Here is a 57,671-nt window from a genome sequence, read left to right on the forward strand (position 1 = left end):
TGTCCGCGGAGAAATCGTCCTTGTTCTGGGCGTCCGGACGGGCAAAGCCGAGCTGGCTCAAAATAATTCCGGCGAAATTGTTCTTGTAATAGACGCGAACCTTGCCGGGCTGGAAGCGGGCAAGCGACACGCGCATTTTCGTTTTGTCGCCCAAGTGTGCTTTGGTCTGCTCGATCGCTTTGTTGTAATCGTCCAGCACGGACTTGCCTTCGGCTTCTTTGTTCAGCGCCTCAGCATACAACTTGAAGTTGTCGATCATGCTGTCACCCAGATTTTCCGTAAAGACCGTAGGCGCGATGGCCGACAGCTGCTGGTAAATTTTCTCCTGTCGCACCTTCGTGCCGAGAATCAGATCCGGCTTCAGCGTCGCGATGACCTCGACATTCGGCTGCGTTTCGTCCCCGATCATCTTCACGTCGGCCATCTGCTCCTTAATATGCTCAAACCATGGGTCGCCGATCCAAGATTTCACAGCGGCTACCGGCTTGATGCCAAGCGCCAGCAGCGATTCGGTGCCCTGATTCGTCAGAACGACGACCCGCTGCGGGGTGCCTGTGATTTTCGTCTCCCCCATGGCATGCTTAATCGTCCGGGATGCCGGTTCCTGCGAAGGCTGCTGCCCCGCCTCCGGCTTCCCGCTTCCTCCGCCTCCGCAAGCCGCAGTAACCAAAGCGAGAACCAACACAACGGCCAGTACGGAAATCTTTTTCGACCCGAATCCCCCAAATAATCCCTTGAACAACAACGATAACTTCCCCTTTCAGCGATCAACATGCTGTTTTTTAATAATGATTATCATTATCAATAAAAGATTCAAAAAAAAGCTCCCGGTTCTCCGGGATCAAGCCTAGAAACCAACCAAGCGTTACAATTGTCACTTGTGTTACACTTGTAACATTAAACGATATCGTCCGGTTATGCAACAACCTCGGCACTCTCCAGAGGCGAAAATGGACAGATGAAAGGAAGTGTCACACTTGAGCGAGGCTACGAGCAAGCTTTCCCTGCGGTCGCAGGAATGGATTCAAACCGCACTGTTTCAATTAATGGAAAAAAAGCCCTACTCTCTCATCTCCATTACGGAGATTGCAGATAAAGCAGGACTTGCACGCCAGACGGTTTACCGTAACTTTCAGGACAAGGACGAAATTTTGTTGAATTACTTGACCCAGCTAATGAGCGGCGTGTGGAAACATATCGACGGCGGGCAGCCGTATACGGAAGCGATGTTCGTGCTGCTGTTCCGCACTTGGAAGGACAACATTCCCCCGTCGCTGATCCTGAACATCAAGGGCCAGGACCGCAAAATCCGGCAGCTTATTTTCCGCAGCATCTGCGACTGCCACGACGAACTGTTTATCGGCGGAAGCCGCGGCGAGGGCGGCACGAAGTTCGACATTTACCGCCTGTACGGGCAAAAATCGTTTTCGGCCCTCCTTCACATGATGCTGATCGAGTGGACGCTGCAGGAATTTCATTTGTCTCCCGAGGAGATCGGCAAGGTCGTCAGCGAGCTGTCGGCTTCGATGCGGAAGTTTCTATAAGCTGCCGCTTATTTGAGCCCGGTGAGCGCGATGCCGCGGACGATCTGCTTCTGGAAGATCACAAACAGCAGGATCAACGGCAGCACGGAGACGGTCGCTCCCGTCATGATCAGCACCCAGCCGCTCGTGTCCTTCAGCTCGCTGGAGAAGAATGCCACACCGACCGGAATCGTGAAATGCGTCTCCGTCTGCGTCACGATCAACGGCCAGATAAACGCGTTCCAGCTGCCGAGAAACGACAGGATCGCCAGCGTCGCAAGCGCGGGGCTCACCAGCGGCACGGCGATCCGCAGCATGATGCCCCATTCGTTCATGCCGTCGATCCGCGCCGCGTCCAGCAGGTCCGAAGGTACCGATTCCATGAACTGCTTCATCAGGAAGATACCGAAGGCGCTGACAAGCCCCGGAAACAGGACGCCGACGTACGTATCGACCCAGCCGAGCTTGGCGGATAGCAGATACCACGGAATGATCAGCATCTCGGTAGGCACCATCAGCGTGCTGAGAATAGCGATAAAAATGAGCCGTTTCCCGGCAAACGTAAATTTCGCCAGCACGTACCCCGTGACCGTATCGAACAAGCATACGCTCGCCGTCATGATGACCGCAATCATGAAGCTGTTATACACCCAGTGCGTAAACGGCGTCGTGGTGAACAGTTCCGCGTAATTGTCCAGCGTCGCGCGATCCGGCACGAGGCTGAGCGAGAAGACGTCCTGCGGCGTCTTGAGCGAGGTCGCAACCATCCATAAAAAAGGAAATACCATCGCGAGTGTGCCCGCGGTAAGCAGCGCATAGCTTCCAAGCTTCGGAAGCCGGGAGGGCAGCGGCCTGTTTTGGTTGGCTTGGCTCATCGGTCGTTCCCTCCTTAGTATTCAATCTTCTTGCTTAGCACCTTAAGCTGCAGCAGCGATAGGATCAAGATTAACGCGAAAAGCACGACGGTGGCGGCGGCCGCCTGGCCCATGTTGAAGTGCTTGAACGCGAGATTGTAAATGTACAGCACGAGCGAGACCGTCGAGTTGAGCGGACCGCCGGACGTCATGTTGAGCACCTGCGTGAACGACTGCAAATAATCGATGCTGCCGATGACGACGGAGAATACGATCACCGGGTTGAGCAGCGGCAGCGTGATGTGCACGAACCGCTTCCAAGCCCCCGCTCCGTCGATGGCGGCCGCATCGTAGTACAGCCGCGGGATGCCTTCCAGCCCCGTCAGGAAGATCAGCATCTGAAACCCGACGCCCTGCCAGATCATGGCGGCGATAACCAGATAGATCGCCTGGGACGGCGAGCCGAGGAACAGCTGCGGGCCGAGCCCGAGCGAGAGCAGAATGCCGTTGACGACGCCGTTCTTCATCAGCATCCAGCGGAATACCCAGCTGACCGCCACCACGCTGGTGACGTACGGGATAAAATAGATCGTGCGGAACAAGCCGCGCAGCCGGCCGATGCGCTGCAGCAGCAGCGCTACAGCCAATCCGGCGGCGACCTGCCCCGGTACGCCGGCCAGCACGTAGACGAGCGTATTTTTCAGCGCTTGCAGGAACACTTCGTCCTGAAACAAGGCGGCGTAATTGTCGAGTCCGACAAACGGCTTTTCTTCGGACAGCATATCCCATTCCCGGAAGCCGACGTTAAACGAATACAGGATCGGTAAAATCCGGATCGAGACGAAAAAAAGCAGCGGCAGCAGCAGGCAGGTGTATACGAACACGTACCGCTGCTTTTTCACGCCGAGCCCCCGCTTCTGAGGAACCCGGCTTCTGACGGCAGGCAGCGCTTCGGCACGTTCCATCGTTTTTCGTCCTCCTTTCTCTCGCAGCGCGCGCGCCGCCTTATTTTTTATCCTGCTTCGCCCAGTAATCGTCGAACAGCTTCTGCGTCTTCTTCACCAGCTCGTCGTACGCCTTCTCGACCGGCACCTGCTTCAGCGTCACTTGATCGACCGCCTCGACGAAGTAATCGCGCTCCAGCTTCTCGTCCACGAAGAAGTGCGCATGCGCGTAAGGCAGCTGCTGGATGAACGGACCGAGCTTCTCGTCCTTCGCGTATTTGTCCTGCAGTGCAACCTCTCGCTTCGCCGGAAGCTCCCCGACCTTCTCCACCCACTGCTCCTGCACTTCCTTGCTGGTCAGAAACTTCAGGAATTCGGTCGCCGCCTCCAGCTTTTTGCCCTTCACGCCTTTCGTAATCGAGTTGGCCCAGAAAGACACCTGCGTCGCTTTGTCCTTGTACGAAGGAAGCGGCGCAATCGCATACTTGAGGTCGGGCGCGTCCTTCTTGATCCCGCCGAGCTGGAACGATCCGTCGATATTCATCGCAGCTACGCCCTTCTTGAAGGCGGTAATGTCATCGTTATAGAAGTCCTTGGTACCAACCTTATGTACCAGCGACAGGTCGATTAAATACTTGAACGCCTCCAGCCCCGCAGGGGAATCCGCCCACAAAATTTTGCGCCGGTCGTCGCTGATATCTTTGCCGCCCGCCTGGTACACAAGCGCGTCGCGGTACCAATGGTGAAGCTGCGCGTTCGGCTGCCAAGCCAGCCCTTCGACGACGTATTGCCCGTTCTTGTCCTGCTGCGTCAGCTTCTTCGCGGTGTCGACCAGCTCGGTCCAAGTGGCCGGCGGCTTGCCCGGATCGAGCCCCGCTTTGGTGAACAAGTCCTTATTGTAAAACAAGGCAAGCGTGCGCACGGCGGTCGGAATCGCGTAATATTTGCCGTTCAGCTTGGCCGTGTCGACGAACGGAAAATACTCCTTCTTGATCTGCTCCTCGGAGAAGGCGCTCTCCGGCAGCGGCTGCAAATAGCCCGACGAGACGTATTTCGGCAGCCACCCGTAGTACAGGTTAATAATATCCGGCCCCTTCCCGGCGGGCACGAGCGTCGCCACCTTCTCGTTGTACTGGTCGTACGGGAAGTTCGTCTGCTTGACGGTAATGTTCGGATGCTTTTTCTGGAACTCGTCAATCAGCGCGGCGATCAGCTCAACTTTCGCCGGGTACTGGTATTGCCAGTACTCGATGGTCACCTTCTCCTCTTGGCCGGCCTCCGCCGTCTTCTGAGCGGCCTGCCCCGATTGGCCGTCGCCTGCGGGTGCCTTGGAGCCGCCGCAGGCGGACAGCCCCACGACTAAGCCAAGCGCAAGCGCCGCGGCGCTCCAGGGCGTATAACGATAACGCTGACGATAAGTGCTCTTCATGGTTTTCCAATCCCCTTTTTTCTATATTAAGTTCAACAATCTTCTCGCGTTGTTGCCGAAAATGTTCTCGATCTCCGTCTCGTTCATCCGCAGCTCGCGGCAGGAGCGCACCTGATCTTGCAAGTAGCGGTAGACGAACCCCCGCGGGAAGCTGCTAGAATCTGTGCCGAAAATAATCCGCTCGGGACCGATCAGCTCGTAGCATTTGCGGAACAGGATATCCAGGTTCAGCTCGTACGGCGTCCAGCGCATCCACTGGTTCGACCCGGACGTATCGATGAAGATGTTCGGGCAGCTCCAGCATAAGTGCAGCAGCTCTTGAAAATAGCCCGCGCCGAAATGCGGGATGATGAACGGAATGTCCGGGTATTCCCGGGCCACGTTAAAGATCGCCAGCGGATTGATATTGAGGTGCGAGGCGATCCCGCCGGTATGTCCGAGCAGCCCGAAATGAATGAGCACCGGCAGCTTCCGCTCGGCGAGAAACCGCCACACCGGCGTCAGCTTCGGATCGTGGAACGGGATTTCCACGAGCGGTCCGAACAGCTTGTAGCCTTTCAAGCCGAGCGTGTCCACGGCTCTTCGCAGCTCTTCCGCCGCATCCGGCTCCTCGATGGAATGGTGGGCGAAGCCGGTAAACCGGCCGGGGTATTTGCTGATCTGCTCGGCCAGATCATCATTGCTCCAGGCGGTGAGGAAATTAATGCCGCCGAGGCCGTAGCGGTCCAATTCGTCCGCCCAGCGGTCGATAAGCGGCCGGGCCGCATCCTGATCCTCTTGCGCCGGGGGCTCCGGGAAATCCCATGTCAGCCGCATCCGTTCGGAACGCAGCGCGTTCTGGCTTCGGATCACCGGATTAGCCGACATAAACGGCAGCGGGTAAGGCAAATGGGCATGAATGTCGAATACTCGAAAGCCTTCCTTGAACAGCATCGCGGTTCCACCTTCCGTCTTTAGGTTAGCAAGCTATACAAAAAAAAGGAGATGAACGCCTGCTTCTGAAAAGCAAAAAAGCTTCATCTCCGGAGGTCCGGTCAATGGATAGGCAGGTCCTGGTGAGAGGAGCACCGCTCCGCCCACTCGGCAACCGTATGATTTACCTGACGCCGGGCGCGTTCGATCGTGTCCCGCTTCTCCTGCAGCCACACTTCGTCCCGCTCCTGACGCTGCCTTTGCCCCGCGAGTGCTCGCAACACTTCGTCCGGGCTCGGTCCCCCGGGCAGCTTGCGGACGCTCACGAAGTGCTGCGGGCTCAGGGAGCGGCGCAGCGCTTCCTCCGTGAGCGCAAGCGGGCGTCCGATCGTCTCGCGGGCCGCATCGTTCAGCAGCTCCAGCGAGAGCTGGCCGGCGGACCGGCCGAGACGGACCGCCTCTTTCACCACGCGGCTGACGATGTCGTGCGCCGTGCGGAACGAAAGCCGCTCCGTCCGCACGAGCGTATCGGCCAGCTCGGTCACGGTCGCGAAGCTGCCTTCGGCCCGGGCGCGCAGCCCTTCCTTGTTGATCCGAAGCGTCCCGATCACGCAGCCGAGCAGCCGATACACCGATTCCAGCGTATGCAAGCTTTTCCAGGCGTACGGCTGCATATCATCCTCCGTATCGACGATATCGCCGAACGGCGTATTGTGCATCATCGTCAGCACGGTCTGCGCGCTGCCCGCGCAGCTGGACAATAGCGAGCGCATGTGCTCGATTGAGACGGGATTGCGCTTCTGCGGCATGATCGAGCTGATCTGCACGTAAGGCGCAGCCACATGGAGCACCGCGAATTCCTGCGTACTCCAGAGCAGCAGCTCCTGCACGAAGCGCCCCAGATTGAGCGCGGCGAGCTGCACGGCGGTCGCGATCTCGCCGATATAATCGGCACCGCTGACCGCATCGTAAGCATTCTCGATCAGCCCGTCGAACGCAAGCAGCCTGGCCATCCGTTCCCGGCTGATCGGAAAGCCAGACGTCGTGAGCGCCGCGGCTCCCATGCTGCTGCGGTTGCAGTTGGCGTAAGCCGCTTGCAGGCGGCGGATATCCCGGCCGAGCGAATCCGAGACGGCGGCCGCGTAGTGGGCCATGGTCGTCGGCTGTGCCTGCTGCGTATGGGTGTAGCCGATCATCACCGTGTCCGTATGCTCACCTGCGAAGCGCAGCAGCCGGTCATGGAGCCGCAGCGCCGACGCGATCGCTTCGAGCAGCTTCTCCCGCAGCGTCAGCCGGTAAATCGCGATGCCCATATCGTTGCGGCTGCGGGCCAAATGCAGATTGCCCGCCGCCTCGCCGGCGTGCTGCAGCAGCTCATGCTCCACCTGAAAAAACAAATCCTCGAACTGCCCCGAATACGCGCTGCCCTGAAGCTTCGGCAGGTCGACGGCTTCCAGCGCGGCGGCAATGCGCTCCGCTTCCTCCTGGCCGATCAGCCGCTGCTCTCGAAGCATCAGCAGATGCGCCTTATTGACCTCGAGCATCGGCTCCAGCAGCTCCGCCTTGGCTTGCTCGTAGGCGGGCTCCAGCACGACCTCCGCGTACGTTTTGCCCGGAAAGCGGTCTCCTTCCGCCAGCAGCCATTCGTCCTTCTGAACCAAACGGTGCGCCCCCTTCGTCGGACATCGGTAAAAATAAAAAAGACACATTCCGCCCAGCAGGCGGTACGTGTCTCCGGTAGTCCGGTAGATTTTTAACTATTCCCATAAAATTACTATGCTTTAATCGAAATCATACCCCCCGAACCCCGGGAATGTCAATAGAAAAATCGGGATTCGCGTATGATTCGCCTAGCGTGCGCTCTTTTCCAGAAGCCGGTCCAACAATTCGTCCAGCGGCAGCGGCTGCTCCTTCGTGACTTGGATTCCGTTCTCGGACAGGAAAGCCAAAGTTGTCGTACGGTCGCAGGTCACCAGTTGAGGAAACGGCACCTCACTCCAATCGACCGCGCCCGGGATATCCGCCAGACTGGGCAGCGGTTCTCTGGATAACCAAAGCCGAGACCACGATGCGACCAAGGCATCTTTTTCGTAAGGGCCTTCCAAAGCGCCGTTTCTCAGCAAAAGAATACAATCCGCAAACTGCCGGATATCTTCGACCGAATGGGTGGACAGCACGACGGTCCGTTCCATGATCTCCGCATCCTCGACGAGCATCTGCTTCAGACGATTGCGGCTGGCGATATCCAGGCCGTTCGTCGGCTCATCAAGCAGCAGCAGGGGAGCATGCGTGCTCAGCGCGAGCGTTAGCGCCGCCTTCTTCCGTTCCCCCTGCGACATCTTGCCGTACCTTTTGTCCAGCGGAATACGAAAAGACGCCGCACGCCGGGCGAAATCGTCGTCGTCCCACGATGCGTACCAGCTGCCGATAAAATCCCTCATCTGCCACAGCGTAAAGGGCTCGCAGCCGTCCAGCGGATCAGGGACGAAAGCGACCTGCGTCATAATGGCCTGCTCCTCCCGCTCATACGTATGCCCGAAAATTTCCAGCTTGCCTGAGGTTGGCTTCATCAGATTCATAAGGCACTTGAGCAGCGTCGTTTTGCCCGAGCCGTTCGGCCCTACTAACGCATAGGTTAGTCCTGGTTCCAGAACGACATCGATCGGTCCTAGCCGGAAGTCGTCTCGCTGTTTCACGAAGCGCTCCAGCCGAAGTGGACTTGGGGAAGTCATCCGTCTCGCCTCCTTTCTTGCAGCATTTCCGCCAAGATCTGCTCGAACGTCTTCCGCGTCTGCTCCGGATCGTTCTGCAGCCGGAAACTCATTTCAATCGCCGCGCGGAACGCTTGATGCAGACTGGCATCCGCGACCTGCTTCTTTTCGCCCTCCTGCACATCCGCTACGAACGTTCCTTTTCCTTGCACGGTCTGAATGAATCTGCGCTGCTCCAGATTTTGATAAGCCCGGTTCACCGTAATGACGCTGCAGGCCAGATCGCTGGCGAGCGACCGGATGGAAGGAAGCGGCGTGCCCGGTTTAAGCTGTCCGCTCACGATGAACGATATCAGCTGTTGTTCAATTTGATGATAGATCGGCTCCCGGCTGTGTTCCGAGATGTGTATCGGTAGCTGTATCGCAGCCGCCTCCTTTCTGAAAAGTCCGGTCAACACCCGGCCGCTGTGCGAGCGGAACCACCCTAGGGAAGATCCTTGCGCGCAAGCCGGTACATCAAGGCCCGGTAGAACGCGGCCACCCCAAGCACGGCCATAAATACGGACAAGATCATGGCTGCCGGCGGATTTCTCCGCGCCAATTCAAACACCCATAAATAAACCGGTTGTCCAAAATGCGAGTAGAACGTTAAGATTGCCACAACGATCAGCAGCAGCCCCGTAAAAGAGCCGATAAGTATCGCTTTGCCGTTCGTTCCGAATTCCAGATACGGATTGATGCCGCTGACCGCAAAGGCATAGCCGACCCAGACAAACACAAAGGCGGCGTACTCCGCCACAGACAGCACGCCAAGTAAAGCGGACCAACTGGACGCGACAAAGACGCCGACAAAGACGAGTAAGGACGTTCCAAGGCACATCATCATATACAGTATCCGGCTCCAAGCTACGACCTTCAACGGAATAGCCCACATCCGGAAAAAACGCAGCCGCTTCAAAAACGGCTCCTCCGACACCAAGTAACCGAAAGAGATATATTCTCTGGAAAAGGCAAGCGCGCCGAGCGCAGGAACAACGGCAATCAGCCATAAATCCACGGGAAAAGAAACGCCCGGCTGCATACTGCCGCGCTCGTCTCCCGCCAGCACGCGTACCATATCGTGCGCCAGAAAGAACCCGATCAAGGCCGAGAACAGAACGTTGGCCAGCAGCGCAATATATTTATGTTTTAACTCATTCCATGCAATCCGGCAAGCATCACGCATGTCCACTCACGCTCCAGATTATTGATTCATACGGGTCAGCCCGAAAAGATCGACGCCGTAAGCGGCGGCAGCGGCGAACAGGATCGTCCAGAACGCCAGCGAGCACGTCATCCAGAACAGGACGGGGCCGCGGGGCGCTTTGAACAGCATGGCGAATCCCGCCGCAATCTCCGTCCCGATCAGGATGGGACCGAGAAAGGCAAGTCCCGGCAGCCCGTATCGGACAAATAAGCGGTAGGCTCGCTGGCTTCGTTTGCTTTCGCTTGCTCCGCTGCGTTTGCTGCGCCATGCGTTCCAGCGGTCGAACAAGAAAACGACGAGCAGCACGGTAATCCAATTCCCCAGAAAAGCCAAAATCGTTGTGGCAACCGGGTTTAAGTCAAGCATGGCGATACCTAGCACTACGACAAAAGCCGATTCCACCCAAGGCAGTGCCGCAATAACGAAGACGGCAAGATAAGACCATTCTTTCAGAAATTCAGCAATCATGCAATACTCACTCCTCTGAAGGTGTATAAGTGTATATATTAATATATACAGTATATCACCCCTTGAAGCTTGTCAATGATCTGCCGCCCGGAAAACAAAAATAGACACGTCCCGCGCTCAAACGGTACGTGTCTTTTATCCGGTAAATTTTAATATATCGCGCCAATGTTGCTGTTATACGTTTTCCAGTCGCTGCGATTGATGACCGACAGTCAAGCCCGAAGCTTGAGCTTCAGGTGTCCGGGAAACCGGCGGACGGTTCTCCCAGCATTCGACGCCTTCTAACCCCTCAATGCTGTCCTTGTAAAACACCGGATCAAGTCCGGCCTTCTTCTGTTTCATGTAGTCCTGCAACGCTGCAAAAGCAATTTTGGACAGCCAAAGGATCGCAATCAAGTTAACGATAACCATCAGGCCCATAAATAGATCGGCCAAGTCCCACACCAATTGCACCTTCGCGACCGAACCGAAGACGACCATGGCGATCGCGCCGAGCCGGTAGATCAGCAGCCATTTTTTGCTGGTGCTTAAAAATTGAATATTCGTTTCCCCATAATAATAGTTGCCAATGAGCGCACCAAAGGCAAACAGGAACACAAATATCGCAAGACAGCCGGATGCCCAAGAGCCGATGTGCTCGCTTAATGCCGCTTGGGTCAGCGCAATGCCGCTAAGCTCCGGTTGTTTGTAGGCATCGGAGAGCAAAATAATAAACGCCGTGCTTGTACAGACGATCAGAGTATCCGTTAATACGCCAAAGGCTTGAATCAGTCCTTGCTTCACCGGGTGACTTGTGGTTGCCGTTGCGGCGACATTCGGAGCGCTACCCATACCGGCTTCGTTCGAGAATAAGCCCCGCTTCGTTCCGTTCATAAGCGCAGCGCCGATGGAGCCGCCTGCAATTTGCTGAAATCCGAACGCGTTTTTAACAATAAGCGAAAGCACTTCCGGCATTTTGGTGATGTTGATCAGCACGACAAACAATGCAACGCCAATGTACAGTACGGCCAAAATCATAACCTTATATTCAGCCATTTTGGCAATGCGCTTTACACCGCCGAAAATAATGACGGCAAACGCAATGGTCATAATAATTCCCATCGTCAACCGGTTCGTGCCGAAGGAGTTCTCAAAGGCAATGGTAACCGTATTGGATTGCACGGAATTGAAAATAAAACCGAACGTAATGGTAATCAAAATGGCGAAGAAAACGCCCATCCAACGCTGTTTCAAGCCTTTCTCCATATAATAGGACGGGCCGCCGCGGAAGCCAAGCTTATCTTTCGTTTTATAGACCTGCGCCAACGTGCTTTCAACAAAGCTGGATGCCGAACTGATGATGGCAATAATCCACATCCAGAAGACCGCCCCCGGACCGCCTAACGCTATGGCAATGGCAATCCCCGTAATGTTGCCCGTTCCCACGCGGGCGGCCATCCCAATGGCGAACGCCTGAAAGGGGGAAATATCGTCTTTGGAGGAGCCGGACTTCCCTTCCTTTAAAACGCGAACCATCTCTTTCAGCATGCGGACCTGCAGGAATTTCAATTTGAACGTGAAATAAAGTCCCGCGGCAACAAGCAGCACAATCAATAATTTACCCCAGAAAAATTCGTTGATTTCGCCAACAATACTCTGCAGCAATTCTTGCATACCTTCACCCCATAGTTAATAATATGTTTAAAAAATGCTCAGATCCCAATTTTGCGCAATGTGCTGCAAAAGCTTCACGCCGGCCACGCTATTGCCATGGCCGTCAATCGCCGGCCCGTAAATACCGATGCCGCAGCCGGCCCGAAACAACGCTTCCGGCCGGCTTCGTGGGGGCACCAGCGCCATAATTCCGCCGGACACTCCGCTCTTTGCCGGCAATCCGACGAACGCGGCGAATTTCCCCGAGGCATTGTACATGCCGCAAGTGAGCATCAAGCTTTTGGTTAATCTGGCGATGTCCTTGGGAATCAGTTGTTTTTTGGAGACCGGATGGCAGCCGTCCAAGGCCAGAATCAATCCGATCATGGCAATGTCTTGAATATCCGTTTCGATCGAGCATTGCTTAAAATACACTTCCAAAGCATGCTCAACCTCCACCTCCAAATAGCCTGTCTCGCTCAAATAGTAGGCCAAAGCCCGATTGCGGTGACCCGTTTTGCACTCGGATTGAAATACTTCTTCATTCACCGTCGGACGTTTGCCCAGCATGTTTTCCAGCAGGCTGCAAAAAGAATCCATCTTCCGCTGCGGCGATTCGCCGGGAAGCAGAGAAGCTATGGTAATGGCGCCGGCGTTTATCATCGGATTAAACGGCTTCCCCGGCTTATGCAGCTCCAACCGAAGCATCGAGTTGAAAGGATTCCAGTCGGCTCTAGATCAACCCTCTCCAAGACGTAGGGAATGCCCCGATGCAGACAGGCCGCGATAAAGCTGATCACTTTGGAGATGCTTTGCATCGTGAAAGAAACGCTGGAATCGCCCGAAGTGGCGGCGATCCCTTCCGGCCCTGCGATACAGATGCCCAAATGGGACGGATTGGCTCTTGCCAATGCGGGAATATATGCCGCACATTGCCCTTCCGCAGCAAAAGAGCGGTAATGGTTCACCCATTCATCCAGGCGATCCAAGTGTTGGCGCTCCGTTTGAGCTTCATACGATCTTGCGATATCTCCAATCATATGCATTTCCCCGTTCCAACTGTGGCTTATATGCGAAAACGCTTTCAACGTTTTTTCAAAACTGTGATTTATTTTACTTTTCGCACTACAAAATAAAACGGGAAACTACAGCGCACGATAAATTATCTTTTGGGAGGGGAGGAAAAGTTTTCAATGCCGGAATGTATCGAAGGCGTTCATCCGCACTAAACAGGGGACATTGTGACAGAGGAATGGGAAGAGAAGCAGACAATCCAGGTACGACAAATAGACGCAGTCCGCTCCTCGCGAATGCGCCTATCTTTTAAATTGAAAACCTATACATTTACATTTTTGAGCTTTTTCGGGGTATAATAGATTTCAATAAGTACACAAGCCATGCAAGAAGGATATTTGACACCGTGTAGCGCCAAGGAATAATCGCAAGCTGATTCTCTCATTCCAAGGAGGAGCCGTCCCATGTCAGACTATCAAATCCGCTTATTGAAAGCGTTCTCCCTGCTGCTGTTTCTTCTATTAGTAATGGGGATCGAATATTACACCCAGCTTCACGGTTGAACAGGCTCCTTCTGCTCGTCTGTCCCGCTTCGCTTACGGTCGCGGAGCTGCTCCGTCAGCTTCCGTCCCGTCGGCGTCTGCGCCAGTCCGCCAAGCGCCGTCTCCCGATGCTCGCGCGGCATCGCCCGGCCGACCGACAGCATGACGCCGATCACTTCGTCCGACGGAATGACGCTGCGCACGCCGGCCAGCGCCATGTCGGCAGCGGCGAGCGCATTAACGGCGCCGAGCCCGTTGCGCACGATGCATGGAATTTCCACGAGTCCAGCAACCGGATCGCAGATGAGGCCGAGCGTATTTTTCAGCGCCAAGCCGACCGCATGCATCGCCTGTTCCGGGCTGCCGCCGCGCATTTCGACCAGCGCGCCCGCCGCCATCCCGATGGCGGAGCCGACCTCGGCCTGGCAGCCGCCCTCCGCGCCGGAAATGGACGAGTTGTTGGCGATGACATATCCAATCGCTCCCGCGCAAAACAGTCCTTCAACCAGCTTCTCGTCCGGCCAGCCGAACCGCTCCTGCGAGCTGACGAATACGCCGGGGATAATGCCGCAGGAGCCCGCCGTCGGCGTCGCCACCACGCGGCCCATCGAAGCGTTCACTTCCGATACGGCAAGCGCATAAGCCATTGCCGTGCACGCTTCCCCGCCGGAGGAAGGATCGCCGCTCGCCGCGAAGGAAGCGACCCGACTGGCGTCGCCGCCCGTCAGTCCGCTCCGCGAAGCCGTTGGCTGTTCGATACCTCGCCGCACCGCTTCTTTCATCGTTTGGTAATACTCTGCCATCTGGCGGATGACCTTCTCCCTCGTCTCGCCGGTTTCTTTCACCTGCTCCTCAATCATGAGGCGTGCGACCGTCGTCGATTCCGAGCGGCATAGTTCGGCCAGCTGCCGCAGCGTTTGAAATCTCATGCTCTTCCGCTCCTTTGTGCCAAATCGATGATCGTCGCGTCCGTCACGTCCGGCAGCAGGCGAATGGACTCCAGCATGCCCTCCGGCGGAGCCGAATCCATCTCGATAACCGTCATCGCTTCGCCTTGACGACCCTTGCGGTCGACATCCATAAACCCGATATTGACTCCCGCCTCGCTGACGACCTTCGTAATCGAGGCGAGAATTCCCGTACGGTCCGAATGCTTAATCACCAGCATCGGGTATTGCCCTGTGCAGCTGACATCAAAGCCGTTCAGCGAATGAATCTCAATATTGCCCCCGCCGATGGAAGCGCCCAATACCTCCGCATAGCGATCGCCCGCCCATAGCTCGATTTTGGCCGAGTTCGGATGAGGCGCGGCTCCGGTACTCGGCTCGAACGTAATCTCCATGCCGAGCGCCCGGGCTTCCTCCAGCACATGCGGAATGCGGGGATCGTCCGTATCGTAGTCGAGCAGCCCTCCGGCGATTGCCAGATCCGTGCCGTGGCCCCAGTACGTCTCCGCGAACGATTCGTACAGGAGCACGCGGGCCTTTTCCGGCATGCAGCCGAGCAGCTGCCGCGCCACACGGCCGATGCGAACCGCACCGGCCGTGTGGGAGCTGGACGGACCGACCATCGCCGGTCCGATAATCGTAAATACATGCTTAAAGCGCATTGGACATACCTTCTTTCAACGGTTCGTCCGCTTTGACCGCCGGTTTTTGTTCAAACGATTCTGCCCGCTTTGCCGGTTGGTTAGTCCTGGCTTGCGACGAATTCGCCGTAGGCTTCGGCGGTAAGCAAGCTCTCCAGCGCTTGGCCGATCTCCCCGTCGATTTCCACTTCCACGATCCAACCGGCTCCGTACGGCTCGCCGTTGACCAGCTCCGGCGAATCGAGCAGCGCTTCGTTCACCTTCGTCACCGTCCCCGCGACCGGGCTGAACAGATCGGATACCGTCTTGACGGATTCGATGGTCCCCATCGGCGCATGCGCCTCCAGCTTGGCCCCGAGCTTCGGCAGCTCAACGAACACAATGTCCCCAAGCTGATGCTGGGCAAAATCCGTAATGCCGATCCGCACGGACGTCGCCCCGATCTTTTCAGCCCATTCATGCTCTTCCGTATAACGCAATCCCGCTTTCACTTCACTCATCGTCAGCACCCTTTTCTCCTGGAATAAATAGATCCCTATCGCTTGAAAACGCGGGCAGCAGCATGACGGCAGCTCTGCCCTATCGTGTTTCCGCTCCGCCTTGCTTGCCGTCCGGCAAAGCGGCTTGCTTTCCCTTAGCGTATCCGCCAATACCGGCGCTTTATCCGTGTCTGCCGAAATGCCAGCCGCGCCATGACCGGGTGAAGCGCTTCCACTCAGATTGTCCGGCTGCGTCTGCTTGCCCGCAGACGCCAAAAAAGGACAGGAAAAGGCATCTCGCCTTGTTCTCTGTCCTGGGTACCTGAGAGTTTAGGGCCGCTCGTCGCGCCGTTACCCCTTTGGTGGCTTACGCTCTCTCCAGAGGCGCGTCGGATGGCGGTACGTTTACCTGAGAGATTAATCGCCATTCGGCAGGTTTGGCGACTTGCTCCTTCGGTGCCTTGCGCGGGCTTATCGCAGCCGCTCCGGTCTCTCCCAACCATCGTCATTCGCTGTATTCACATCTCCTTCAAGAGTAATTCAACCGGATAGGGATGTCAAGAATCCGCATCAAAATCTTGCCTAACGTTTGCGGTTGACACAGGCCTGCTCTTTAGAGTATTAATGAATATAGAGCTATACAACCGAATAACGCGGATGAACGTAAAGGGAGAGATTACCGGAACGTACGGTAGCGCCGAAGGAGTAAGCCCGTCGAGCCGGGTGAATCTCTCAGGCAAAAGGACCTTTACCGGACGCACCTCTGGAGAGTACCCTCCTTGCTTTAAGCAAGCTCAGGGTCACCCAAGGGGAAACTTGTACGGCCGCTTCCATCCCGGAAGACGGCGGCAAGGTAACTCTCAGGTACAAAGGACAGAGCGAAAGGACAGCGCAGGCATGCGATTTTGGCATGCTTGTCTGCCTTTTCGTCCTGTCCTTTTTTGGCTTGAAGCGCATTGCAATCCCATACCACAACCGAGGTGATTCAATTGAATCCGTCATTGAAAAGAACGCCGCTATTCCCTTTATATGCCGAGTTCCCCGGTGTCCGCTGCATCGACTTCGGCGGCTGGGAGCTGCCGGTCCAATTCACCGGCATCGGGCGCGAGCACGAAGCGGTACGGCAGCAGGCCGGCCTGTTCGACGTATCTCACATGGGCGAATTTCTCGTGACCGGCACCTTCGCGGAGGCGTTCCTCCAGCGAGTCACGACGAATGATGTCTCGCGGCTTGCCGACGGCCAAGCGCAGTATACGCTGATGTGCTATGAGGACGGGGGCGTCGTCGACGATCTGCTCGTCTACCGGCTGTCGGCCGATCAATTTATGCTCGTCGTCAACGCCTCCAATATCGACAAGGACTTCCGCTGGCTGGAATCGCACCTGCTTGGCGATGTCTCCTTGGAGAACAAGTCGGATTCAACGGCGCTCCTGGCGCTGCAAGGTCCGAACGCGCAAGCGATTGCCGCCCGCGTCACAGACGCTGATTTGAATGCGCTCTCACCTTTCCATTTTATTCCTGAATCCAAGGTATGCGGCGTTTCCGCGCTCGTCTCCCGCTCCGGCTACACCGGTGAAGACGGCTTCGAGTTTTATGTCGCCGCAGACGACGCCCCCACGCTGTGGAAAGGACTGATGGAAGCGGGCGAACCGCTCGGCCTGACGCCTGCCGGACTCGGCGCGCGGGATACGCTGCGGTTTGAGGCCAAGCTGCCGCTGTACGGGCAGGAGCTTTCCGACAAAATTACGCCGCTGGAGGCGGGCCTCGGCTTCTTCGTCAAGCTGACGAAGGAAGACTTTATCGGCCGGGACACGCTGCTCCGCCAGAAGGAAGAAGGCGTGCCTCGCAAGCTCGTCGGCATTGAGATGATCGACCGCGGAATCCCTCGCTCCCACTATCCCGTCTATGCCGGCGACCGGCAGATCGGCGAAGTGACCACCGGGACGCAGTCTCCTACGCTTAAGCGAAATCTCGGTCTGGCGCTGGTTCAAGCGGAATATGGCGAGCTGGGCACCGAAGTGGAAGTGGAAATCCGAGGCAACCGGTTGAAGGCCGTTGTCGTCAAAGCGCCGTTTTATCGGCGAAATGTAAAATCCTAACAGAAGCGAGAACCGACAAGGAGTGAAACCCATACGATGAGCGTCAAACACCGGTATTTGCCTATGACCGACCGGGACCGGGCCGATATGCTAAGCACGATCGGCGTCGACTCGGTCGAAGAGCTGTTTCGAGATATTCCCGAACCGATCCGCTACCGCGGCACGCTTCCGATGTCCGGCGCGCTGGACGAAATCTCGCTGCTGAAGCATATGAAGCAGCTCGCTTCGCGCAATGCGGATACGAGCCAATACGCCAGCTTTCTGGGCGCGGGACTGTACGATCATCACGTGCCCGTCGTCATCAATCATATGATTTCCCGTTCGGAATTTTATACGGCCTATACGCCGTATCAGCCGGAAATCAGCCAAGGGGAGCTGCAGGCGATTTTCGAATTCCAATCGTATATCTGCGAGCTGACCGGCATGAAGGTCGCCAACGCCAGCATGTACGACGGAGCGACGGCGCTGGCCGAAGCGGGCGCTCTCGCCAGCGGAGCCACGCAGCGGAAGCAGATCGTCATCTCTCGGACCGTCCATCCCGAAGCGCGCGAAATTATGCGCACGACGGCGCGCGGCCTGAACCTGAGCGTGGTGGAAGTCGACTATGCGGACGGCGTAACCGATCTGGAGCAGCTGAAAGCCGCGGTGAGCGACGATACCGCCGCCGTCATCGTGCAGTCGCCGAACTTCTTCGGCTGCATTGAGGATCTGGCGGCGATCGAACCGATCGCTCACAGCCGCAAATCGCTGTTCGTCGTCAGCACGAATCCGATGTCGCTCGGACTGCTGGAAGCGCCAGGCAAGCTTGGCGCAGACATCGTTGTGGGTGATGCCCAGCCGCTCGGCATTCATCCGGCGTTCGGCGGCCCAACCTGCGGATTTTTCGCCGTCTCCGAGCCGCTGATGCGCCGCATGCCAGGCCGGATCGTAGGCCAGACGGTCGACCGCGACGGCAAGCGCGGCTTCGTGCTGACGCTGCAGGCCCGGGAGCAGCACATCCGGCGCGAGAAAGCGACCTCGAACATTTGTTCGAACCAAGCGCTGCTGGCGCTGTGCGCCTCCGTCTACCTGTCCACGATGGGCAAGGAAGGAATCCGCGAAGTGGCAAGCCTGAATCTGCAGAAATCCCATTATGCCGCACGCGAGCTGGCAAAGCTCGAAGGCCCGTCGCTGCCGTTCACGGCGCCTTTCTTCAACGAATTCGTCGTGAGCCTTCCGGCGAACGCGAATATCGCAGACTTGAACAAACAGCTGCTGGAAGCCGGATTTATCGGCGGGCTCGATCTGGGCCGCTATTATCCCGAGCTTCAGAACCATATGCTTGTCGCCGTCACCGAAAAACGGACCAAAGCCGAAATCGACGAATTTGCAGCACGATTGGGGGAACTCGTATGAAACCGGAAAAAGCGCTCATTTTCGAGCTGAGCCAGCCGGGGCGCGTCGCGTACTCGCTGCCCGCCTGCGACGTCCCGGAGACGGAAGCCGCCGAGCTGGTTCCGTCCCACATGCTTCGCAGTGAGCCCGCCGCCCTGCCGGAAGTGTACGAGGTCGACGTGATCCGGCATTACACCGAGCTGTCGCGCCTCAACTTCGGCGTGGACAACGGCTTTTATCCGCTCGGCTCGTGCACGATGAAATACAATCCGAAAATTAACGAAGATACGGCGCGTTTCTCCGGGTTCGCCGGGATTCACCCGTATCAGCCGGAATCCAGCGTTCAAGGGGCGCTGGAGCTGCTGTACACGCTCCAGAACGATCTGGCCGCACTCACCGGGATGGATCAGGTGACGCTGCAGCCGGCCGCAGGAGCGCACGGCGAATGGACGGGACTCATGATGATCCGCGCTTACCACGAAAGCCGGGGCGAGACGCGGACCAAGGTCATCGTGCCGGACTCCTCGCACGGGACGAACCCGGCCAGCGCAACGACGGCCGGCTTCGAGACGCTGACGATCAAGTCGAATGAGCAGGGACTCGTCGATTTGGACGCGCTGCGCGCGGCGGTCGGTTCCGACACGGCCGCGCTCATGCTGACGAATCCGAGCACGCTCGGCTTGTTCGAGGAGCACATCGTGGAGATCGCGGAGATCGTCCACGCCGCAGGCGGGCTGCTCTACTATGACGGAGCCAACTCCAACGCGATCATGGGCATTACGCGCCCCGGCGACATGGGCTTCGACGTTGTGCATCTTAACCTGCACAAGACGATGAGCACCCCGCACGGTGGCGGCGGTCCGGGCGCAGGTCCGGTCGGCGTGAAAAGCAAGCTCATCCCGTTCCTGCCGAAGCCGATCGTAGCCCGCCGCGAGGACGGCACGTTCTACCTCGACTCCGACCGTCCGGACTCGATCGGGCGGGTAAAAGCTTATAACGGCAACTTCGGCATTCTCGTCCGGGCGTATACGTACATCCGCACGTACGGTCCGGAAGGGCTCCGCGAAGTATCCGAATGCGCGGTGCTGAACGCCAACTACATGATGCACCGGCTGGCTCCGTATTACGAGATGCCATATCCGGGCGTCTGCAAGCACGAGTTCGTCATGTCCGGACGCGGCCTCAAAAAGTACGGCGTGCGTACGCTCGACGTCGCCAAGCGCCTGCTCGATTTCGGCTATCATCCGCCGACCATCTACTTCCCGCTCAACGTCGAGGAATGCATCATGATCGAGCCGACGGAGACGGAAAGCAAGGAGACGCTCGATGCGTTTGTCGATACGATGATCCGGATCGCCAAGGAAGCCGAAGAGCAGCCGGATCTGCTGCTGAACGCTCCGTACACGACCGTCGTCCGACGGCTCGATGAAACGCTGGCCGCCCGCAAGCCGGTGCTGAACTGCACCTGCGGGTAAAGCCAGAGCTTTAAATATATCGCGGTCAGATAACCCGGTATTCAGCCGGAGCCACTGACACTCACACTAAATAAACAATCGAAACCCCGTCCGCCTGCGCAGGTCCGTTTAGGATCTGCCTCAGGCGGACGGGGTTTTAACATACGTGAAGCCCTTTGCTTGACATTCGGGCTGTTTTTTTAATTTTTTATGTAGCGATGGATCGTCATACTTTTGTAACAACTTTCCTGTAAATTATCGTCGTCGATACAAAACGGATCAGACTCTAAGGTAACTCGCCTATTATTTTGTCCGTTTTTTTGAACAAGCATAGTTTCGAAAAAATTTTTATCCGCAATGATACTATTTGTATCTATGAAAAACCAATTAAGGAGGGAACTATGCTTATGACCAGCTTAGGGCAGCGGATTTTAGCGGCATGCCGGCACCCCCTGGTCCAATGGCCGATTCGAACCGCCTATTATTTGTTTATTTTGATCGCCTTGCTGTGGATCTATGGGACGGTTGATCAAAGTCCCGCCACCACCTTTGTTTACAATGAATTTTAAGAGGAGACCGAACATGACGATATTCGATTGGATCGAACGTAAGGCACTCCAAGACCCTCAGCATACGGCATTTATCCGTGGGGAGGAAAGGCTCGCTTACGGACAATTATGGAATCAATCGAACGCTCTTGCCAAGTGGATTGTCGATACGATCGGTGCGGATAACCGTCCCATCCTCGTGTACGGACATATGGAGCCGGAGATGCTCGTCTGTTTTCTGGCCTGCGTCAAAGCCGGCCATGCTTATATCCCGGTGGACAGCTCCGTGCCGGAAGCCCGGTTAGCCTCGATCGTGCGCAGCTCGCAAACACCGCTTGTTTTGGCGCCCGGCCTGCTTCCGCCTATCGAGACGGGCAGCGCTGTTGTCGCCGGCCGTTCGGACCGCCATCCATGGCGTTTGGAAGCGATTTTCGCGCAGTACGCCGGTTTGTACCCCGATCCGGAATGCCGGGTTCAAGGCGGGGAAAACTTCTACATCATCTATACTTCGGGAAGCACGGGAGAACCCAAAGGCGTGCAAATTACCCTCGATTGCCTGGAAAGCTTCGTGCGCTGGACTCAGCAGGAGTTTGCTCTGAGAGAAGGCGACGTATTTTTGAATCAGGCGCCGTTTTCCTTCGATCTTTCGGTGATGGACCTGTACCCGTGCCTGACGGGCGGCGGAACGATCTGGGCGCTCGACCGGGAATGGGTTGCGAGCCCTGCGGCGCTGTTCGAGCGCTTGGCCAAGTCCGGTATCTCGGTATGGACCTCGACGCCGTCGTTTGCCGAATTTTGCCTGATGGACAAATCATTTTCGCAGGAACTGCTCCCCAATCTCCATACGTTCCTGTTTTGCGGAGAAATTTTGAGCCGGCGCTGCGTGCAAAAGCTGAAGGAACGGTTCCCGAAAGCCGACGTGTACAACACGTACGGACCGACCGAAGCGACGGTGGCTGTGACTTCCCTCCGCACGGACGAGCGTATTCTGGCGGAATACCCCGCTTTGCCGGTCGGGTACTGCAAGTCGGATTGCCGCATCCGGATCATGGACGAAGCCGGCCAGCCCCTTCCGGACGGGGAAAAGGGCGAGATCTGGATCGTCGGACCGAGCGTCGGACCCGGTTATTTCCAGCGGCCCGAGCTGTCGGAACGCTGCTTTCTTCAGGTCAACGATCCGGAGTTGGGCTTATCCCGGGCTTACCGTACCGGAGACAGCGGATTTTTGCGCAGCGGGCTGCTGTTTTTCGGGGGCCGGCTCGATTTTCAAGTCAAGCTGCACGGATATCGGATTGAGCTGGGGGATATCGAGCATCAGCTTCTCCGGCTCCCGGGGATCAAGAACGCGGTTGTGCTGCCCCATTACAGAGAAGACAAATGCGATTATTTGGCGGCGTTTCTTGTGCCCGAGCAGCACCCGGACGACGAATTTGCGCTGGCGCAGTCGATCCGCAAAGAGCTGGCCTCTTCCTTGCCCGACTACATGATTCCGAAAAAGATCGTGTTTAAAACGTCGCTGCCCATGAACATCAACGGAAAGGCCGATCGCAAACCGCTGCTGAGCGAGGTATAAGATGACGCCGTATACCGACTTTACGTTTTTTCTGCTGGCCGCTATCGCGTTGATCCCGACAATGGTTCTGCTTGCCGCAGGGAGACCAGCCCGATGGTATAACCTTTTCGTCTCGCTGCTGTTTTTGGGCATTATTTTTTACGGGAATGCCGAGGCTCTTCTATTTTTAGGCTGCTACTTGATTTGGCAGTACTTGTTGATTCGGGGCTATTTGGCAGTCAGGAAAAACGGCAAAAGCTTCCCGCTTTTCGCGCTGTCGATCGTTTTATCGGTTGCCCCTCTCATCTGGGTGAAGCTGGTTCCGCTGCTGCAGGTGAAGCATGGAGTCGGGTTTCTCGGCATTTCATATCTGACGTTCAAAGCCGTGCAGATCCTCATCGAGACGCATGACGGGCAGATCAAAGAAGTGAAGCTTCGCGCCTATTTATCGTTTCTCATCTTTTTTCCGACGCTCACTTCGGGCCCGATCGACCGGTATCGGCGGTTTCTCAAGGACGAGGAACAGCCTCCCGATAAAGCGACCTGCAAGGAACTGTTCTACGCAGGCATAAACCGCATTTTCCGCGGCTTTTTGTACAAATTCATTATCGCCTATCTGATCAACGCCTACTGGCTTCATCTGCCCCTGCATCAGACGAAAACGGCATTATCCGCGCTATCGTACATGTACGCTTACAGCTTGTATTTGTTTTTCGATTTCGCCGGGTACAGCGCTTTTGCGGTCGGGCTCAGCTACTTGATGGGCATTCGTACGCCCGAAAACTTCAACAAGCCGTTCCTCAGCCGGAATATCAAAGAGTTCTGGAACCGATGGCATATGAGCCTGTCCTTCTGGTTCCGGGACTATGTATATATGCGGATCGTCTTTTTCCTGACCAAGCGCAAGACGATCGCTGATAAATTCGTCATTTCCGCCCTCGGCTACCTCGCCTTGTTTTTGCTGATGGGCGTTTGGCACGGACTGCAGCTTCATTATATCGTCTACGGCTCATACCATGCGCTGCTCATGATCGGATTCGAATTTTTCGCTCAGAGGAGCGGGTGGGCCGACCGCTGGAAAGCCCGGTTTCCGGTGCATCTGCTTTCGGTTATTGTCACATTCCACTTTGTCTGCTTCGGACTGCTGATTTTCTCGGGATGGCTGTTCTAGCCGTCCCCCTGCCAACGGCCCAATTCCAAAGGAGGATTCCCATGAACATGACAGACTTACAAGAAAAAGTAAACTCGATCCTTACCCATATTTGCAAAACGGACGCTCCGGCGCAAAACCCCGAGCTGGATTTGTTCGCAAACGGTCTGCTCGATTCGTTCGGAGTCGTTGAATTGTTGATCGAGGTCGAAAACCAACTGGGACTTAGCGTGGCGATCACCGATTTTGACCGGGAAACGTGGAGAACGCCGCGGCAGATCGCGAGCCAGCTTGAGGCCCTGCAATGAATCCGCCGAAGTTCGGGCCGATCTATTTGGCTTTGCTCCTGTTCGCGATCCTTTTTTTGTTGCCGGAGCGGTTCTTTGCCTTTCTGGTGACCGATCAGGCGTTGATCAAGATCTCGTCGTCTCCCGAGCTGGACCGGTTTAAAAACGTGATGCTTCAGGAAAAAGCTTTCCGCCAAGAAGGCGTGCTTCCTTTTTACGGCTCCTCCACGCTTGGGTTCATCAATCCGTACCACCCCTCCCAAGTGTTTACGCCCAACCAGTTTACCCCTTATTTGGTCAACTTCGCTGCGGTAACCAATATATTTCATGCGATGAATGTTGCGGCTTTGGGGGATACGCTGGAGCATAAGAAGGTGGTGATCCTGCTGGACACCTCGGATTTCGCCAACCGGAATAAGCCCGATCCGAACGTCTTGAACAACCTTTTCTCGAAGCTTCAAGCCTATCGCATGCTATATGACGATACGATCGATCCGGGTGTGAAGAAGAGAGCATCGGCCCGGTTGCTGACGATAGAAAAAGCGAAGAACGACTGGCTGCTGGCTTCTCTGCTGAAGGAAACGGCGGGCGAGGAAGAGCTCAGCCTCCTTCAATGGTGGAAGAAGCCTCTGGGATACTTGGAGATGAAGCTGCTGGAGAAGCAAGATTTGGTTAAAGCGGCGAGTCTTGTTTGGCACAACAAGGCGCCTATGCCCGAGAACAAGCCTGATCCGGATTGGAAGGCTCTGCGCCTCAAGGCTGAGCAAGAATCGGAGAAGGAAACGAACAACAATCCGTACGGCATCGTCAACGCCACCTATACCAAAGAGGTGGAAAAAAAGCTGGACACCTGGAAAGGCTCCTGGAACCCGGGAAACAATTTTCCATGGGAAACAGCCGAATACGGGGATCTTCAAATACTGCTCGATGAATTAAAAGCTTTTCATGCTGACCCGATTTTTGTGCTGATCCCTCGCAAAGGCGAGTGGAGCGATTACACCGGCTTTACGAAAAAATACCGGAATCTGTTGTACGCGAAAATACACGGGCGGGTGACGGCGGCCGGCTACAAGGTCATCGATTATACGGATAAGGATTACGACAAATATTTTTTGCGGGATCAGTATCATTTGGGGAAACCGGGATGGGTCACGGTAGAGGAAGGTATTCTGAACGAATACCGGCACGCGGGACATTAATCCGTCCAGCCATATGGCGGCGCCAGTCAAACCGTTCCGGAAAGGGCAATTCCAGCAGACTCAGATCTGGGATTGCCCTCTTCTTCTTTTGCCTCAAGATCGAACCCTACCTAATCCCAGTCCATATAAAAGGTCGCCGTCAGTTTGCCGCCGGCGCACTCAGGACAATCCAACCGAACCGTTCTCGGATCGTCCGGCACGGGATGCATTGCTTCCCCGCATTTCCCGCAGGAATAGGCGGTGACAAAATAATCGCAATCCGACTTCATCTCCAGATAAAGCTCATTCCGGAGCGAACGGCATGCCGTACACCGGTACAAGGCGTCATAAGCCGCGTATTGGGTGCTTGGTTCCTTTTCAAACTCGGCGATCCGCTTCTTAAGCGCCGCGTCCTGCACGAATGAAGCAATGGAATGCAGATATACATACATGAATCCGATTCCTACAAAAACGTTCGTATGATATCCGCAATCTGCACAGTCCAATTTATACGCTTCGCCCATCCCTACTCTACTCCCCCTTTCCGGAAAACGAAACCACTCTATTATAGCAAAAAAAGAAAATAACAATATTTTCAAAATAACCCCATTTTTTCATCAACTCGGCATTCAATGCGCGGTAAATACGATATAATAGACAACAAGGTACCGAGATTCCTCTAAAACGGATGTGTAAGGATGCTGCATCTTTTTGTCGATATGCTGGAACGCGTCGGCTTCCTGATTGCGTTAGCGTTCGTCTTCTCGCGGAGCCGGTGGATGCGAAGCTATATGAGCTACCAAGGGGAGCAGGCTCATCAGTGGCGCTTTATCGTCTTTTTCAGCCTGTATGCGATTCTCGGCACGTATTCCGGGGTAACCGTGACCCCATATTCGTACCAGCCCGCGCCATGGATCGGCGAAGTCTCCCCCACAGCCGCCATCGCCAACTCGCGGTCGATCGGGGTCGTTATCGCCGGACTGCTCGGCGGGGTGAAGAGCGGGCTGATCGTCGGCGTCATTGCCGGCCTGCATCGGTACAGCCTCGGCGGCTTCGTCGCCGTCGCCTGTATGCTGGCGCCTGTCGCTCAAGGCATCATGGCGGGATTGTGCCGCAATGCCGTCAAACGGCGGTTCCGGAACGCGGCTTCGGCCAAGCCGGCGTTTGCCGTCGGCCTGATCGCGGAAGCGGTTCAGATGGGTTTGATTTTGCTGCTGGCGAAGCCGTGGAATGAAGCGCTCGGGCTGGTCTCGCTGATCGGGATTCCACAGGTGGTTGCGAACGGGATTGGGGTATCGCTGTTTTTCATCGTGTATCATACGATGGAAAGCGAGGAGGACCGGATCGGGACGGAGCACGCGCGCAAAGCGCTGCATATCGCCGATCTCACGATGCCGCTGTGGCGGTTGGATTTTGACCGGGCGGTCCGGGAAGTTGCAAGAACGCTGCATGAGGAGACGAAGGCCGTCGGCGCTTACTTTTACAAAAACGATATGGTGTGGGCCAAAGCGGGCCGCAAGACGCCGTATTGGGTCGATCTGCCGATGGAAATGCAAAATAAGAAGCTGATCGGCCGCTTCCGGTTGTTTTACGAGCGGAAGCAGGAGGATTCCCCATCCCGGCGACGGATGTTGATAACGCTGGCGAGACTTATTTCGCAGCAGTATGCTTTCGTGGAGGCGGAGCGGCAGGGACAGCTGTTGACCGATGCCGAAATCCGCTCGCTGCAGGCGCAGATGAACCCACACTTTTTATTCAACGTATTGAATACGGTCAAATCGTTCATCCGCACGAAACCGGAGGAAGCGCGTCAGCTCATTACGCACCTGTCCAAATTTCTCCGCAAAAATATGAACGGCAGCAGCAAAACGCTGGTCTCGGTCCGCGACGAGCTTGAGCTTGTTACGTCCTACCTGAGCTTGACCAAGGCGCGGCTCGGCGATCAACTGGAGTTTGTGACGGATATTGACGAGGCGGCGCTGGACTGCCGCATTCCTCCGTTTACGATTCAGCCGCTGGTCGAAAATGCGATTGTGCACGGGCTCCAAAACATCGGCAGACCCGGCATCATCCGCCTCGATGTGAAGCGGGAAGCGGATGGCGGACAATACCGCGCCCGGATTACGGTGGAGGACAACGGCACAGGTATGTGCCTAGGCGTGGCGGAGGTGGCGGACGAACATGCAGGCGTCGCGCTGCGCAACATCGTTCAGCGGCTCAGCTATCATTACGGTACGGAGAAGCCGCTGCAGATCGATAGCACACCGGGAAAAGGCACGAAAGTTAGCTTTTGGGTGAGGTGAATGGAATGGGCTGGAATGTGGTGATTGCCGACGATGAAGCGCCTTCCCGAGAGGAGCTGGCCTATTTGCTGGAGCAGATCGCCGACGTGTCGCAGGTGACGCAGGCGGTCGGCGGAATGGATGCGATCCGCAAGGTGAAGGAGCAGACGCCGGACGTGCTGTTTCTCGATATGGAGATGCCGGACCTCAGCGGATTGCAGGTGGCGCAAATCGTAGGCGAGCTCGACCCGGGGATCAAAATCGTCTTTTCCACCGCTTACGATCATTATGCGGTCGACGCCTTCAAGCTGCGCGCGTTTCATTACATATTGAAGCCGTATGACGAGCACGATCTCGGGGCGGTCTTTCGGGAATTGCAGCTAACCGCGACGAAGAGCCTTGCACCGGATTCGCGCAAGCCCGTGGCGGGAGATGCTTGCGTGAAGCTGGCGCTGGAATTGGACGACGGCATCAAGTACGTATCGCCGAAACATATCGTTTATATCAGCAAGGAAGGCAAGCGGGTTCAAGTCCATACGGCCGACAAGGCTTACGAGGTCTCGTATACCTTGCAAGAGCTGGAACAGAAGCTCGCGCCGTTCGGTTTTTTCCGCTGTCATAAAAGCTACTTGATCCGGCTGGAAGCAATCTCCGAACTGAAGTCGTGGGTCAACGGGGCTTACGACGTACGGCTGGACGATGCGGCGCGGAGCCGCGTTCCCGTGAGCCGGAATTACGTGAAGGAGCTGCGCTTGAAGCTGGAAATCTGACATCTTGAACCAGGTTCCGGACATCATGCGATCCAAGCGGTTTCCCTCGGGCAAAAGAGCGTTTATACTTGGTTTGCAAACGCTGCCAATATGGGGGAAATTAACAGGTGGAGGGAACCGCATGGCTAAAAGCTTGAAATCCATAGGTTTATGGGGACTCGTATCGGTACTCGGCGCCTTCGGATTCGCGACGATTGCGCTGAACCGTGGAGAATCGGTCAACGCCGTTTGGCTGATTGTTGCCGCCGTCTCGTGCTATGCCGTCGCTTACCGCTTCTACAGCAAATTTTTGGCCCGCAAAGTGCTCGGTTTAGACGATAACCGCAAGACGCCGGCCGAAATCAACAATGACGGCAAAGATTACGTGCCGACGAACAAATGGGTCTTGTTCGGGCATCACTTCGCCGCGATCGCCGGCGCAGGGCCGCTCGTCGGTCCGGTGCTTGCGGCGCAGATGGGCTATTTGCCCGGGACGCTTTGGATCGTGATCGGCGTTATTCTCGGCGGAGCCGTGCAGGACTTCGTCATCCTATTCGCCTCGACGAGACGGGGCGGCAAATCGCTCGGAGAAATGATCAAGGACGAAATCGGCCCGACCGCCGGAGCGATCGCGATGGTCGGCATTCTCGCCATCATGGTCATTCTGCTCGCCGTGCTGGCGCTCGTTGTCGTCAAAGCGTTGATCGGCAGCCCTTGGGGGATGTTCACCATCGCAGCCACCATCCCCATCGCCGTCGTGATGGGAATCTACATGCGATTTATTCGTCCCGGTCGGGTCGCCGAAGCTTCGCTGATCGGGCTGGTGCTGCTCCTGGGCTCTCTCGTAGGTGGCAAGTACGTGGCGGAAAGCCCTGTGCTCTCCGGTCTGTTTACGTTTAGCGGCGAGACGATTGCGATCATGCTGATCGTTTACGGCTTCATCGCCTCCGCGCTGCCGGTCTGGCTGCTGCTGGCCCCGCGCGATTACTTGAGCACGTTTCTGAAAATCGGCACGATCGTGGGACTCGCGCTCGGCATCCTATTCGTCATGCCGGATCTGGCGATGCCGTCCACGACGAAATTTATCGACGGCACGGGCCCGGTCTTCGCCGGCAACCTGTTCCCGTTCCTGTTCATTACGATTGCGTGCGGCGCCGTCTCCGGCTTCCATGCGCTGATTTCGTCCGGCACGACGCCGAAAATGCTGGAGCGGGAGACGCACGCCCGGCCGATCGGCTACGGCGCGATGCTAATGGAATCGTTCGTCGCTATCATGGCGCTGATCGCCGCCTGCGTCATTACGCCCGGCGCCTACTTCGCCATTAACTCGCCGGCGGCCGCCATTGGCACCGATGCGGTGAAAGCGGCGGCTACGCTAACGTCATGGGGCTTTACGATTACGCCGGACGATCTGACGAATTTGGCCAAGGACGTCGGCGAATCAACGATTCTTTCACGGACCGGCGGCGCGCCGACGTTCGCGATCGGCATGGCGCATATTTTGTCCGGGGTCATTGGCGGCAAGGCGCTGATGGCGTTCTGGTATCATTTTGCCATCTTGTTCGAGGCCTTGTTTATTTTGACGACGATCGATGCAGGAACCCGGGTAGGCCGGTTTATGATTCAAGAAATTCTCGGCAGCGTCGTCAAGCCGCTCGGCAATACCGAATCGACGCTCGGCAACGTCATCGCTACGGCGCTTTGTGTGGCCGGTTGGGGCTATTTCTTGTACCAAGGCGTTATCGATCCGCTGGGCGGCATCAACTCGCTCTGGGCGCTGTTCGGGATCGCCAATCAGATGCTGGCGGGCATGGCGCTCATTCTCGGCTCGACCATCCTGCTGAAAATGGGCAAGAAAGCGTACGCCTGGGTGACGCTGGTGCCGACAGTCTGGCTGCTAACCATTACGATGACGGCCGGCTGGCAGAAGCTCTTTCATCCCGACGCCAAAATCGGATTTCTGACCCACGCGCAGCAGTACCAGGACGCGATGAACGCCGGGAAGCTGGTCGCTCCGGCCAAAACGGCCGCGCAAATGCAGCAGATCATCACAAACGATTATGTGGATGCGATCCTCTGCGGCGTGTTTATGATCATCGTGCTTGCCATACTCCTCGTATCGCTGCGGACTTGGTACCGCGTGCTGAAGGGCCTGCCCGTCGGGCTGAGCGAAGCGCCTTACGTGGCGCGCGGCGCAGACGGCGTCCGGGAGGTGCCGAAGTATGTTTGAGGCGGTCAAGGACGTGCTCAAGTACCGCAGACAGTTCCTCGACTTGCTCGTCGGGGTGCCGAACTATGAGCGGTACGTCGAGCATCGGAAGGAATGCCATCCGGGCGAGCCGATCCAGACGCGGGAGGAGTTTTTCCGCGAGGCGCAGGAAGCCCGCTACAACGCCAAAGGCGGTAAAGTTTCGCGCTGCTGCTGAGAGCAAACAAAGGCCGGTCCTTAGCGGATCGGCCTTTTTAAATCATTTGCTTCCGTCCTCAGAATTCTCAGGGACCGGCAATGTAAATTCCAGTTCGGGGATATATTGCTTCCCTTGCATACCCCTATCCAAATACGGCTTGACTGTTATTGATTTCGGCTTGGTCCGGAAAGCCTCGTATGTATAAGCAACTTTGCCGTGATTTTCATAGTCTATTCCCCCGCTGAGCCATTTTGGGAAATTGCCCTGATCGTCAACGATATCAAAACGCAATTCTTGCAAGAGGTACTCGTCCGCGATGTTGAGAGTGAGAAGAGTTGTGATCGGCGTCATTTCCATTTTGGCGGCTACTTTCAAGCTCTCGCCATCATAGGTTTTCGTCTCTTCGGATGTGAGTACGGTGTGTCCGGCCATTTTGACGACCGGCACTTTTAATTCAAACGGCTGTTTATACCCTCTTAGCCCCATCTTTACCGTCAAATCGAATTGATCCGGAATATCCCCCGATAACTCGTTAAGCTGCACAAGCACGGATTCGGAAGGCTCGGTGACCATGTCCGTTCCCAAACTAAGGCTGCCATATTTACCAGAAGGCAACCAAACCTGAATATTATCAAAAGATCCCTTCTTCGCCTTATTATTCATGATCGAACGCAAATGATATAGCGCGCCTTTGGTACCTTCCGGAGCCGTTCTTGTTAACTCCAATGCAACTCGTATTCCGTCATAGGATACCTTCGTAGCCGTTATGGTGAAGCCATCATGGCTTGCACTTTCATTTACGGTTGTCGTAAGGCCCTCCTCTTCGGCCTTTTGAAGCCCGAAATCCCCTGCAAGCTTGAAGATGTTCCCTACGATCGGCAATTTATTCAATGATTCGGCCATCGTCGGTGGAATCAGCACCGGACTCAGGATCAATAATCCCAGAATGGCTGCGGCGACGGCAATGACTAACCCTTTCCGAAGCGGCTTCCGCTTTTTTGTTGTTTCACTGGGAAGCTTGTCTGCTTGTTTCTCCATTTCACGGATCATCCTATACGTTTCGTCTAAACGGGAGCGCATCGTTGCCGTGATGTGGTCGGGAAGCTTATTCCTGCATTCGATCAAATTTTTGTCCAGCTCATTGCGTGCCACAGCTCATCTTCCTTTCCGTACCGTTTCCTAACCAAGATAATAACAGCTTTCTTGCCCTGTGCAGACGGGTCTTCACTGCTCCCGTTGATATCCCGAGCACGTCCGCTATTTCGGAGAGCGGGAGATCTTGAAAATAGTGCAGGACAATGACGATTTGCAGGTTCTCATCCAAATGATCCACCATCTCCCGCAAATCGATATTTTCATAATCCATCAAACCCGAAGGCCGGCAGGGAAGCTCGTCGCCCGTCATCAACAGCATCCGCTTCTTCAACAGTTTATTGCACTCGTTAATCAAAATCCGGTAGATCCACGTCTTGAAAAAAGCGGGATCTTTTAACGTATGCAGCGACTTGTAAGCTTTCAGTATCGCCTCTTGTACGACATCGGCACAATCCGCCTCCTGCTTGACGATCACCAAAGCCATTCGGTACAAGGGCAGCTCCAATTCCTTCATCAGATCGATGAATGCTTCGCCGTCCCCTGCTTGCGCTTTGAGGACGTAGTCTTCTTTCAAATCCACCAATACAGCCACCTTTCCATAAAAAACGATCCCTTTTGCAAACTTCTTCTCTCTGTTCAATTATTAGATCTTTCAAATACGGAAAAGGTTACATAAAAAAATAGACCGTCCCAGATAAAGAGATAAAGGTAACGGTCTATTTCAAATCATTTTTTGACAATCGGTTTCTTATTAAAAAAGAGACCGCCAACCGGGCGGGAAAAGTGCCTGATTAATATAGTCCTTAGTTCCTACAAACCCTTGATATACAAGGGTTTGTCCAATTCTCATCTGTTCGCAATCGATCAGGATTTTTCACAAGAAAACATTCCGTCCCCAATTCGTCCCCATTAACGATTTCCGCTAAGTTCACGCTCCTAAAACCCTTATATATCAAGGCATTTCCGCCCATAAACAAAAAAAGAGACCCGCCAACGGGGCGAGTCTTCAAAGGTTTATATATTAAAAAGGGGGTCTTGCTTATTATATTACACCCCTAACATGTTAAATACGTAACAGGAATATTTCATTTGTGTAACAAAATTGTAATCGCTACCATTTCACAAAAATCCTGCTCGCTTTTCCCAAAATGGACTTCCCACTTTCATGCCAAATGCAAAAACTCCCTTACGTCATCCTAAGCGGATCGAATCGTAAGGGAGCCTCCACATTCATTCTAGCTTCTTTCGTGCCAATAGCCCGTGATGCCTTTTTCCATACGAAGCAGCGCTTCGAGGTAGTAATAATCGCCCCAAATCATATAATCGTCCGGCGCCGACCCACCGCGCACGCTGTACGAGCCGTGCTCCAGCAGCCCTTCCGCATCCGGCTGTCCGATCGTGGAATAATTCTCAACCAGCGATTTCATCGAGCGGTGCAGCCCGTCCTCCAGGAAGGCCCGATCGGCATCCTCGGCGTTCAAATGAGACAGAAGCTCAACAAGTCCGGCCGATGCGATCGCGGACGCGGAGCTGTCGCGTTTCGTTTCCGGAGTGACTGGCGCATCAAAGTCCCAGTACACCACATCGTCTTCCGGCAGCCGCTCCAGGAAATAACGCGCCATACGGCGGGACGCTTCCAGATACAGCGGATTTTTCGTATACCTGTAAGACAAGGCGAACCCATAGATGCCCCAAGCTTGTCCCCGGGTCCATGTAGAGGCATCGCGGTAGCCTTGATGCGTCCCCCCGCGAAGCGACTCGCCCGTTTCTTGGTCGAAATAAAACGTATGGTAAGACGAATCGTCCCCGCGGACCAGGAATCGCCGCGATTTGTCGGCGTGCGTAACCGCTACGTCCAAGTACTCCTGGTTGCCCGTCTGCTCGTAAGCCCAGTACAGCAAGGGCAGGTTCATCATGCAGTCGATGATGATGCGTCCGCCGTTCTCCGGATCGCCTTCCGGTCCCCACGCTTGGATGTAACGGCCTTTCGGACGCCAACGCCGCATCATCACATCGGCCGCTTCCAGCGCCAGCTGCTTGGCGGCCGGGTCCCGTTCGATAATCCACTGCGCTTTGGCGGAAAGCGAGTACAAGAACCCGATATCGTGATGGTCCAGCACCCGATGGGCTTCGAGCCGTTTCTTGAAGCTCTCGACCGTCTGAACGGCCGCTTCGCGGAATGCCTCATCCTTGGTATGCTCATAGCAAAGCCACAGCATCCCGGACCAGAAGCCCTCCGTCCAATCGCAATTATCGTTTAAGATATATTTTCCGTTCTCGCTGACATGAGGAAACAGGCTGCCGAATTTACCGATGTTGGCTTTTGTTTTTTGAACCGCGTCTTCAATCGCCTTTTGCCATAAACTCATGAGGATCAAGCTCCTTTTTTCTTGTTGTCGTCTATGTAGGGCCCGGAGGCCAATGAAGCCCGTCGTCAGACCGACTGGGTAGACATGCGCGGGACAAGCTGCATCGGAACGCGAACCTCGTGCGCATCGGTAATCTCGACTCGATCGGAATTCCCATCGATCCGCACCATTGTCTCGATCTCCCCGAGCTGCTCCAGCATTAACCGGATGGCCTGCCGCGCCTGTTTGTCGTAAGGAATGTTCATCGTCGTCATCGACGGATAGCAGACCGATGTGAACGGATCGTTATTGACTCCGACGATCTGCACGTCCTGCGGAACCTTGTATCCATAGCGCAGTACGGCAAACATGAACGCCAACGCCACATTATCGTCGAATCCCATCACCCCGATCGGCCGAACCCCATCCGAAAAAGCAAGCACCTGTTCCACCGCTTCATCCATCGTGAGCCCGTCATCCATCTCCACGATCGCAGACGGGATCGATTCCGGAAGTCGGTCCAATCCGTTACGGAAGCCGATCCGGCGCTGTCGGTCCGTTCCAAGCGATTTTGCTTTCGCTAAGTAAACCATCTTCCGGCTGCCCTGATCGTACAAATGCCGCACGATCGTGTCGCAGCCTTCCAGAAAATCGAGATTGACCGCCCCGGCCGCGATGTCGCTCGGCCACCCCCAAGCGTTAAACAGGACCAACGGGGTGCCATCCGATACGATCTGGCTGGTAGCTTCCTGTGACATAGCCAACCCGTGGCAAAACAACCCGTCTACCCTGCGCTGCAGCAGCACGTCCAAGTGACGCTTCTCGATCTCCGGATCGAAGCCCGCCGCCGAAAATACAGACAGATGATACCCGTACTGGTGAGCGGTGCGCTGCATCTCTTCGGCAAAACGCCCGTAATACCCGCCGAAGCTTGGTACAAGCATCCCTAGCTCGTAAGACTTTTTGCTGCTGAGGCTGGCAGCCATCACATTGCGGCGGTACCCGAGAAGCTCCGCCGCCGCTTCCACCTTCCGGATCGTCTCGGCCGACATCGGCACATTTCGTCGATTCAGCACGTTCGACACCGTAGCAATCGATACGCCGGCAGCCTCTGCCAGATCTACGATCGTGATTTGGCGCTTTTTGCTCATAACCGGCACTCCAATTCTTCAACATGATTTAAACGTTTAAATTTATGTCTATTTTACTCTCTAACCTACCGATTCGTCAACGGAATTTTATAGATACGGTTGGCTTATTTTGTCAATAGAGGATTTAAATTTTAAACCAATGTAAAAAAATTACTAAATCTATGTTATCCTTTTTAGTAAACAATTCCATGGTTACCCATTATTTAGTATCTACTTTTTTGTTAAAAAGTACACAAAAGGAGAGCCTCCATGAAATCGCCCATGTCGGTTATTCAAACTTTGCCAACGGGAGAAAGCAGACTCGCCGTTATCGATCTCCACAGCGATGTTCTTTATACCGAAAAGGATAAGTCCGGAAGGCTTATTTTCCATACTTTACACGGAGAATACCGGGCTATCGCTGATTTGGACGATCTGGAAAATCATATTGAAGACTTCTGGCAGCTCGATGGCTCCAATGTCGTGAACATGTCGAAGGTCAAAGGGGTCGGACACCATTTGAAGGCTTACTTTGACGATTTCCCCACAGAGCGAAGCAAGTTCGCTTCCATCAGCTGGATGTTCATGCATCTGCTGCAAGACATCGTTCATCAGCGCATCAACCATAACCGATGCCAATCGATCTCCGGAGCGCTGCCGAAAAAAGACTAGCCTTTCAAGGTTGGTCTTTTTTCTTTTCCAAATGCTTTAATACTTTTTTCATATTGGGCTCGGAAACGGGAGCATATTTCGTGTTGTCCGTCGTTTCCTCCTCGAAATAAACCGCCTTACGAACGGCATGGTAACCTGCAATCCGGTCCATTTTTACGCTATAAGATCGATCCACCTTATCGAACGACAAATCTTGATACGCTTTGCTCAGCTGGTCGAGGGTTGTTGGAACGATATATCGTTCAGTGCGGGTATGTACGCTGATGACATTATTATGAGTGGTGAAAAAAACGATCTCATCGTCGTCAAGTTCGTAACCCGAACCGTCCTCCCGAAGCACTCGCATTGTAAATCCAACTCCAAACTCATACTTATTTGTCGACCAGTTCTTTCGGGGCTTTGGGACTAAAGACCATTGGTTTTAATGTAACGATAAAAACCGAAGCACATACGGCTAAAATAGCTGAAACTAGTTGAGCAATATGCTTTTTCAAAGAACTACCCCTCTCTTTTTAAAGGAATGATGGTCAAACACTGGACAAAAAATGTGATGGCTAGTAACGAAGACATATAAATAAAATTGATGCTTACGAGACCTACGGCTAAACATTTATATACAGGATGATAAACGTCCTTCAATTTGGTTTCCTGATCGATATTTGGGGCAAAAAGAAGCAGTAAAATAATACTTGTAACATTGGTAAGAGTCACAATTGAAACACTGAATTCCGGCAAATGCGGTAACAATGTACATATGAAAACAGAAACTAGTATACAGCCTATACTAGACCTAATATGGAACCCGCCCGAAAAAATTCTCAACCAAGCGAACGATATTAAAACAATTATCGTTTCATAAAGCTTTCCGAATATGTAGCCCATGATCAATGTAATCACTACAATCGACAATGTATTAAATAAAATGCTTAATGCATATTCCATAATTTCAATACTTGTCGTTTTCTCCGGATTCGCATTTTTTATCCAAACGGATACTGCCCGAGCAGGTCTGTTAATCATCGCTGCGGTCCTTTTTATAAGAAAAATATAATATACAGTACATAATTAGAATCAGCACAAAAAATATATAGACTAATTTCATATTATCATGTGCAAATAAATTATAAACAAACGATAAGACAAAAACCGACAATGCATTCATGCCTATAAACATGATATTAACTTTGCTCATTTTAACCATGACGAATTGGGAATGCGGAACAAAATCAAAGCCTTTCCTGCCTTTTTTAATCCACCATCCCAGTAACCAAGCAGAGGAAGCTGTAAGGGTTTGAAGAAGATTCGTCCCTACTATATTGTTCGTCAAGGCTTTAATCTCAAATATACCTATTGCCTCTAAGATGAAATAGCAAGTAGCTTGTATGATCACATACCCCAAATAAGTGCTGCATGTCATAATCCCGGCGTAAAATGGATGAACTCTGAATAACAGCCAAACAAACATAAACATTAGAAACATTTGCACGAGAACATCTATAGACTGAATCTCATATACATTTCGATTCGTATACGAAATAAACGACGCTACCGCACTCGCAAATACAATCGAAACCGGGTACATATCGAACTTGAACAAACGGAACATCAAATAATACATCGCCATTGTTTCCATTATCGAAAAGACCATGAACAATATAAAATCGACCAATGCAACCGCGCTCCCACAATGGCTATCTTAACAATTTTTCCTGATTATACCTTGTATTAATATACTTCCATTTACATATTTCGACAAGGACATAAATTGGAAAAGATGATCTAAACTGCCTATTCTCAAACAAAAAAATTCTCCCCTGCGATCGCAGCAAGGGAGAATTTTAGTACGAGTATGATTACACGCTAAGCCATTTCTTGAACAAATGCTTCGTCGTATCGAGGTTCATTGCCGCGATCGACGTGGTGAGCGGAATGCCTTTCGGACAAGAGCGCACGCAGTTCTGCGAGTTGCCGCAGCCTTCGATGCCGCCGTCTTCCATCAAAGCTTCCAGACGCTCGTGAGCGTTCATCTCGCCTGTCGGATGCGCGTTGAACAAACGCACTTGCGAGACGGCTGCCGGACCGATAAACGTCGTTTTGTCGTTCACGTTCGGGCAGGACTCAAGACATACGCCGCAGGTCATGCATTTGGACAGCTCATAGGCCCATTGACGCTTGGACTCGGCCATCCGCGGTCCCGGACCGAGGTCGTACGTACCGTCGATCGGAATCCATGCTTTAACCTTCTTCAGAGCGGCAAACATGCGCTCACGGTTGATCACCAGGTCGCGAACGACCGGGAATGTCGTCATCGGCGCGATGCGAATCGGCTGCTCCAGCTTGTCAACGAGCGCGGAGCAAGCTTGCCGCGGCTTGCCGTTAATGACCATCGAGCAAGCGCCGCACACTTCTTCCAGACAGTTCGATTCCCAGCAGACCGGTGTCGTTTTATTGCCGCTTGCGTTCACCGGGTTCCGCTGAATCTCCATCAACGCGCTGATCACGTTCATATTCGGACGGTAAGGAACCTCGAACTCTTCCGTGTACGGTTTGCTTTCCGCAGAATCCTGACGCGTTACGATGAACTTGACCTTTTTATTCGCTGCTGCAGTTGCTTCGGCCATGATTAATGACCTCCCTTCTTCTTGTCGGTCGTGTAGTCACGCTTTCTCGGTTCGATCAGCGATACGTCAACGTCTTCCCAATCGATTTGCGGACCGTCCGGCGTCCATTTCGCCTTCGTCGTTTTCAGGAACTGCTCGTCGTTACGATCCGGGAACTCCGGCTTGTAGTGCGCGCCGCGGCTTTCGTCGCGAAGCAGAGCGCCGAGCGTCATCGCGTGGGACAGCTCAAGCATGTTCCACAGCTGGCGGGTGAATGCCACACCCGGGTTGTTGAAACGGGCCGAGTCGTTGATGTTGATGTTTTTGTAGCGCTGCTTCAGCTCGTTGATTTTGTCGAGCGTTTGTTGGAGCTGCTTGTTGTAGCGCACAACGGTCATGTTGTTCGTCATCCACTCGCCCAGCTCTTTGTGGAGCACGTAAGCATTCTCGGTACCGTTCATTTTCAAGATGCTTTCGTATTTGTCCGTGTGTTCCTTTTTCGCGCGATCATAAACCGTCGACGAAACGTCTTCGGCATGCTTATCCAAGCCTTTGATATATTCAATGGCCTTCGGACCGGTGATCATACCGCCGTAGATCGCGGAAAGCAGCGAGTTCGCACCCAGACGGTTGGCACCATGGTACTGGTACTCGCACTCGCCACAGGCGAACAGCCCCGGAATATTCGTCATTTGGTTATAGTCAACCCACATGCCGCCCATCGAGTAGTGCACGGCAGGGAAAATCTTCATCGGAATTTTGCGCGGATCGTCGCCCATGAATTTCTCATAGATCTCGATGATCCCGCCGAGCTTGACGTCAAGCTCCTTCGGATCTTTATGCGACAGGTCGAGATACACCATGTTCTCGCCGTTCACGCCGAGCTTCATATCGACGCAGACAGAGAAAATTTCCCGTGTCGCGATATCGCGCGGTACCAGGTTTCCGTAAGCCGGATATTTTTCTTCAAGGAAGTACCACGGCTTGCCGTCTTTATACGTCCATACGCGTCCGCCTTCACCGCGCGCGGATTCGGACATGAGACGAAGCTTGTCGTCGCCCGGAATCGCCGTCGGGTGAATCTGAATGAACTCGCCGTTCGCGTAATAAACGCCTTGCTGATATACCGCACTGGCCGCCGTACCCGTATTGATAACCGAGTTCGTCGTTTTACCGAAGATGATCCCAGGACCACCTGTCGCCAAAATAACCGCATCGGCCTTGAAGGTATTGACTTCCATGCTGCGCAGGTCTTGTCCGGCAATCCCGCGGCATACGCCGTCGTCGTCGAGCACCGCGCCCATGAACTCCCAATGCTCGTATTTTTTCACCAGACCGGCCGTTTCCCAGCGGCGTACTTGCTCGTCAAGCGCATACAGCAGCTGTTGGCCTGTCGTTGCTCCGGCAAACGCCGTACGGTGATGCTTCGTTCCCCCGAAACGGCGGAAATCGAGAAGGCCTTCCGGCGTACGGTTGAACATAACGCCCATCCGGTCCATCAAGTGGATGATGCCCGGCGCCGCTTCGCACATCGCTTTAACCGGCGGCTGGTTGGCCAGAAAGTCTCCGCCGTAAACCGTATCGTCAAAGTGTTCCCACGGGGAGTCGCCTTCCCCTTTCGTATTCACCGCTCCGTTGATGCCGCCTTGCGCGCACACGGAGTGGGAACGTTTAACCGGCACCAAGGAGAACAGGTCGACGTGAACCCCAGCCTCTGCCGCTTTGATGGTGGCCATCAAACCAGCCAAGCCTCCACCGACTACGATGATTTTTGAATTCGCCATGATCGTCCCTCCCCCTTAACCTTTCGCCATTTTCGGCAGCTGACTGAAATCCGGATTCAAAAATGCCGTCAAGGACAAAATAAACATGACGGACATGACCACGAATACGCCCATCCATACGTAAGTCGAAACTCGCTGCGCGCGCGGCCCCACGGTAATCCCCCAGCTGACGAGGAAAGACCACATGCCGTTGCTGAAGTGGAACACGGCCGCAACGATACCAATACAGTACATAATGAAGTAGATGTTGTTGCTCACAATCTCGTGCATGTGGATGCCCACCGCATCTTGCGCTACCGCTCCAAGCGAGATTTGCAGACGCGTTTGGAAGAAGTGAAAGGCCACGAACAAGAACGTAATGACACCGGTTACGCGCTGCAAGAAAAACATTTGGTTGCGGAAATAGCCGTAGTTGGACACGTTGTTGCGCGCCGTATAAGCCACATACAACCCGTAGATGGCGTGATAGGCGAGCGGAATCCAAATGCCGACAATTTCCAGCAGCAGCATGAGCGGCAGTTCATGCAGCCAGAACACTTGATCCAGAAAAGCCGCATGTCCGCCGCTGAACGCCTTGTAGTTCGTCAGCAGGTGCTCGATCAGGAAGAAGCCGACCGGAATGACACCAAGCAATGAATGCAGCTTCCGTGAAAAGTAAGAATTTTTAAACATTGAAACTAGTTCCCCCCTCAGATTAAGGCTTGTCACCGCTTCGTCAAAACCATTTACCATTGTACTCCCGCATATCGGGAGCGTCAACAAAAAACGCTATGCCTATTTTCCATGTTTCGACAAGCTTTTATACCGTTTGCGGCAAAAAATGTGAACAAGAAGTGACACATTCCATAGTACTCCTGAATCGCTTATAATGGAAGTGCTGATTTTTTATATATGCTTATAACTTATTGTCATATAAGAAAAGGAAGGATATACGCTATGGAGCTTATCGATGTATTTGCCACCGTCGTCGAGCAGCAGAGCTTGAATAAAGCGTCGCAGTTGCTCAACGTCTCCCAGCCTGCGCTGTCGCGTAAAATTATGCGGCTGGAGGAGGAGCTCGGCATTCAGCTCTTCGTCCGCAAAGGCAAGCGGTTGGAGCTAACCCGTGCCGGAGAGGTATGCTACGAGTTCGCCCTGGAGCAGAAGCGGCTGGAACGCCGGCTGCACGAAAAGCTGCAGGCGTTCAAAACAAACGTCAAGCCCGCCAGCATCGTCATCGGAGCAAGCCTGACGACGCTCCAGTCGACGCTGCCCGACCTGATTACGATCTATACCCGCGAATACCCGAATACGGACATCAAGGCCGTTACCGGCAAAACGCACGAGATCGTGCCGCTCATCAAAGAAAAACGCGTGGACATCGGTCTCGTCGCCTCCATGATCGAAGATCCGTCCATCGTCTGCGTGCCCTTATTCGACGACCCGCTCTGTCTCGTTCTGCCCGAAGGGCATCCGTTCGCTGACAAGGAGGAGCTGTTCATTCAAGATCTGCACGAGCTGCCGATGATCTTGTTTTCGCGGGGCACATGGTACCGCGTCTTGATGGATGAGATGTTTCACCGCTGCGGGGTGCATCCGGATGTCAAAATGGAGATCGACTCGTTCGAAGCGATTACCCGGCTCGTATCCACCTGCAAAACGGCAACGCTCCTGCCCGAATCGTATTTGCGGCGCAATCTAATTGAAGACAACGAGCTGAGCGTGCGCTTCATCCCCGAGCTGGAACAAACGAAAAGAACGACCTCTCTCCTGTTCACGGAGGAGGCCGTTCTTGAACCGTCTATCCGCCGCTTCATCGATCAAGCGGTCCGGCATTACCATACGGCAGACGAATATACATTATAAAAGAAGGCGGACGATGCGTTAGGTCTCTCCGTCCGCCTTCTCCTCCAATCCGAGCCTGCGGGCGACATACGCCGTCGTTCCGGCCTGCAGCAGGATGGTCAGCAGTACGGCCAGGAACGTGACCGACGCGATAACGTCCGCATACTTCACACCCATCCCGACAACCATGCCCGATAATGCCGCCGGGATTACTCCCGTTTCGCGCACCCAGAACATGAATACAATCTCGTTGCGCTTCCATCCGGCCTTGCGGTCCGGAAGCGCGCAGGCCAGCACAGTCAACGGGCGGGCAATCAGCATAAAGACGACGATGACGGCAAGACTCGGCCACAGGTGATCGAGGATGACCCGGAAATTCACTTGGCTGCCCAGCATAATAAAGATAAGCATCCGCATAACCACCGTCATATTTTCGCTAAAATGGGCCATTTCGTTCAGCTTGTCGTCCAGCTCCAGCTTGAACAGCTCGTGATTGCCCCAGATGAGGCCGGCCACGAAGGTCGCCATAAACCCGCTGACGTGCAGCACGTCACCGAGCCAATAGGCGCCGAGCGCCGTGACGATCAAGGCGATGGTCGCATAATCCCGCAGCCAGCCGAGCTTGAAGTGAGCCGTAACATAGACCAGAACGAGTCCGATAAGCAAACCGACGACAATGCCGCCCACGGCAGTCTGCACAAAGCCAATCACGCTGGCGCCAACCGACAAGGCTTGACCGCCTGTGATAGCTCCGAGCACCGAGAAAGTCAGAATCGAGCCGGTCGCGTCGTTGAAGGCGGACTCGCTTTCGACCGTTTCCCGCACCTTGGGACGAATGCGCACCTGCTTGAAAACGGGGATGAGCGTCGCCGGGTCCGTCGATGAAATGATTGCGCCGAGCAGCACCGCGTACATCATCGGGATGCCGAGCAGCCAGTGCGCGGCAAAAGCAACGACGGCGCAGGTGATCAGAACCCCGGGTACACTGAGCAGAGATACGGTGATCCATACTTTGCGAAGCCCCGACAACCGGATATTCCGGCCGCCGTCGAACAAAATGAGCGCCGATCCGGCCGTCAAAATAAATTGGTTCATAAACGAGCTGCTCGGCTCGTTGACCAAATGCATCCCTTGCCCTACAACAACGCCCGCGATCAAAAAAAGAGCGACGTCCGGCAGTTTCAGCCAGCTCGCTACTTTTCCGGAAATCATGCCGATGAGGAGGATAAATATAATAAGAAAGAGTACGTGTTCGATCATAACGCTATTTTCCATTAGTGCTCTTCGCCTCCTGACAACTCGGCCCTGCTTCGGTCGACCGCGGTCTGTTACCGGATAACCTCATTCTCGAACGTCTCGATCTGCTCGTTCGTGCCGATGACGACCATGACATCGCGTTCTTCCACCATATCCTCGGCCGTCGGAGCGATGATGACGCCGTTCTTCTTATTAATAGCAACGACGCTGCAGCCGTAGCGCGCTCTCGGATCGAGCTCCTTCAACGAACGGCCGTTCAAGCTGCGCGGCACCGCGAGCTCGGCAATCGTATAATCCTTCGATAGCTCGATATAATCAAGCAGATTGGGCGATACCAGCTGGTGCGCCACGCGAATGCCCATATCCCGCTCGGGATAGATGACTCGGTCTACGCCGATCTTTTGCAGCACTTTGCCGTGCAGCTCGGACAGCGCCTTGGCCACCACCATGCCCACACCGCTATCTTTTAACAAAATCGCCGTCAAAATACTCGCTTGAATGTCATCGCCGATGGAAACGACAACGCAATCGAAATTCCGGATGCCGAGCGAGCGGATCACATCCTCGTCGGTAGCGTCCGCCACCACGACGTGCGTCAGCTCATCGCTCATCTCCTCCACCGCTTCTTCATCCTTGTCGATGCCCAGCACCTCATAACCGAGCTTGATCAGTTCCTTTGCAAGGCTGGAACCGAAGCGGCCGAGGCCGATGACTGCATACTGACTACGTTTCATTCGTTAGCTTCCCCTATCCGATCGTAATTTTTCCTTCCGGGTATCGGTACAACTCTTTTTCCGCTTTTGGTCCTAGCGCATAAGCGAGCGTAAGCGGTCCGAGACGGCCGGCAAACATGGTGAGAGAAATCATAATTTTTCCGAAAAAAGAAAGGTCAGGCGTAACGCCCATCGTAAGTCCGACCGTACCGAAGGCGGAGGTTACTTCGAAGAGCAGCTTCAGAAACGACTGGTTCTCCGTCGTGGTCAGCAGCATCGTAACGAAAATGACCAGAAACAAAGCGATCATCGTCAGCGTAATCGCTTTAAGAATACGATCCTTGCCGAGCCGGTAATGGAACAATACGATATCTTCCTTCCCGCGGATCATGGCAATCATCGCCCCGATCAGCGTGGTGAACGTCGTCGTCTTAATCCCGCCGCCCGTCGATCCCGGAGATGCCCCGATAAACATCAGAATGATGATAAAAAATTGCGACGCCTGGCGCATGGCACCGATATCGACCGTGTTCGCCCCGGCCGTCCGCGGCGAAACGGATTGAAAGAACGAAGCGAGAATTTTGCCGGACCAGTTCAGCGAGCCCAGCGTCTTCTGATTCGTAAATTCGAAAATAAAGATGACGATCGCCCCGACCACGATCAGAAGACCGGTGGCGGACAGCACAACCTTGGAATGCAAGGACAACCGTTTATGCTTCCTGTAATCGACGACGTCGGACATGACGACGAAGCCTATGCCGCCCAATATGATTAAGCCCATCGCTACGATGTTCACGATCCAATCGTCCGCGTACGTCGTCAGACTCGTAAACGGAGCGACGACGGAGCCGAATAAGTCAAAGCCCGCGTTGTTAAAAAACGAAATGGCATGGAATATGCCGAAATAAATGCCTTTGGCTATCCCTAAATCGAATGACCATCGAATGGAGAAAATAACGGCCGCAACGAATTCGATCGTAAGCGAGTAGACGAGGACGCGCCGGATTAGGCGGACGATCCCTTCCATGCTCCCTTGGTTCATCGCTTCCTGCAAGATGAGCCGTTCCTTGAGCGATATGCGCTTTCTTAGTACGAAAGCAAACAACGTCGCCATGGTCATAAAGCCGAGGCCTCCGACCTGAATCAAGGAAATAATGACAATTTGTCCGAACATGGAATAATGGCTGCCCGTGTCCACAACGACCAATCCGGTTACGCAAGTGGCGGACGTAGCCGTAAACAACGCGTCTATAAAGAGCGTAGGTTGTCCGCTTGCCGAGGAGATTGGCAAGGAGAGCAGAGTAGCCCCGAGCAGAATGATCGCCGCAAAGCCGATCACTAAAATTTGCGGCGGCGTCAGCTCGATTTTTTTGGCGATGGATTTCATCATACACCTCTGTTAACAGGTTTCAGGCAACAAAAAAGACACTGGAAACCCTAGTGTCGTGTGTAAAGGTTCCTGCAAAAAAAGCCTACGAGGTTAGCTGACGGATTCGGGTTTACAGGCACCCTATCTACAAGCCCTTAAAGGACTTGCGGAATTCACCCCTAAAATCATGGTTCCCCCGTTTTCGTAAAGAAATTCGGCTTGTTATTCAATTGATATGAATTGAATTATAATCCCCTTTGCCCGGAAGTACAAAGCTGTTTTTGACGGAAATGTCACGAGAATCAGAACGTTAGGAGAGATGTAAGCGCTCTTACACCTATGTCGCTTCGCTTTTCGCGTTTTTCCCCGGACATGCTCGCAATTTCGATGGATTTTCCCGGAGCATGTATGCTAATTTAAAAGAATACACTGTTATTATTCCGGATCCGATAAGGAGCTCTTATGCTGAAACGATTTAATTCCGCAACTCCCCTGCCGCTGCTTGCCGTCATCGGTCTGCTGTTGTACTTTGGCGTCATCGTCGTCTCTCCATTTTTTCGCGATACGGAGCGAACGGACCAAGCCCCAACGAACGTACCGGAAGTGTCCAAGCAGCAAGCGGCCGCGGCGGCAACCGACTTTGTGCGCGGCAGGTTCAAGCTGTCCCCGGAGCCGCAGACGAACGTGCTGTATCAAGCGTACACGGCCATTAGCGGCTATCTGCAAAAAGAACACCTGTACGACGAATACACGAAGCGCTACGGAGACCAATATCCGCTTGAGTTTTACGAGGTCGAGATCAACGACAAGCCGAACGAAACAACTTATTACGTCGCCGTAAATTACAAAACGCTGCAAATCTTCGGTTGGGCGCGCAACAAATCTCCGGTTGCCAAAAGCGATACGGTAAGCTCGGCCGAAACCGATCTCGTCCGATTGGCGGAGCGCGCGATCCGGGACATGGGCTACGCACCGGAGCAGTTTATCCTATCTAGTGAAAAAGGCAAGGAACGTAACGGAGCTCTCGTTTATGTAAGCAAAACGGAACAAATTGGCGAGGCGAAGCTGGAGCTGCGGCTCGACGTGTCCGGTGGACAAATCGCGTCCTTTAAACCGGCTTTTCCGGCTCCGGACAGCTTTATCTCCTGGCAGCAAGCCCAAGACGAGCGGTCGGCCCTGATGACAAGAATCAGCATGGCGGTGTCTCTAATGATGACGTTTGCCGCGCTGATCGTCATCATCCGCTATCGGAAGGAAGTCCGCTTCGGACGCGGCACGGTGCTGTCGATGTTGTTTTTAGCGATCTACCTGACGAACAACTTCAATATGCTGCCGGCCTTCCGGACCATGCACGGAAGCGGCCCCTCGGAACCGGAGGCCGCTATCTATTTGGTCATTATGAATATTTTCATTACGCTGATGGCCGGCTCGACTTACCTTTCCTTCCTGGCCGGACGCCAGCTTTGGCTGAACCGCGGCTGGAATGCGTGGCCTGTATGGCGCGATCCGCGTTTCGGAAGCGAGACGCGAACGGCCATGGTACGCGGGTACTTGATCTGCTTGTTCATCCTTGGGGTGCAGCAAGTGATGCTCTTCATCGCCTCCGAGGCGTTCGACGTATGGGCGATCAGCGAGCCGACGGACTCCATCTACAATATGCGCGTGCCGGGCTTCTTCCCATTAATGGCTTGGGCTGCCGCGATATCGGAGGAAGCCGTCTACCGACTGCTCGGGATTGCGCTCGTGCTCAGACTGACCCGCAGCCGGGTGCTGGCCGTGCTCCTGCCCAGCGTCATCTGGGCCATGAGCCATACGCAGTACCCGATCTATCCGGTGTACACGCGGCTGATCGAGGTGACGGTGCTCGGCCTTGTCTTCGGATGGGCGTTTCTGCGATACGGCTTCCTGACCGCTATGTTCGCCCACGCCGCTATGGACAGCATTCTGATGGGACTATCGCTTATGTATACGGGAGAGCCGCTGCAGATTGCCCTCGGAACGCTGTATCTCCTTGTACCCGCAGCGGTCGGATGGATCATTGCATGGCTCCACGGCCGGTTTAATCGGCGTCCGCCTGCTCTGTCTCTTCCTGGAGCTCCCCCGCTTCCGGAGGCGAATCCGGATTCCGGCCGTTTAACGCCGATAAAATTTGGCCCGCCAGCTTCTCACCGATTCCCAGAGGCTTGAAGTCTACGACTTCGGCCTCTTTTATTTTTTTAAGCGAGCCGAAATGCTTGAGCAGCGCTTTGCGCCGCTTCTCCCCAATGCCGGGGATCGCGTCAAGCTGCGAGACGGTCATCGACTTGGCACGGGTCTCCCGGTGGAACGTGATCGCGAAGCGGTGTACTTCGTCTTGAATGCGCTGGAGCAAATAAAACTCCTGGCTGTCGCGCGGCACCGGGACCACTTCGGCCGGATCGCCGATCAGTAGCTGTGCGGTTTTGTGCTTTGCGTCTTTGACCAGTCCGCAGACGGGAATGTAAAGCCCCAGCTCGTTCTCCAGTACGTCGATCGCCGCGGACATATGGCCCCGCCCGCCGTCGATGACGATCAGGTCGGGCATCTGCAGTTCTTCCTTGAGTACCCGCTCGTACCGGCGGCGCACCACTTCCCGCATCGTTTCGTAATCATCCGGACCTTGGACGGTACGGATTTTGTACTTCCGGTACTCCTTGCGGTCCGGCTTACCGTTCGTAAATACGACCATCGCGGATACCGGGTCTGATCCTTGAATGTTCGAGTTGTCGAACGCCTCGATTCGGTGTACCGTTCCGATGCCAAGCCATTGTCCCAGATTTTCGACCGCTTTGACCGTCCGGTCCGCGTCGCGCTCAATCAGACGGAATTTTTCTTCCAGCGACACCTGGGCATTGTCGCATGCCATGTCGACCATATTTTTTTTAAGTCCGCGCCGCGGAATATGCACTTTGACCTTAAGCCAGCTTTCCAGCGCTTCCTTCACATCGGCTTTGGACCCCGATCCGGCGGGGTCGTCCGCTTCCGCTGGATCATCGGCCGGCTCCGGATCAGCGTCTACGGAATACGCTGCGCCGGTTTCGGCCACCATTTCCATATGTGCCTCTGTCGTTGGCGCCTCGACGGTAGCAGCCGCTTCCGAGCCCGGCGCGGGCTGCTGCCCTTCCGTCCATGCCGGGAGGAACACTTCCTTCGGCAGCGCCGGGTTCTCGCTGTAATATTGCGTCACGAACGTCAGGAAATCGTCATACGCTTCGCCGTAGTACGGAAAGGACGACGCATGGCGCTCGATCAGCTTGCCTTGGCGCATATAGAGAATCTGCACGCACATCCAGCCCTTGTCCACGGCGAAGCCGAAAACGTCGCGATCCACGGTATCCGTCGTCGTAATCTTCTGCTTCTCCATGACCGTATCGATATGCTGAATCTGGTCCCGCAGCTCCTTCGCCCGTTCGAAGTTGAGCTCCTCGGCCGCTTCGTGCATTTTGCGGGTAAGCTCCTGCTTGATCTCGTTATGCCCACCGCCAAGAAACCGGCTGATTTCGTGCACCATCTTGTCGTACGTCTCCTGCTCAACCTCGTACTCACAGGGCGCGATGCACTGTCCCAGATGATAGTACAGACATACACGGTCCGGGAGCGTCTTGCATTTGCGGAGCGGATACAGCCGGTCCAGCAGCTTCTTCGTCGCCCCTGCGGCGTACGGGTTCGGATAAGGCCCGAAATATTTGGCCTTGTCCTTCAGCACCCGGCGCGTCACTTCCAGCCGGGGGTGCTTTTCATTCGTAATTTTGATGTATGGAAACGACTTGTCGTCCTTCAGCAGAACGTTGTATCGCGGATAATATTTTTTGATCAGATTGCACTCCAAAATGAGCGCTTCCATGTTATTGGCCGTCACGATGTATTCAAAATCGACGATATCGTTTACGAGCAGCTGCGTCTTGATCGTATGGCTCCCGGTAAAATAGGACCGCAGCCGGTTGCGCAGCACCTTCGCTTTGCCGACATAGATGATCGTGCCTTCCCGGTTCTTCATCAGATAACAGCCGGGCTGCTCCGGGACGAGCGACAGCTTGTTTTTGATCGCTTCCAGTATTTTTTTCCGGTCCTGTCGATCCGGTTCCCCTGCATATTCGGTCAACGAATTCCTCCCCTTTCCCAACGGCAAAAAGCTCTTTTTCCAGCATAGCAGAAAAAGAGCTTTTTCTCACGCAATCCGCAGGCTGCCAAATTATTGGTGGCGGCTCAATACGTTTTTCAGCGCATCTTTGGACTGGAAGCCGACGATTTTATCGACCGGCTGGCCGTCTTTGAACACGATCAGCGTCGGAATGCTCATTACGCCGAAACGGGAAGCGGACTCCGGATTGTCGTCCACGTTCACTTTCGCGATTTTCACACTTTCGCCGATTTCTGTATCCAGCTCCTCCAACACGGGAGCGATCATTTTGCAAGGTCCACACCAAGGAGCCCAAAAATCTACAAGAACCGTACCGGATCCTTCTACTTCAGTCGAGAAAGATTGGTCAGACACATTAACGATAGCCATGATTCAATTTCTCCTTTTGCGGAAATAATGTCAACATGTAAAGTATACCACATCGAGAGCCTTTTTCAACCGAGCCAAAGTTTGCACAATTGTCACTTTACATCCTTTACAATGGAAGACGATTTTGGGTATACTAGCCGTATATGAGTATCGCTAAGCTGCCTAAGCTGTGCCGTCAGGCGGCTTTGCCCGGCACAACCCTAAGGAGGAACCTTTTATGAACGACTCGACAAGAAATCCCGAACTGCACGTGTACGAAGAACAACGGAATGACTTTATCGACGTCGCTACGGGCTTCGGCGTTTTCTTCGCCATCCTGCTCGTGGTCGGCATCATCGCGACAGCGGCTTCGCTTATGATGAAGTAATAATGGTCCGGCCGTTGCGAAAAGCCTCTGCTTGATCTCCATTTCCGGAGGTGGGCAGAGGCTTTTTTGTGCATTTTCCATGCTAAGCGCGGCCCTTTAGGATCAGGAGCGCCCCCCCCGCTTGTTATCCCCGTTCACCATGACTACGTCGACAAACGGCCGAATCCGGTCCATGATGCGCCGCCCTTTGAATTCCTCGTCCCCGTCCTTGCTGGTGAAGCTGAAATGCTTCTCCAACGCATCCAGATCGTGATTGGATGTGAAAAACGTCGGCTTGCGGTTCATCCGGTAGTTCAGGATCGCTCCCATCACATGGTCGCGAAGCCAAGGATTCAAATTCTCCGCCCCGATATCGTCGAAGACGAGCAGGTCCGTCTCCTTCAGCACATCGATCGTTTCCTTGAGCTTCAGCGGATCTTGGAACATCGTTTTCAGATCCTCGGCAAAATCCGGCATGTACACGATCGCCCCGCTGTAGCCTTCTTTTGCCAGCTCATAGAGCAAATAACACATCAGAAACGTCTTGCCCGTTCCGAAGTTACCGGCTAAGTAGAGGCCTGTTGGCTGAAGCCCCTGCTGACGAATGGTTACGATATATTGCATAATCCGGCCGACTGCTTCTTCCCGGTCCGGATCTTTATCGAAAATTTCGAGCGACGAGTACCCTTGGGACAGCGCCCGCTCATCCACGTAGAAGCTGCGAATCCGGCTGCGGACCGAATCCTGCGTCGCTTTGGCGATAAATTTCTTGCATGCGACCTTCTGGTCGTACACTCGGGTCCAATCGTCCCCTGCCTCGACGTTCAGCATCGTGTAATGACCTTCCATATCGTTCGGGCATCGATCCAGCCCCGGGCAATTGTTGCAATTGTTATATTCCGTAATATATTGGTGCAGCTTGTTCAAATTCAGCTTGATCGTCTGGCTGTCGAGCTCCGGGTGTTTGGCTCTCAGCTTGACGATCAGCGGATCGGATGCAATTTCCCGCACCTTATTTTCCGCCTGCTGCAGCAATTGACGGCCCTGACCGCCCCGCAAAAGTTCCCCAAGCGACTCCATCCGCTGCACCTCCCCATTGATTGCCAGTTGGGCATCGCTGACGCTTCTCTAATACGATCGCGTCCTTCCGTTTCTATCCGCTGGACTCTACAGCTTGCCGTCGAGCTGCTGCGCCATTTTACGGAGCGCTTCCCGCTCGGCCGAAGACAGCGTTTTGGCTGCCGGCGTATCCTTGACGATCGGAATGACCGGCTTCTGCCGCCCCCGGCCTCCCCTGGCCGGAGTATTCGCGCTGCTTGCGCCTCCGCTGCGGCGCGTCCGCTGCTGCTCCTGAAACTTCATTTGCTCGCGAATGTACTGAACCGCTTCTTCGAACGTACCGACCTGCTTGGCCAGCATGTCCGTAACGCTGAATTCGATGGACGCTCTCGACCAGGAACGCTTATTGACATACATGTAATGAATCAGCACGTTCATGACTTCCTCGCGCAGGCCGTAGTTCAAATCGACCTTGGCCAGCGTATCGAGCAGCCCGTCCGGGATCGACCCTTGGCTGAAAATTTTCTCCAGCAAAAACGTGTACGGCTCATTGCGCAAAATGTAGTTGTATTGGTGCTGATTACATTCCCCTTGAAACAGATCGGGCACTTCGAGGTAATATTCCATCTCGACGATTTTGTCTCCCGCCGGTGCCGGGCTATTGCTTGCGCGGTCCGTCTCGCCGGTTTTATCGGCAATCCTCGCCATATGCCGCGTCCGCTCTTCGGTCCGCTTTTTATCTTGCCGGAACACTTGATTGGCTTTGTGCTGAAGCAGCTCGAGCACAATCCGGCCGTCTTCGTCAAACACGCCGTCTTCGTCCAAAAGTCGGCATACGTCGGTCAGGAACAGGTTGTACTTTTTCGCTACAAAATTGATTGTCGCCAGCTGCTCCGGCTCGTATTTGAGCCGCTCCACGAAGTCCCGGTTTACGGACTCCCGTGGGAAATGCATAATGATCTCCGCATATTGATAGCCCTTGTACATGACCTCCGGCTTCGCCTCGGCAGGCTTGGCCGCCGCCGACTCGAAGAATGCTTTCTCCAGCTCGTGATCGATCACCTGCGTATTCAGACGGAACAGCTCGTAGAACGGCACGGACAAATTTTCGGTGTTGGCGTCCGCCATTTCCTGCGCTTCCGGCAGCACCAGCTCGTCCCGCAGCGCAAACACCGCATATTTGCCGACCTTATCCCGCAGCAGCAGCGTCAAATGCTGATTCCGGAAAAATTCCGTCGGCGGCAGCGGCGCAAACAGCGTGTACTCGTACACATAATCGTCCGAAGCGGCCGCAAACCGGCGCGACGTCTTGAGCAGCCCCACCGCTTCCAGCCTTGAAGTCTGCTCGATGAACAGCTTCCGGCCGTTCTCGCTCGCTTCCAGCTCCAGCGCCAGAAACAGCTTGCGCTGCTGCTCCATCGCCGAATGCCCAACTTTGTCCGCAGGGAGCTGCTGGAACAGCGTCATGTACACGCTGACGGCGTAAGCGCCGATCATCGGCTGATACACCGCGGCCATCATCTTATAATCCAAGCTGCTCAAAGCGAAATCCCGCATGACATAGAAACGGTGATATTCGGAAAAATGCAGCAAATTCGTTATCCGCATTCGATCAAAACTCCATCCGTGATTCAAATGTTTACCCTCCATTTTATCACACAAATCGACAAAGAGGGTAGAAGGAAAAAGCAGGCTTTTGGGGGTTGGCAGAGAGGTGTTTTTTGGAGATGAGGGGCTGGGCTCGGGATTGGGTAGTTGCGCTGCGAGTCGTGCTGACTGCCTCCGGCCGCTCTTAAAATCGGATTCTATTAAACTTACCTTGCGGTAAGAATCCGATTTTAAAGGCGGCACGTAGACTCAGAGTTTTCTGAAAGAAAACTGCTTCGGAAGCATAGGCTCCGGCAGTCACACGACTCTCCGCTCCACCCTCCCGCTACCTCCTAAAAAAACATAAGCTCTGCCAAACGGCAGAGCCTGCTTTGAAAAGAGTAATAAAAAACAATACAAAAAACCATAACCTAAAACCCCAAAAACTAAAACATTTTAAAGCCTTTTTGACGTAAGGATTTGATCGTAGAGCCGCTGAGGACGGCGCCGATCAGGCCGCCGATGGCAGGGACGTAATCAGCGATGGAATATTCGGCCAGGTTCGAAGCGAGAGAACCGGTGCCCCAGCCCCAATAAATGACCAAGCCGATCATGAGCGCTATATATCCGTAAATGGGGAACCAAGTCGTTTTCATAAGCATGTTTAGAATAAAACCGAGCCCGAAAAACAGCACGAACAGCAGCACGGTTACGATGATCAATTGCAGCAAAGCGGACAGCTCCTTTCCATATGCCTATATTGTATAAAAAAACAAAGGCGCGGTAAAGTGAGCCGTTGTGAACGAAATATGAAAAAAATCACAGGCACGAGCTAAAAAAGAGAACAAATAAAACGGTACCAGCCGATCGCCGCGATCCAAAACGGGATGCTGATGAGCGTCCCCATCAAAATGCCTAGTGTTAACCGGTTTGTCATGACGGACGCCTCCTTTAACAGGTACATCGGCATACGGACTCCGAATTGTAATAGCATTATATGGCAAGCGTTCACAAAAAGTTTGCCGTTTCGTCACGGAGCCGCATTTGCCCTTTGCAGCCGATTTCGCTACAATAAAACAAGCAGTTGGCAGCAGTGCCCATTTTGAAGGAATAAGGGAGTGTCCGTTAATGACTGAAGTCGTACATCCATTGGATGGCTGGTATAGCTTGCATGATTTCCGTGCAATCGATTGGAACGCCTGGAAAAGCTTGACTGCTCAAGAAAGAGCGCGCGCCGAGGACGAACTGTACACCCTGCTCGGCAAATATCAGAGCACCGAGGACCAAAAGCAGGGCAGCACCGCCTTTTATTCCGTTGTCGGACAAAAAGCCGATTTCGTCTTCATGCATCTGCGCGAGACGTTGGAAGAATTGAACGAGCTGGAAACCGAATTTAACAAAACCATGTTCGCGCAAGTGACGATTCCGACGTACTCTTACGTCTCTGTGGTCGAGCTCGGCGCTTATATGGCGAAGCCAGGGACCGATCCGATGCAGGACCCGGATGTCGTGGCGCGCCTGAAACCGATCCTGCCGAAAGCGGGACATATTTGCTTCTACCCGATGAACAAGAAGCGCGAGGGCAATGACAACTGGTATATGCTGCCTGCCGAAGACCGCCGCAACTTTATGCGCGGACACGGTATGATCGGCCGCAATTACGCCGGCAAAGTGAAGCAAATCATCGGCGGCTCCATCGGTCTGGACGATTGGGAATGGGGCGTTACGCTGTTCGCGGACGATGCGCTGCAATTCAAGAAAATCGTTCATGAAATGCGCTTTGACGAAACGAGCGCCCGCTTCGGGGAGTTCGGCGATTTCTATGTCGGCAACTTGCTGAATCAAGAGAAAATGGCTTCGATGCTGAAGCTGTAACGGGCCAACCAGCCAAAAAAACCCTTGCTGGCATTCGCCGAAACGAAAGCTGCAAGGGTTTGCTCGTTTATTCGTCGTCTTCATCCAAGAGTTCCAGCTCTTTGCGCCGCAAGTACTCTTCCGTGTCCCGGTCGCGCTGCCGCGATTTTTCCTTCAGCCGCTCGATGGCCGGAAGAATGAGGATGTCGATTTCTTTCTGCACGATATACGACAGGTCGTAACGGTTCTGCGATTCGAGGTAATGGCCTACTTCAAGAAGAGCGTTGTACCGGTCAAGCTCCTCCCGGGTCAGCAGCCCCCGAACCTGAATGCTGCAGTTGCGCATCGGACTAGAAGCGGCCTTTCTTCAGCACGAGCGGAATACCGCCGATGATGTACAAGTAGCGCAGATCGATGAGCTTTTTCATCACGGCCGCGGTACCGCCCTTGATTTTCTTGGAGCCGACGATTCCGATCGCTTCGCCGCGTCCGAGAGAAGCTACGGTACCTTTCGGTTTATACTCGAACGTTTTCAGCTCGGAGCCGCGGATTTGCGCTACCAGATTGTGCGCGCACACATCGGCTTGCTGCATCGAGATTTGCGCTGTTGGCGGATAAGGACGACCTTCCGGGCTCATCACGATCGAGCAATCGCCAAGCACGTATACGTTGTCGTGCCCTGGTGCGTGCAGCGTATCGTCGACCTTGATGCGGCCGCGCATCGTCTCGAAGCCGGCTTCCTCCAGCATATGGTTGCCGCGAACGCCGCCGGTCCAGATGACGGTAGCGGATTTGATCTCTTCACCGGTTGCAAGCACGACGCCGTCCGGGGTGCACTCTTTGATCGCGGTCGCGATTTTGAACGTGACGCCTTTGTTCTTCAATACGTTCATTGCGTACTCGACAAGCTCGGGATCGAAGCCCGGAAGCGCCGTCGGAGCCGCTTCGATGTTATATATTTTTACGAGGGATGGGTCCACGTCGAATTCTTTGCACAGGTCCGGAATCCGGTCGGCCAATTCACCGACAAACTCGATCCCGGTGAAGCCGGCGCCGCCGACAACGAAGGTCAGATAGTCTGTACGGGAAGGCTCGCGCTTGAACTTCGCGAATTGGTACTCCACGTGCTCGCGGATGAAGCGAACGCTGTTGATGGAGCGAATATTCATCGCATGTTCTTTCAGCCCCGGGATGCCGAACGTTTCCGGTTCGCCGCCCAAGCCGATGACCAAGTAATCGTAAGAGAGCGTGCCCTCTTCCAGAATGACTTTTTTCTCTTGCGGCCGAATTTGAACGACGGTCGATTTCACGAAATCGATCTTGAACTCGTCGATCAGCTTCAGAATGTTCACGCGTGCATTTTCGGGATTATCCGTCCCTGCAGCAGGCATATGGAGATGGGTCGTAATGTAATGATAGTCGTGTTTGTTTACGAGCGTGACGTCAGCTTCATTATAATTCAGCTCTTTTTGCAACCGAATAGCCGTTACGATCCCGCCGTAGCCTGCGCCTAAAATGACTATTCTTGGAATTCGACTCATGGTTCTATCCCTTCCATCACATATTTTTCTATATAGTATATGAGTTTGAAAACTGTTTGTGAAAAATTACACAAGCGACGCCGAAAAATGGTTTTTCTCCCTACAGCGTTCCCTTCGGCATTTGAAAATATAAGCAAATGATGTGTATTTATACCAACAGTTTTAACCAATTCAAATGCAATAATATAATGATACGAGGCAAATAGCAAGTTTTATTTTGGTTAAAAACCTAGGAAAATCGCCAGACTAACGATGGTATCTCTCGATTCCTTCGGCTGCTGCCTATTGCCATATAAAAACTTTATCAGGCTAATTAATTATATCACTCATTGAAAAGTCTAATTTATATTTTCAATGCCGTAGCCGTACGATTATAATTAGAATGGACCTTACTATGTTTCGGAGGTGTTTGACCCACCATGAGCAGCGAAATCGTCGACATTATTATCGTGGGCGGCGGCCCGGCAGGGATGTTTGCGGCGTTTTACGGAGGAATGCGCCAAGCTTCCGTTAAATTGATTGAAAGCATGCCACAACTGGGCGGTCAGCTCGCAGCGCTTTATCCGGAGAAATACATCTATGACGTAGCCGGCTTTCCGAAGGTAACAGCGCAAGAGCTTGTTCATAATTTGGAAGCGCAAATGAAGCATTTCCCTCTTTCCATCTGCCTGGAAGAAAAGGTATTAAAAGTGGAGAAAAAAGACGAGCGCCTATTCGAAGTTACGACGGACAAAGGCGTGCATCAATCTAAAGCGGTCATCATTACCGGCGGCGTCGGCGCGTTCGAACCGAGAAAGCTCGAACTTCCGGAAGCCGCGCAATACGAGAAGAAAAACCTGCACTACTTCGTCAGCGACCTTAACCGCTTCGCAGGCCAAAAGGTACTGATCAGCGGCGGAGGCGATTCCGCGGTAGACTGGGCTCTGATGCTGGAACCGATCGCGGAGAAAGTAACGCTGATTCACCGCCGCGACAAATTCCGCGCGCATGAGCACAGCGTCGAGAATTTGATGAAGTCCAAGGTGGAAGTCGTCACTCCAACGGAAATCAAGAAGCTTGAAGGCCGTGACCAAATCGAGAAAGTCGTACTTGCCGACTGCAAGTCGGGCGAAGAGCGCGTCATCGATGTCGATGCCGTGATCGTCAACTTCGGCTTCGTCTCCTCCCTCGGCCCGATTGCCGAATGGGGACTGGACATTGACAATGGCTCCATCATCGTCGACTCGCGGATGGAAACCAGCATCCCAGGCATTTTCGCTGCCGGCGACATTACGACGTACCCCGGCAAGCTGAAGCTCATCGCCGTCGGTTTCGGCGAAGCGCCGACCGCGATCAACAACGCGAAGGTGTATATCGATCCGACAGCCAAGCTGTCCCCAGGCCACAGCAGCAACATGAAATTGTAAAAATACTTTCATCTATATAGGCTTTAACGAAAAGATCGCTCTGCTCCTACAAGACAAGAGCGATCTTTTTATTATTAACCAGCACAATTCCCGCCGAATCCGTTACCCCTTAATACCCGAAAACGTAATTCCCTG

General features: G+C 54.2%; 53 protein-coding genes, 2 pseudogenes and 5 riboswitches (2 of these 60 cut by a window edge). Of the genes and pseudogenes, 19 read left to right on the forward strand and 36 right to left on the reverse strand.

What is annotated here, in order from left to right:
- On the reverse strand, nt 1-745 hold the 5' portion of the coding sequence (locus tag ET33_RS08460) for an ABC transporter substrate-binding protein (protein ID WP_051775189.1). 248 nt of this gene lie to the left of the window's left edge; only the first 745 of its 993 coding nucleotides appear in the window; its start codon is at nt 743-745; its stop codon lies off the left edge, out of view.
- A 223-nt stretch (nt 746-968) separates the two neighbouring features.
- Between ET33_RS08460 and ET33_RS36315 the strand changes: the two genes are divergently transcribed.
- Nucleotides 969-1,544, forward strand: a complete 576-nt coding sequence (locus ET33_RS36315) for a TetR/AcrR family transcriptional regulator (protein ID WP_235206667.1) — start codon at nt 969-971, stop codon at nt 1,542-1,544.
- Nucleotides 1,545-1,552: 8 nt separating this feature from the next.
- Here the strand turns inward: ET33_RS36315 and ET33_RS08470 are convergent, their stop codons facing one another.
- From ET33_RS08470 to gcvH, 14 genes and pseudogenes are all read right to left on the reverse strand, one after another.
- Nucleotides 1,553-2,398, reverse strand: a complete 846-nt coding sequence (locus tag ET33_RS08470) for a carbohydrate ABC transporter permease (RefSeq protein WP_051775191.1) — start codon at nt 2,396-2,398, stop codon at nt 1,553-1,555.
- A gap of 14 nt (nt 2,399-2,412) precedes the next feature.
- On the reverse strand, nt 2,413-3,342 hold the full coding sequence (locus ET33_RS08475; RefSeq protein ID WP_036679286.1) for a carbohydrate ABC transporter permease: 930 nt from the start codon (nt 3,340-3,342) through the stop codon (nt 2,413-2,415).
- 40 nt (nt 3,343-3,382) lie between these two features.
- Nucleotides 3,383-4,750 carry an extracellular solute-binding protein gene (locus ET33_RS08480; protein ID WP_036679289.1) on the reverse strand — a complete coding sequence of 456 codons (1,368 nt, stop codon included), beginning with the start codon at nt 4,748-4,750 and terminating at the stop codon, nt 3,383-3,385.
- A gap of 21 nt (nt 4,751-4,771) precedes the next feature.
- A complete protein-coding gene (locus ET33_RS08485; protein ID WP_036679292.1) occupies nt 4,772-5,683 on the reverse strand; it encodes an amidohydrolase family protein in 912 nt (303 codons plus the stop codon).
- Between the two features lie 101 nt (nt 5,684-5,784).
- Complete coding sequence (gene argH, locus ET33_RS08490; protein ID WP_036679294.1) at nt 5,785-7,323, reverse strand: argininosuccinate lyase; 1,539 nt, start codon at nt 7,321-7,323, stop codon at nt 5,785-5,787.
- Nucleotides 7,324-7,512: 189 nt separating this feature from the next.
- Nucleotides 7,513-8,394, reverse strand: coding sequence for an ATP-binding cassette domain-containing protein (locus ET33_RS08495; protein WP_036679296.1), 882 nt, complete (start codon nt 8,392-8,394; stop codon nt 7,513-7,515).
- Nucleotides 8,391-8,828 (reverse strand): GntR family transcriptional regulator, encoded by a 438-nt coding sequence (locus ET33_RS08500; protein WP_235206668.1) that lies wholly within the window; start codon nt 8,826-8,828, stop codon nt 8,391-8,393. The genes ET33_RS08495 and ET33_RS08500 overlap by 4 nt, the downstream gene beginning before the upstream one ends.
- Nucleotides 8,829-8,857: 29 nt before the next feature.
- Nucleotides 8,858-9,598, reverse strand: coding sequence for a hypothetical protein (locus ET33_RS08505; protein ID WP_036679298.1), 741 nt, complete (start codon nt 9,596-9,598; stop codon nt 8,858-8,860).
- A gap of 18 nt (nt 9,599-9,616) precedes the next feature.
- The gene (locus ET33_RS08510; RefSeq protein ID WP_036679300.1) at nt 9,617-10,087 is read right to left on the reverse strand and encodes a small multi-drug export protein; all 471 of its coding nucleotides are present in this window, start codon (nt 10,085-10,087) and stop codon (nt 9,617-9,619) included.
- Between the two features lie 174 nt (nt 10,088-10,261).
- A complete protein-coding gene (locus ET33_RS08515; protein ID WP_036679302.1) occupies nt 10,262-11,740 on the reverse strand; it encodes an alanine/glycine:cation symporter family protein in 1,479 nt (492 codons plus the stop codon).
- Nucleotides 11,741-11,767: 27 nt separating this feature from the next.
- Nucleotides 11,768-12,747: pseudogene (locus tag ET33_RS08520) on the reverse strand (glutaminase).
- Nucleotides 12,748-13,286: 539 nt separating this feature from the next.
- Nucleotides 13,287-14,204, reverse strand: coding sequence for an L-serine ammonia-lyase, iron-sulfur-dependent, subunit alpha (gene sdaAA / locus ET33_RS08525; RefSeq protein WP_036679304.1), 918 nt, complete (start codon nt 14,202-14,204; stop codon nt 13,287-13,289).
- Nucleotides 14,201-14,884, reverse strand: a complete 684-nt coding sequence (gene sdaAB / locus ET33_RS08530) for an L-serine ammonia-lyase, iron-sulfur-dependent subunit beta (protein ID WP_036679307.1) — start codon at nt 14,882-14,884, stop codon at nt 14,201-14,203. Before sdaAB ends, sdaAA begins: the two co-directional genes overlap by 4 nt.
- A gap of 80 nt (nt 14,885-14,964) precedes the next feature.
- The gene (gene gcvH / locus ET33_RS08535) at nt 14,965-15,363 is read right to left on the reverse strand and encodes a glycine cleavage system protein GcvH (RefSeq protein WP_036679902.1); all 399 of its coding nucleotides are present in this window, start codon (nt 15,361-15,363) and stop codon (nt 14,965-14,967) included.
- A 286-nt stretch (nt 15,364-15,649) separates the two neighbouring features.
- Nucleotides 15,650-15,726: riboswitch (glycine riboswitch) on the reverse strand.
- A gap of 4 nt (nt 15,727-15,730) precedes the next feature.
- Nucleotides 15,731-15,850, reverse strand: a riboswitch (glycine riboswitch).
- A gap of 149 nt (nt 15,851-15,999) precedes the next feature.
- A riboswitch (glycine riboswitch) is annotated at nt 16,000-16,100 on the forward strand.
- A 3-nt stretch (nt 16,101-16,103) separates the two neighbouring features.
- Nucleotides 16,104-16,221, forward strand: a riboswitch (glycine riboswitch).
- A 110-nt stretch (nt 16,222-16,331) separates the two neighbouring features.
- Between gcvH and gcvT the strand changes: the two genes are divergently transcribed.
- The 8 genes from gcvT to dltD all read left to right on the forward strand — a co-directional run bounded on the left by gcvT (nt 16,332) and on the right by dltD (nt 25,005).
- Nucleotides 16,332-17,441 (forward strand): glycine cleavage system aminomethyltransferase GcvT, encoded by a 1,110-nt coding sequence (gene gcvT / locus ET33_RS08540; RefSeq protein WP_036679309.1) that lies wholly within the window; start codon nt 16,332-16,334, stop codon nt 17,439-17,441.
- 36 nt (nt 17,442-17,477) lie between these two features.
- Nucleotides 17,478-18,836: an aminomethyl-transferring glycine dehydrogenase subunit GcvPA gene (gcvPA, locus tag ET33_RS08545; RefSeq protein ID WP_036679312.1), complete on the forward strand. Its 1,359-nt coding sequence runs from the start codon at nt 17,478-17,480 to the stop codon at nt 18,834-18,836.
- Complete coding sequence (gene gcvPB, locus ET33_RS08550; protein ID WP_036679315.1) at nt 18,833-20,290, forward strand: aminomethyl-transferring glycine dehydrogenase subunit GcvPB; 1,458 nt, start codon at nt 18,833-18,835, stop codon at nt 20,288-20,290. Before gcvPA ends, gcvPB begins: the two co-directional genes overlap by 4 nt.
- 386 nt (nt 20,291-20,676) lie before the next feature.
- Nucleotides 20,677-20,838, forward strand: coding sequence for a teichoic acid D-Ala incorporation-associated protein DltX (locus tag ET33_RS37345; RefSeq protein ID WP_081890252.1), 162 nt, complete (start codon nt 20,677-20,679; stop codon nt 20,836-20,838).
- 13 nt (nt 20,839-20,851) lie between these two features.
- Nucleotides 20,852-22,390 carry a D-alanine--poly(phosphoribitol) ligase subunit DltA gene (dltA, locus tag ET33_RS08555; protein ID WP_036679317.1) on the forward strand — a complete coding sequence of 513 codons (1,539 nt, stop codon included), beginning with the start codon at nt 20,852-20,854 and terminating at the stop codon, nt 22,388-22,390.
- Between the two features lies 1 nt (nt 22,391).
- Nucleotides 22,392-23,540 carry a D-alanyl-lipoteichoic acid biosynthesis protein DltB gene (gene dltB / locus ET33_RS08560; RefSeq protein ID WP_036679319.1) on the forward strand — a complete coding sequence of 383 codons (1,149 nt, stop codon included), beginning with the start codon at nt 22,392-22,394 and terminating at the stop codon, nt 23,538-23,540.
- A 47-nt stretch (nt 23,541-23,587) separates the two neighbouring features.
- Nucleotides 23,588-23,827: a D-alanine--poly(phosphoribitol) ligase subunit DltC gene (dltC, locus tag ET33_RS08565; protein WP_036679905.1), complete on the forward strand. Its 240-nt coding sequence runs from the start codon at nt 23,588-23,590 to the stop codon at nt 23,825-23,827.
- Nucleotides 23,824-25,005 (forward strand): D-alanyl-lipoteichoic acid biosynthesis protein DltD, encoded by a 1,182-nt coding sequence (gene dltD / locus ET33_RS08570; RefSeq protein WP_036679322.1) that lies wholly within the window; start codon nt 23,824-23,826, stop codon nt 25,003-25,005. Before dltC ends, dltD begins: the two co-directional genes overlap by 4 nt.
- Before the next feature lie 110 nt (nt 25,006-25,115).
- Here dltD and ET33_RS08575 read toward each other — a convergent pair whose 3' ends face one another.
- The gene (locus tag ET33_RS08575; protein ID WP_235206669.1) at nt 25,116-25,436 is read right to left on the reverse strand and encodes an FmdB family zinc ribbon protein; all 321 of its coding nucleotides are present in this window, start codon (nt 25,434-25,436) and stop codon (nt 25,116-25,118) included.
- A 246-nt stretch (nt 25,437-25,682) separates the two neighbouring features.
- On the opposite strand from ET33_RS08575, the gene ET33_RS08580 reads away from it, so the two are divergent.
- From ET33_RS08580 to ET33_RS08595, 4 genes are all read left to right on the forward strand, one after another.
- Nucleotides 25,683-27,287: a LytS/YhcK type 5TM receptor domain-containing protein gene (locus tag ET33_RS08580; RefSeq protein WP_036679328.1), complete on the forward strand. Its 1,605-nt coding sequence runs from the start codon at nt 25,683-25,685 to the stop codon at nt 27,285-27,287.
- Nucleotides 27,288-27,292: 5 nt separating this feature from the next.
- The gene (locus ET33_RS08585; RefSeq protein ID WP_036679331.1) at nt 27,293-28,036 is read left to right on the forward strand and encodes a LytR/AlgR family response regulator transcription factor; all 744 of its coding nucleotides are present in this window, start codon (nt 27,293-27,295) and stop codon (nt 28,034-28,036) included.
- A gap of 121 nt (nt 28,037-28,157) precedes the next feature.
- A complete protein-coding gene (locus tag ET33_RS08590) occupies nt 28,158-30,245 on the forward strand; it encodes a carbon starvation CstA family protein (RefSeq protein ID WP_036679336.1) in 2,088 nt (695 codons plus the stop codon).
- Nucleotides 30,238-30,441 carry a YbdD/YjiX family protein gene (locus tag ET33_RS08595; protein ID WP_010493609.1) on the forward strand — a complete coding sequence of 68 codons (204 nt, stop codon included), beginning with the start codon at nt 30,238-30,240 and terminating at the stop codon, nt 30,439-30,441. Before ET33_RS08590 ends, ET33_RS08595 begins: the two co-directional genes overlap by 8 nt.
- 42 nt (nt 30,442-30,483) lie before the next feature.
- On the opposite strand, the gene ET33_RS08600 is transcribed toward ET33_RS08595, so the two are convergent.
- From ET33_RS08600 to ET33_RS08615, 4 genes are all read right to left on the reverse strand, one after another.
- Nucleotides 30,484-31,575 carry a DUF4179 domain-containing protein gene (locus ET33_RS08600; protein ID WP_036679341.1) on the reverse strand — a complete coding sequence of 364 codons (1,092 nt, stop codon included), beginning with the start codon at nt 31,573-31,575 and terminating at the stop codon, nt 30,484-30,486.
- On the reverse strand, nt 31,562-32,098 hold the full coding sequence (locus ET33_RS08605) for a sigma-70 family RNA polymerase sigma factor (protein ID WP_036679907.1): 537 nt from the start codon (nt 32,096-32,098) through the stop codon (nt 31,562-31,564). The genes ET33_RS08600 and ET33_RS08605 overlap by 14 nt, the downstream gene beginning before the upstream one ends.
- A gap of 655 nt (nt 32,099-32,753) precedes the next feature.
- Nucleotides 32,754-33,887 (reverse strand): glycoside hydrolase family 88 protein, encoded by a 1,134-nt coding sequence (locus ET33_RS08610; RefSeq protein ID WP_036679343.1) that lies wholly within the window; start codon nt 33,885-33,887, stop codon nt 32,754-32,756.
- Nucleotides 33,888-33,952: 65 nt separating this feature from the next.
- Entirely contained in the window at nt 33,953-35,017 is a 1,065-nt protein-coding gene (locus ET33_RS08615; RefSeq protein ID WP_036679345.1) for a LacI family DNA-binding transcriptional regulator, read from the reverse strand.
- 249 nt (nt 35,018-35,266) lie between these two features.
- Between ET33_RS08615 and ET33_RS08620 the strand changes: the two genes are divergently transcribed.
- Complete coding sequence (locus tag ET33_RS08620) at nt 35,267-35,668, forward strand: LytTR family transcriptional regulator DNA-binding domain-containing protein (RefSeq protein WP_036679347.1); 402 nt, start codon at nt 35,267-35,269, stop codon at nt 35,666-35,668.
- Between the two features lie 4 nt (nt 35,669-35,672).
- Here ET33_RS08620 and ET33_RS08625 read toward each other — a convergent pair whose 3' ends face one another.
- From ET33_RS08625 to ET33_RS08650, 5 genes are all read right to left on the reverse strand, one after another.
- Nucleotides 35,673-36,014, reverse strand: coding sequence for a LytTR family transcriptional regulator DNA-binding domain-containing protein (locus ET33_RS08625; RefSeq protein ID WP_036679349.1), 342 nt, complete (start codon nt 36,012-36,014; stop codon nt 35,673-35,675).
- 152 nt (nt 36,015-36,166) lie between these two features.
- Nucleotides 36,167-36,688, reverse strand: a complete 522-nt coding sequence (locus tag ET33_RS40585) for an accessory gene regulator ArgB-like protein (protein WP_036679352.1) — start codon at nt 36,686-36,688, stop codon at nt 36,167-36,169.
- An 833-nt stretch (nt 36,689-37,521) separates the two neighbouring features.
- Entirely contained in the window at nt 37,522-38,289 is a 768-nt protein-coding gene (gene sdhB, locus ET33_RS08640) for a succinate dehydrogenase iron-sulfur subunit (protein ID WP_036679356.1), read from the reverse strand.
- A 2-nt stretch (nt 38,290-38,291) separates the two neighbouring features.
- Nucleotides 38,292-40,052: a succinate dehydrogenase flavoprotein subunit gene (gene sdhA, locus ET33_RS08645; RefSeq protein WP_036679358.1), complete on the reverse strand. Its 1,761-nt coding sequence runs from the start codon at nt 40,050-40,052 to the stop codon at nt 38,292-38,294.
- A 15-nt stretch (nt 40,053-40,067) separates the two neighbouring features.
- Nucleotides 40,068-40,724, reverse strand: coding sequence for a succinate dehydrogenase cytochrome b558 subunit (locus ET33_RS08650; protein ID WP_036679360.1), 657 nt, complete (start codon nt 40,722-40,724; stop codon nt 40,068-40,070).
- Nucleotides 40,725-40,988: 264 nt separating this feature from the next.
- Between ET33_RS08650 and ET33_RS08655 the strand changes: the two genes are divergently transcribed.
- Nucleotides 40,989-41,897: a LysR family transcriptional regulator gene (locus tag ET33_RS08655; RefSeq protein ID WP_036679364.1), complete on the forward strand. Its 909-nt coding sequence runs from the start codon at nt 40,989-40,991 to the stop codon at nt 41,895-41,897.
- An 18-nt stretch (nt 41,898-41,915) separates the two neighbouring features.
- Here the strand turns inward: ET33_RS08655 and ET33_RS08660 are convergent, their stop codons facing one another.
- From ET33_RS08660 to ET33_RS08670, 3 genes are read right to left on the reverse strand one after another with little or no spacing between them, the layout of a single operon-like run.
- A complete protein-coding gene (locus ET33_RS08660) occupies nt 41,916-43,151 on the reverse strand; it encodes a cation:proton antiporter (RefSeq protein ID WP_036679367.1) in 1,236 nt (411 codons plus the stop codon).
- Nucleotides 43,152-43,204: 53 nt separating this feature from the next.
- Entirely contained in the window at nt 43,205-43,867 is a 663-nt protein-coding gene (locus ET33_RS08665) for a potassium channel family protein (protein WP_036679370.1), read from the reverse strand.
- A 13-nt stretch (nt 43,868-43,880) separates the two neighbouring features.
- Nucleotides 43,881-45,233, reverse strand: coding sequence for a TrkH family potassium uptake protein (locus tag ET33_RS08670; protein ID WP_036679374.1), 1,353 nt, complete (start codon nt 45,231-45,233; stop codon nt 43,881-43,883).
- A gap of 67 nt (nt 45,234-45,300) precedes the next feature.
- Nucleotides 45,301-45,445, reverse strand: a riboswitch (cyclic di-AMP (ydaO/yuaA leader).
- 1,453 nt (nt 45,446-46,898) lie between these two features.
- Between ET33_RS08670 and ET33_RS39690 the strand changes: the two are divergent.
- Nucleotides 46,899-47,144, forward strand: a pseudogene (locus ET33_RS39690) (CPBP family intramembrane glutamic endopeptidase); the annotation flags it as partial.
- A 130-nt stretch (nt 47,145-47,274) separates the two neighbouring features.
- Here ET33_RS39690 and uvrC read toward each other — a convergent pair.
- A complete protein-coding gene (uvrC, locus tag ET33_RS08680; protein WP_036679377.1) occupies nt 47,275-49,335 on the reverse strand; it encodes an excinuclease ABC subunit UvrC in 2,061 nt (686 codons plus the stop codon).
- A 90-nt stretch (nt 49,336-49,425) separates the two neighbouring features.
- Nucleotides 49,426-49,743, reverse strand: coding sequence for a thioredoxin (gene trxA / locus ET33_RS08685; protein ID WP_010493653.1), 318 nt, complete (start codon nt 49,741-49,743; stop codon nt 49,426-49,428).
- A gap of 217 nt (nt 49,744-49,960) precedes the next feature.
- Between trxA and ET33_RS38375 the strand changes: the two genes are divergently transcribed.
- Entirely contained in the window at nt 49,961-50,110 is a 150-nt protein-coding gene (locus ET33_RS38375) for a hypothetical protein (RefSeq protein WP_010493655.1), read from the forward strand.
- 102 nt (nt 50,111-50,212) lie between these two features.
- On the opposite strand, the gene dnaI is transcribed toward ET33_RS38375, so the two are convergent.
- The 3 genes from dnaI to ET33_RS08700 all read right to left on the reverse strand — a co-directional run bounded on the left by dnaI (nt 50,213) and on the right by ET33_RS08700 (nt 53,466).
- Nucleotides 50,213-51,169 carry a primosomal protein DnaI gene (gene dnaI / locus ET33_RS08690; RefSeq protein ID WP_036679380.1) on the reverse strand — a complete coding sequence of 319 codons (957 nt, stop codon included), beginning with the start codon at nt 51,167-51,169 and terminating at the stop codon, nt 50,213-50,215.
- 87 nt (nt 51,170-51,256) lie between these two features.
- The gene (locus ET33_RS08695; protein WP_036679383.1) at nt 51,257-52,756 is read right to left on the reverse strand and encodes a replication initiation and membrane attachment family protein; all 1,500 of its coding nucleotides are present in this window, start codon (nt 52,754-52,756) and stop codon (nt 51,257-51,259) included.
- Nucleotides 52,757-53,181: 425 nt separating this feature from the next.
- Entirely contained in the window at nt 53,182-53,466 is a 285-nt protein-coding gene (locus ET33_RS08700) for a YuiB family protein (protein WP_179223545.1), read from the reverse strand.
- Between the two features lie 397 nt (nt 53,467-53,863).
- On the opposite strand from ET33_RS08700, the gene hemQ reads away from it, so the two are divergent.
- Nucleotides 53,864-54,610: a hydrogen peroxide-dependent heme synthase gene (gene hemQ / locus ET33_RS08705; RefSeq protein ID WP_036679388.1), complete on the forward strand. Its 747-nt coding sequence runs from the start codon at nt 53,864-53,866 to the stop codon at nt 54,608-54,610.
- 67 nt (nt 54,611-54,677) lie between these two features.
- Here the strand turns inward: hemQ and ET33_RS08710 are convergent, their stop codons facing one another.
- Both ET33_RS08710 and ET33_RS08715 read right to left on the reverse strand, forming a co-directional pair.
- Nucleotides 54,678-54,935 (reverse strand): hypothetical protein, encoded by a 258-nt coding sequence (locus ET33_RS08710; RefSeq protein ID WP_010493665.1) that lies wholly within the window; start codon nt 54,933-54,935, stop codon nt 54,678-54,680.
- Between the two features lie 4 nt (nt 54,936-54,939).
- A complete protein-coding gene (locus ET33_RS08715) occupies nt 54,940-56,130 on the reverse strand; it encodes an NAD(P)/FAD-dependent oxidoreductase (protein WP_036679390.1) in 1,191 nt (396 codons plus the stop codon).
- Between the two features lie 419 nt (nt 56,131-56,549).
- Here ET33_RS08715 and ET33_RS08720 point away from each other — a divergent pair, with 419 nt between their 5' ends.
- Nucleotides 56,550-57,536, forward strand: a complete 987-nt coding sequence (locus ET33_RS08720; protein ID WP_036679393.1) for an NAD(P)/FAD-dependent oxidoreductase — start codon at nt 56,550-56,552, stop codon at nt 57,534-57,536.
- 102 nt (nt 57,537-57,638) lie between these two features.
- Here the strand turns inward: ET33_RS08720 and ET33_RS08725 are convergent, their stop codons facing one another.
- Nucleotides 57,639-57,671 carry the end of a carbohydrate ABC transporter permease gene (locus ET33_RS08725; RefSeq protein WP_036679395.1) on the reverse strand. Its footprint extends 804 nt past the window's final position, so the window shows 33 of its 837 coding nt (coding positions 805-837); its start codon lies off the right edge, out of view; the stop codon is at nt 57,639-57,641.

Source organism: Paenibacillus tyrphae, from assembly GCF_000722545.1.
Taxonomy (GTDB): Bacteria; Bacillota; Bacilli; order Paenibacillales; family NBRC-103111; genus Paenibacillus_G; species Paenibacillus_G tyrfis.

Bases quoted from the DNA above. Each gene is read 5' to 3' on its own strand.
- ET33_RS08580 (WP_036679328.1), top strand. From the start codon at position 25,683: ATGCTGCATCTTTTTGTCGATATGCTGGAACGCGTCGGCTTCCTGATT.
- sdhB (WP_036679356.1), bottom strand. From the start codon at position 38,289: ATGGCCGAAGCAACTGCAGCAGCGAATAAAAAGGTCAAGTTCATCGTA.
- dltD (WP_036679322.1), top strand. From the start codon at position 23,824: ATGAATCCGCCGAAGTTCGGGCCGATCTATTTGGCTTTGCTCCTGTTC.
- ET33_RS08475 (WP_036679286.1), bottom strand. From the start codon at position 3,342: ATGGAACGTGCCGAAGCGCTGCCTGCCGTCAGAAGCCGGGTTCCTCAG.
- ET33_RS08510 (WP_036679300.1), bottom strand. From the start codon at position 10,087: ATGATTGCTGAATTTCTGAAAGAATGGTCTTATCTTGCCGTCTTCGTT.
- ET33_RS08625 (WP_036679349.1), bottom strand. From the start codon at position 36,014: ATGCGAGTGCTTCGGGAGGACGGTTCGGGTTACGAACTTGACGACGAT.
- ET33_RS08615 (WP_036679345.1), bottom strand. From the start codon at position 35,017: ATGAGCAAAAAGCGCCAAATCACGATCGTAGATCTGGCAGAGGCTGCC.
- ET33_RS08595 (WP_010493609.1), top strand. From the start codon at position 30,238: ATGTTTGAGGCGGTCAAGGACGTGCTCAAGTACCGCAGACAGTTCCTC.
- sdaAB (WP_036679307.1), bottom strand. From the start codon at position 14,884: ATGCGCTTTAAGCATGTATTTACGATTATCGGACCGGCGATGGTCGGT.
- ET33_RS08695 (WP_036679383.1), bottom strand. From the start codon at position 52,756: ATGCGGATAACGAATTTGCTGCATTTTTCCGAATATCACCGTTTCTAT.
- ET33_RS08585 (WP_036679331.1), top strand. From the start codon at position 27,293: ATGGGCTGGAATGTGGTGATTGCCGACGATGAAGCGCCTTCCCGAGAG.
- ET33_RS08620 (WP_036679347.1), top strand. From the start codon at position 35,267: ATGAAATCGCCCATGTCGGTTATTCAAACTTTGCCAACGGGAGAAAGC.
- ET33_RS08495 (WP_036679296.1), bottom strand. From the start codon at position 8,394: ATGACTTCCCCAAGTCCACTTCGGCTGGAGCGCTTCGTGAAACAGCGA.
- ET33_RS37345 (WP_081890252.1), top strand. From the start codon at position 20,677: ATGACCAGCTTAGGGCAGCGGATTTTAGCGGCATGCCGGCACCCCCTG.
- ET33_RS08660 (WP_036679367.1), bottom strand. From the start codon at position 43,151: ATGGAAAATAGCGTTATGATCGAACACGTACTCTTTCTTATTATATTT.
- gcvH (WP_036679902.1), bottom strand. From the start codon at position 15,363: ATGAGTGAAGTGAAAGCGGGATTGCGTTATACGGAAGAGCATGAATGG.
- dltA (WP_036679317.1), top strand. From the start codon at position 20,852: ATGACGATATTCGATTGGATCGAACGTAAGGCACTCCAAGACCCTCAG.
- gcvPA (WP_036679312.1), top strand. From the start codon at position 17,478: ATGAGCGTCAAACACCGGTATTTGCCTATGACCGACCGGGACCGGGCC.
- hemQ (WP_036679388.1), top strand. From the start codon at position 53,864: ATGACTGAAGTCGTACATCCATTGGATGGCTGGTATAGCTTGCATGAT.
- ET33_RS08575 (WP_235206669.1), bottom strand. From the start codon at position 25,436: ATGTATGTATATCTGCATTCCATTGCTTCATTCGTGCAGGACGCGGCG.
- trxA (WP_010493653.1), bottom strand. From the start codon at position 49,743: ATGGCTATCGTTAATGTGTCTGACCAATCTTTCTCGACTGAAGTAGAA.
- ET33_RS08715 (WP_036679390.1), bottom strand. From the start codon at position 56,130: ATGAGTCGAATTCCAAGAATAGTCATTTTAGGCGCAGGCTACGGCGGG.
- sdaAA (WP_036679304.1), bottom strand. From the start codon at position 14,204: ATGAGATTTCAAACGCTGCGGCAGCTGGCCGAACTATGCCGCTCGGAA.
- ET33_RS08610 (WP_036679343.1), bottom strand. From the start codon at position 33,887: ATGAGTTTATGGCAAAAGGCGATTGAAGACGCGGTTCAAAAAACAAAA.
- dltB (WP_036679319.1), top strand. From the start codon at position 22,392: ATGACGCCGTATACCGACTTTACGTTTTTTCTGCTGGCCGCTATCGCG.
- ET33_RS08470 (WP_051775191.1), bottom strand. From the start codon at position 2,398: ATGAGCCAAGCCAACCAAAACAGGCCGCTGCCCTCCCGGCTTCCGAAG.
- ET33_RS08515 (WP_036679302.1), bottom strand. From the start codon at position 11,740: ATGCAAGAATTGCTGCAGAGTATTGTTGGCGAAATCAACGAATTTTTC.
- ET33_RS08670 (WP_036679374.1), bottom strand. From the start codon at position 45,233: ATGAAATCCATCGCCAAAAAAATCGAGCTGACGCCGCCGCAAATTTTA.
- ET33_RS08505 (WP_036679298.1), bottom strand. From the start codon at position 9,598: ATGCGTGATGCTTGCCGGATTGCATGGAATGAGTTAAAACATAAATAT.
- ET33_RS08480 (WP_036679289.1), bottom strand. From the start codon at position 4,750: ATGAAGAGCACTTATCGTCAGCGTTATCGTTATACGCCCTGGAGCGCC.
- ET33_RS38375 (WP_010493655.1), top strand. From the start codon at position 49,961: ATGAACGACTCGACAAGAAATCCCGAACTGCACGTGTACGAAGAACAA.
- ET33_RS08485 (WP_036679292.1), bottom strand. From the start codon at position 5,683: ATGCTGTTCAAGGAAGGCTTTCGAGTATTCGACATTCATGCCCATTTG.
- ET33_RS40585 (WP_036679352.1), bottom strand. From the start codon at position 36,688: ATGATTAACAGACCTGCTCGGGCAGTATCCGTTTGGATAAAAAATGCG.
- ET33_RS08590 (WP_036679336.1), top strand. From the start codon at position 28,158: ATGGCTAAAAGCTTGAAATCCATAGGTTTATGGGGACTCGTATCGGTA.
- dltC (WP_036679905.1), top strand. From the start codon at position 23,588: ATGACAGACTTACAAGAAAAAGTAAACTCGATCCTTACCCATATTTGC.
- gcvPB (WP_036679315.1), top strand. From the start codon at position 18,833: ATGAAACCGGAAAAAGCGCTCATTTTCGAGCTGAGCCAGCCGGGGCGC.
- ET33_RS08720 (WP_036679393.1), top strand. From the start codon at position 56,550: ATGAGCAGCGAAATCGTCGACATTATTATCGTGGGCGGCGGCCCGGCA.
- sdhA (WP_036679358.1), bottom strand. From the start codon at position 40,052: ATGGCGAATTCAAAAATCATCGTAGTCGGTGGAGGCTTGGCTGGTTTG.
- dnaI (WP_036679380.1), bottom strand. From the start codon at position 51,169: ATGGAGTCGCTTGGGGAACTTTTGCGGGGCGGTCAGGGCCGTCAATTG.
- ET33_RS08655 (WP_036679364.1), top strand. From the start codon at position 40,989: ATGGAGCTTATCGATGTATTTGCCACCGTCGTCGAGCAGCAGAGCTTG.
- ET33_RS08710 (WP_010493665.1), bottom strand. From the start codon at position 54,935: ATGCGCAACTGCAGCATTCAGGTTCGGGGGCTGCTGACCCGGGAGGAG.
- ET33_RS08665 (WP_036679370.1), bottom strand. From the start codon at position 43,867: ATGAAACGTAGTCAGTATGCAGTCATCGGCCTCGGCCGCTTCGGTTCC.
- ET33_RS08650 (WP_036679360.1), bottom strand. From the start codon at position 40,724: ATGTTTAAAAATTCTTACTTTTCACGGAAGCTGCATTCATTGCTTGGT.